Annotated in this window: 51 protein-coding genes (1 of these 51 cut by a window edge); 35 read left to right on the top strand and 16 right to left on the bottom strand. The window is 68.4% G+C overall.

Annotated elements, in window-relative coordinates:
- Positions 1-246: 246 nt before the first annotated feature.
- Entirely contained in the window at positions 247-465 is a 219-nt protein-coding gene (locus AC1RS9_RS10815; protein ID WP_006944081.1) for an RNA-binding S4 domain-containing protein, read from the bottom strand.
- A 228-nt stretch (positions 466-693) separates the two neighbouring features.
- Between AC1RS9_RS10815 and shbA the strand changes: the two genes are divergently transcribed.
- From shbA to guaB, 3 genes are all read left to right on the top strand, one after another.
- Positions 694-1,371, top strand: coding sequence for an RNA polymerase sigma factor ShbA (gene shbA / locus AC1RS9_RS10810; RefSeq protein ID WP_492921448.1), 678 nt, complete (start codon positions 694-696; stop codon positions 1,369-1,371).
- The gene (locus AC1RS9_RS10805) at positions 1,368-2,654 is read left to right on the top strand and encodes a hypothetical protein (RefSeq protein WP_492921446.1); all 1,287 of its coding nucleotides are present in this window, start codon (positions 1,368-1,370) and stop codon (positions 2,652-2,654) included. The genes shbA and AC1RS9_RS10805 overlap by 4 nt, the downstream gene beginning before the upstream one ends.
- 136 nt (positions 2,655-2,790) lie before the next feature.
- Complete coding sequence (gene guaB, locus AC1RS9_RS10800) at positions 2,791-4,317, top strand: IMP dehydrogenase (protein ID WP_038569113.1); 1,527 nt, start codon at positions 2,791-2,793, stop codon at positions 4,315-4,317.
- 324 nt (positions 4,318-4,641) lie between these two features.
- Here guaB and AC1RS9_RS10795 read toward each other — a convergent pair whose 3' ends face one another.
- Positions 4,642-5,214 (bottom strand): hypothetical protein, encoded by a 573-nt coding sequence (locus AC1RS9_RS10795; RefSeq protein WP_492921444.1) that lies wholly within the window; start codon positions 5,212-5,214, stop codon positions 4,642-4,644.
- Positions 5,215-5,286: 72 nt separating this feature from the next.
- Here AC1RS9_RS10795 and AC1RS9_RS10790 point away from each other — a divergent pair, with 72 nt between their 5' ends.
- From AC1RS9_RS10790 to AC1RS9_RS10740, 11 genes are all read left to right on the top strand, one after another.
- Positions 5,287-6,276 (top strand): bile acid:sodium symporter family protein, encoded by a 990-nt coding sequence (locus AC1RS9_RS10790; RefSeq protein ID WP_492921442.1) that lies wholly within the window; start codon positions 5,287-5,289, stop codon positions 6,274-6,276.
- Between the two features lie 9 nt (positions 6,277-6,285).
- Positions 6,286-7,407, top strand: a complete 1,122-nt coding sequence (locus AC1RS9_RS10785; protein WP_492921440.1) for a GuaB3 family IMP dehydrogenase-related protein — start codon at positions 6,286-6,288, stop codon at positions 7,405-7,407.
- 158 nt (positions 7,408-7,565) lie between these two features.
- Positions 7,566-9,146 carry a succinic semialdehyde dehydrogenase gene (locus AC1RS9_RS10780; protein ID WP_239304178.1) on the top strand — a complete coding sequence of 527 codons (1,581 nt, stop codon included), beginning with the start codon at positions 7,566-7,568 and terminating at the stop codon, positions 9,144-9,146.
- A complete protein-coding gene (locus tag AC1RS9_RS10775) occupies positions 9,143-10,909 on the top strand; it encodes a GMC oxidoreductase (RefSeq protein ID WP_492921438.1) in 1,767 nt (588 codons plus the stop codon). Before AC1RS9_RS10780 ends, AC1RS9_RS10775 begins: the two co-directional genes overlap by 4 nt.
- Positions 10,910-10,972: 63 nt before the next feature.
- Positions 10,973-11,899, top strand: coding sequence for an SURF1 family protein (locus AC1RS9_RS10770; protein WP_144708367.1), 927 nt, complete (start codon positions 10,973-10,975; stop codon positions 11,897-11,899).
- Positions 11,896-12,264: a DUF3817 domain-containing protein gene (locus AC1RS9_RS10765; protein WP_144708368.1), complete on the top strand. Its 369-nt coding sequence runs from the start codon at positions 11,896-11,898 to the stop codon at positions 12,262-12,264. Before AC1RS9_RS10770 ends, AC1RS9_RS10765 begins: the two co-directional genes overlap by 4 nt.
- A gap of 66 nt (positions 12,265-12,330) precedes the next feature.
- Positions 12,331-13,908: a glutamine-hydrolyzing GMP synthase gene (gene guaA, locus AC1RS9_RS10760; protein WP_492921435.1), complete on the top strand. Its 1,578-nt coding sequence runs from the start codon at positions 12,331-12,333 to the stop codon at positions 13,906-13,908.
- A 147-nt stretch (positions 13,909-14,055) separates the two neighbouring features.
- Positions 14,056-14,925, top strand: coding sequence for a phosphatase PAP2 family protein (locus tag AC1RS9_RS10755; RefSeq protein ID WP_492921433.1), 870 nt, complete (start codon positions 14,056-14,058; stop codon positions 14,923-14,925).
- A 27-nt stretch (positions 14,926-14,952) separates the two neighbouring features.
- Positions 14,953-15,960: a hypothetical protein gene (locus AC1RS9_RS10750; protein WP_492921431.1), complete on the top strand. Its 1,008-nt coding sequence runs from the start codon at positions 14,953-14,955 to the stop codon at positions 15,958-15,960.
- A 9-nt stretch (positions 15,961-15,969) separates the two neighbouring features.
- The gene (locus tag AC1RS9_RS10745) at positions 15,970-17,289 is read left to right on the top strand and encodes a MurT ligase domain-containing protein (protein ID WP_492921429.1); all 1,320 of its coding nucleotides are present in this window, start codon (positions 15,970-15,972) and stop codon (positions 17,287-17,289) included.
- Complete coding sequence (locus AC1RS9_RS10740; RefSeq protein WP_281711499.1) at positions 17,286-18,206, top strand: type 1 glutamine amidotransferase; 921 nt, start codon at positions 17,286-17,288, stop codon at positions 18,204-18,206. Before AC1RS9_RS10745 ends, AC1RS9_RS10740 begins: the two co-directional genes overlap by 4 nt.
- Positions 18,207-18,334: 128 nt before the next feature.
- On the opposite strand, the gene AC1RS9_RS10735 is transcribed toward AC1RS9_RS10740, so the two are convergent.
- Positions 18,335-19,381, bottom strand: coding sequence for a lysylphosphatidylglycerol synthase transmembrane domain-containing protein (locus AC1RS9_RS10735; protein ID WP_492921427.1), 1,047 nt, complete (start codon positions 19,379-19,381; stop codon positions 18,335-18,337).
- 95 nt (positions 19,382-19,476) lie between these two features.
- Positions 19,477-20,346, bottom strand: coding sequence for a PIG-L deacetylase family protein (locus AC1RS9_RS10730; protein ID WP_492921425.1), 870 nt, complete (start codon positions 20,344-20,346; stop codon positions 19,477-19,479).
- Between the two features lie 24 nt (positions 20,347-20,370).
- On the opposite strand from AC1RS9_RS10730, the gene AC1RS9_RS10725 reads away from it, so the two are divergent.
- Positions 20,371-21,489, top strand: coding sequence for a glycosyltransferase family 4 protein (locus tag AC1RS9_RS10725; RefSeq protein ID WP_038569097.1), 1,119 nt, complete (start codon positions 20,371-20,373; stop codon positions 21,487-21,489).
- Positions 21,486-22,199, top strand: coding sequence for an NUDIX hydrolase (locus tag AC1RS9_RS10720; protein ID WP_006945591.1), 714 nt, complete (start codon positions 21,486-21,488; stop codon positions 22,197-22,199). Before AC1RS9_RS10725 ends, AC1RS9_RS10720 begins: the two co-directional genes overlap by 4 nt.
- A 135-nt stretch (positions 22,200-22,334) precedes the next feature.
- Here AC1RS9_RS10720 and AC1RS9_RS10715 read toward each other — a convergent pair whose 3' ends face one another.
- Positions 22,335-22,682 (bottom strand): hypothetical protein, encoded by a 348-nt coding sequence (locus AC1RS9_RS10715; protein WP_074040310.1) that lies wholly within the window; start codon positions 22,680-22,682, stop codon positions 22,335-22,337.
- A gap of 50 nt (positions 22,683-22,732) precedes the next feature.
- Complete coding sequence (locus AC1RS9_RS10710; RefSeq protein WP_006945586.1) at positions 22,733-23,410, bottom strand: DedA family protein; 678 nt, start codon at positions 23,408-23,410, stop codon at positions 22,733-22,735.
- 133 nt (positions 23,411-23,543) lie between these two features.
- Between AC1RS9_RS10710 and pcrA the strand changes: the two genes are divergently transcribed.
- The 8 genes from pcrA to AC1RS9_RS10670 all read left to right on the top strand — a co-directional run bounded on the left by pcrA (position 23,544) and on the right by AC1RS9_RS10670 (position 32,663).
- Positions 23,544-26,237, top strand: a complete 2,694-nt coding sequence (gene pcrA / locus AC1RS9_RS10705) for a DNA helicase PcrA (protein ID WP_492921422.1) — start codon at positions 23,544-23,546, stop codon at positions 26,235-26,237.
- An 82-nt stretch (positions 26,238-26,319) separates the two neighbouring features.
- A complete protein-coding gene (locus AC1RS9_RS10700; protein ID WP_006945578.1) occupies positions 26,320-26,787 on the top strand; it encodes a cobalamin B12-binding domain-containing protein in 468 nt (155 codons plus the stop codon).
- Positions 26,788-26,880: 93 nt separating this feature from the next.
- Positions 26,881-28,065, top strand: coding sequence for an ADP-forming succinate--CoA ligase subunit beta (gene sucC, locus AC1RS9_RS10695; protein ID WP_006945596.1), 1,185 nt, complete (start codon positions 26,881-26,883; stop codon positions 28,063-28,065).
- A 16-nt stretch (positions 28,066-28,081) separates the two neighbouring features.
- Complete coding sequence (gene sucD / locus AC1RS9_RS10690) at positions 28,082-28,981, top strand: succinate--CoA ligase subunit alpha (protein ID WP_062257917.1); 900 nt, start codon at positions 28,082-28,084, stop codon at positions 28,979-28,981.
- A gap of 219 nt (positions 28,982-29,200) precedes the next feature.
- Positions 29,201-29,893 (top strand): DUF4352 domain-containing protein, encoded by a 693-nt coding sequence (locus AC1RS9_RS10685; RefSeq protein ID WP_492921419.1) that lies wholly within the window; start codon positions 29,201-29,203, stop codon positions 29,891-29,893.
- Positions 29,894-29,951: 58 nt separating this feature from the next.
- Entirely contained in the window at positions 29,952-30,638 is a 687-nt protein-coding gene (locus tag AC1RS9_RS10680) for a DUF4352 domain-containing protein (RefSeq protein ID WP_492921417.1), read from the top strand.
- A gap of 501 nt (positions 30,639-31,139) precedes the next feature.
- Complete coding sequence (locus AC1RS9_RS10675; RefSeq protein ID WP_492921415.1) at positions 31,140-32,216, top strand: cell division protein PerM; 1,077 nt, start codon at positions 31,140-31,142, stop codon at positions 32,214-32,216.
- Between the two features lie 60 nt (positions 32,217-32,276).
- The gene (locus AC1RS9_RS10670; protein WP_492921413.1) at positions 32,277-32,663 is read left to right on the top strand and encodes a hypothetical protein; all 387 of its coding nucleotides are present in this window, start codon (positions 32,277-32,279) and stop codon (positions 32,661-32,663) included.
- 197 nt (positions 32,664-32,860) lie between these two features.
- Here AC1RS9_RS10670 and AC1RS9_RS10665 read toward each other — a convergent pair whose 3' ends face one another.
- A complete protein-coding gene (locus tag AC1RS9_RS10665) occupies positions 32,861-33,019 on the bottom strand; it encodes a type II toxin-antitoxin system PemK/MazF family toxin (protein WP_492921459.1) in 159 nt (52 codons plus the stop codon).
- 282 nt (positions 33,020-33,301) lie between these two features.
- Here AC1RS9_RS10665 and purN point away from each other — a divergent pair, with 282 nt between their 5' ends.
- The 3 genes from purN to AC1RS9_RS10650 all read left to right on the top strand — a co-directional run bounded on the left by purN (position 33,302) and on the right by AC1RS9_RS10650 (position 36,655).
- Complete coding sequence (gene purN, locus AC1RS9_RS10660; RefSeq protein WP_492921411.1) at positions 33,302-33,976, top strand: phosphoribosylglycinamide formyltransferase; 675 nt, start codon at positions 33,302-33,304, stop codon at positions 33,974-33,976.
- Complete coding sequence (purH, locus tag AC1RS9_RS10655; RefSeq protein WP_131941471.1) at positions 33,969-35,579, top strand: bifunctional phosphoribosylaminoimidazolecarboxamide formyltransferase/IMP cyclohydrolase; 1,611 nt, start codon at positions 33,969-33,971, stop codon at positions 35,577-35,579. The genes purN and purH overlap by 8 nt, the downstream gene beginning before the upstream one ends.
- Positions 35,580-35,683: 104 nt before the next feature.
- Positions 35,684-36,655 (top strand): DMT family transporter, encoded by a 972-nt coding sequence (locus tag AC1RS9_RS10650; protein WP_131941467.1) that lies wholly within the window; start codon positions 35,684-35,686, stop codon positions 36,653-36,655.
- Here the strand turns inward: AC1RS9_RS10650 and AC1RS9_RS10645 are convergent.
- Complete coding sequence (locus tag AC1RS9_RS10645) at positions 36,633-37,301, bottom strand: SGNH/GDSL hydrolase family protein (protein ID WP_492921408.1); 669 nt, start codon at positions 37,299-37,301, stop codon at positions 36,633-36,635. The two genes, AC1RS9_RS10650 and AC1RS9_RS10645, sit on opposite strands and share 23 nt — an antisense overlap.
- Before the next feature lie 126 nt (positions 37,302-37,427).
- Here AC1RS9_RS10645 and AC1RS9_RS10640 point away from each other — a divergent pair, with 126 nt between their 5' ends.
- The 7 genes from AC1RS9_RS10640 to AC1RS9_RS10610 all read left to right on the top strand — a co-directional run bounded on the left by AC1RS9_RS10640 (position 37,428) and on the right by AC1RS9_RS10610 (position 43,684).
- Positions 37,428-38,285, top strand: a complete 858-nt coding sequence (locus AC1RS9_RS10640) for a bifunctional methylenetetrahydrofolate dehydrogenase/methenyltetrahydrofolate cyclohydrolase (RefSeq protein ID WP_165584401.1) — start codon at positions 37,428-37,430, stop codon at positions 38,283-38,285.
- Positions 38,282-38,545 carry a DUF3017 domain-containing protein gene (locus AC1RS9_RS10635; RefSeq protein WP_038569071.1) on the top strand — a complete coding sequence of 88 codons (264 nt, stop codon included), beginning with the start codon at positions 38,282-38,284 and terminating at the stop codon, positions 38,543-38,545. The genes AC1RS9_RS10640 and AC1RS9_RS10635 overlap by 4 nt, the downstream gene beginning before the upstream one ends.
- Before the next feature lie 467 nt (positions 38,546-39,012).
- The gene (locus AC1RS9_RS10630) at positions 39,013-40,356 is read left to right on the top strand and encodes a UDP-glucose dehydrogenase family protein (RefSeq protein WP_492921405.1); all 1,344 of its coding nucleotides are present in this window, start codon (positions 39,013-39,015) and stop codon (positions 40,354-40,356) included.
- Between the two features lie 113 nt (positions 40,357-40,469).
- On the top strand, positions 40,470-41,279 hold the full coding sequence (locus AC1RS9_RS10625) for an exodeoxyribonuclease III (RefSeq protein WP_492921403.1): 810 nt from the start codon (positions 40,470-40,472) through the stop codon (positions 41,277-41,279).
- Position 41,280: 1 nt separating this feature from the next.
- The gene (locus AC1RS9_RS10620; RefSeq protein WP_492921401.1) at positions 41,281-42,105 is read left to right on the top strand and encodes an arsenate reductase/protein-tyrosine-phosphatase family protein; all 825 of its coding nucleotides are present in this window, start codon (positions 41,281-41,283) and stop codon (positions 42,103-42,105) included.
- A 30-nt stretch (positions 42,106-42,135) separates the two neighbouring features.
- Complete coding sequence (locus AC1RS9_RS10615) at positions 42,136-42,942, top strand: HAD-IIA family hydrolase (RefSeq protein WP_492921399.1); 807 nt, start codon at positions 42,136-42,138, stop codon at positions 42,940-42,942.
- A complete protein-coding gene (locus AC1RS9_RS10610; protein WP_492921397.1) occupies positions 42,935-43,684 on the top strand; it encodes an arsenate reductase/protein-tyrosine-phosphatase family protein in 750 nt (249 codons plus the stop codon). The genes AC1RS9_RS10615 and AC1RS9_RS10610 overlap by 8 nt, the downstream gene beginning before the upstream one ends.
- A 65-nt stretch (positions 43,685-43,749) precedes the next feature.
- Here AC1RS9_RS10610 and AC1RS9_RS10605 read toward each other — a convergent pair whose 3' ends face one another.
- The gene (locus AC1RS9_RS10605) at positions 43,750-44,415 is read right to left on the bottom strand and encodes a DUF4276 family protein (protein ID WP_492921395.1); all 666 of its coding nucleotides are present in this window, start codon (positions 44,413-44,415) and stop codon (positions 43,750-43,752) included.
- Positions 44,412-44,663, bottom strand: coding sequence for a hypothetical protein (locus AC1RS9_RS10600; protein WP_492921393.1), 252 nt, complete (start codon positions 44,661-44,663; stop codon positions 44,412-44,414). Before AC1RS9_RS10600 ends, AC1RS9_RS10605 begins: the two co-directional genes overlap by 4 nt.
- A 199-nt stretch (positions 44,664-44,862) precedes the next feature.
- On the opposite strand from AC1RS9_RS10600, the gene wecB (AC1RS9_RS10595) reads away from it, so the two are divergent.
- Positions 44,863-45,993, top strand: coding sequence for a non-hydrolyzing UDP-N-acetylglucosamine 2-epimerase (wecB, locus tag AC1RS9_RS10595; protein WP_492921457.1), 1,131 nt, complete (start codon positions 44,863-44,865; stop codon positions 45,991-45,993).
- Positions 45,994-46,001: 8 nt separating this feature from the next.
- On the opposite strand, the gene wecC is transcribed toward wecB (AC1RS9_RS10595), so the two are convergent.
- The 6 genes in view from wecC to AC1RS9_RS10565 are tightly spaced (at most 44 nt apart) and all read right to left on the bottom strand, a layout consistent with a single transcriptional unit that may run on beyond the window.
- The gene (wecC, locus tag AC1RS9_RS10590) at positions 46,002-47,234 is read right to left on the bottom strand and encodes a UDP-N-acetyl-D-mannosamine dehydrogenase (protein ID WP_492921391.1); all 1,233 of its coding nucleotides are present in this window, start codon (positions 47,232-47,234) and stop codon (positions 46,002-46,004) included.
- Positions 47,231-48,256 carry a glycosyltransferase gene (locus AC1RS9_RS10585; protein ID WP_492921389.1) on the bottom strand — a complete coding sequence of 342 codons (1,026 nt, stop codon included), beginning with the start codon at positions 48,254-48,256 and terminating at the stop codon, positions 47,231-47,233. Before AC1RS9_RS10585 ends, wecC begins: the two co-directional genes overlap by 4 nt.
- Positions 48,225-51,218 carry a hypothetical protein gene (locus AC1RS9_RS10580; RefSeq protein ID WP_492921387.1) on the bottom strand — a complete coding sequence of 998 codons (2,994 nt, stop codon included), beginning with the start codon at positions 51,216-51,218 and terminating at the stop codon, positions 48,225-48,227. Before AC1RS9_RS10580 ends, AC1RS9_RS10585 begins: the two co-directional genes overlap by 32 nt.
- Positions 51,215-51,727 carry an acyltransferase gene (locus tag AC1RS9_RS10575; protein WP_492921385.1) on the bottom strand — a complete coding sequence of 171 codons (513 nt, stop codon included), beginning with the start codon at positions 51,725-51,727 and terminating at the stop codon, positions 51,215-51,217. The genes AC1RS9_RS10580 and AC1RS9_RS10575 overlap by 4 nt, the downstream gene beginning before the upstream one ends.
- A gap of 44 nt (positions 51,728-51,771) precedes the next feature.
- Positions 51,772-52,917 (bottom strand): non-hydrolyzing UDP-N-acetylglucosamine 2-epimerase, encoded by a 1,146-nt coding sequence (gene wecB, locus AC1RS9_RS10570; protein ID WP_492921383.1) that lies wholly within the window; start codon positions 52,915-52,917, stop codon positions 51,772-51,774.
- Positions 52,918-52,920: 3 nt separating this feature from the next.
- Positions 52,921-53,985: the 3' portion of a polysaccharide biosynthesis C-terminal domain-containing protein gene (locus AC1RS9_RS10565; RefSeq protein WP_492921381.1), read on the bottom strand. The gene runs 48 nt beyond the window's last position; only the last 1,065 of its 1,113 coding nucleotides appear in the window; its start codon lies off the right edge, out of view; it ends in the stop codon at positions 52,921-52,923.

Here is a 53,985-nt window from a genome sequence, read left to right as displayed (position 1 = left end):
CCCCCCCCCCCCCCCCCCCGCTCGGCGCGACGATGCTTCGGGCGGGATTCGTCTGTCACGGGTCCATGTCGCGCCGCGGTGCGGTGGCGAGAGCGTGCGGTGTTGTTCAGACGCCGGCGTCGCGCCGCGGTGCGATGGTGGGAGCGTGGGGCGTTGTTCGCCCGGGGGGCTCGCGTCGTCGGGTGGTGGCGGGAACGCGCGAGGTTGTTCCGGAGCCGGCTTCGCGCCGGGGGTGCGGAGCGGGCGTCAGTTCGTGACGCGCACGCACTCGTCCTCGAGGCACACGACGCTGCCGACCTTGATCTGCGCGCTACGACGCGTGTCGACCTCGCCATCCACCGTCACGAGACCCTCCGTGATGACCACGCGCGCCTCCGCACCGTCCTCCACGAGATTCGCGAGCTTGAGCAACTGACCGAGCTTGATCGACTCGTCACGGATCTGAACATCGGCGTGTGCGCTCATGACGCACTCCTTTCTGAGACTGCCCCCATTGTCCCATCGCGGGCGGCGCTGAGGTGGCGCCGCGGCCCCAGCTTCGTTAGCGTGGAGCGTCGATCTACAGCCCCACACACCGTTCGAGCGCGACAGGCAGTACCGTCGGATCGGAACACTGAAGCGCGACCGCACGCCCAGAAACGAGCAGGCAGAACCCCGTCCGACAGCACGCAGCAGCCCCTTGGAGAGGCCCGCATGACGAGCGAGACCGGATACTCCTCACCCGAGGCCGAATGGCCCCGGGTGAGTTCCGCGCGCCGCCATGTAACGCTCACGACCCCAACAGCGATGGAGGAAGTGAACGGGGAAGCCTCGTCCATCGCCGCGCTGGTCTCAGCAGCGCGATCCGGTGACGACGCGGCACGGGAGACACTTCTCGACGACGTGCACCAACGTGCACTTCGCTATGCCTCGGCAAGGTTGGGGGCCTTCAGTGGCTCCCGCGAACTCGCAGCGGATGCGGCTCAGGAGGTGTGCGTGGCTGTGCTCAAGGCTCTGCCCCGCTACGTCGAGCGCGGTGTCCCCTTCGAAGCGTTCGTGTATTCGATCTGCTCGCGCAAGGTGGCCGACGTCCAGCGCGGCGCCTTCCGCTCCGCCGTGCCGACGGACGAGATGCCCGACACGATTGACCCCGGCCTCACCCCCGAGGACGCGGCGCTCAACCTCGACACCGCGCGGCGGCTGTCCGTGCTCATGGAGAAATTGACGCCGCAGCAGCGCGAGATCCTGACGCTGCGCGTCGCCGTCGGCCTCAGCGCCGAGGAGACGGGCGCGAGCCTCGGCATGTCGCCGGGCGCCGTCCGTGTCGCCCAGCACCGCGCGCTCGCGCGACTGCGCACCCTGCACGAGACCTCGGGGGAGGAGCTTCGATGACACCGCCCGCCACCCGCTTCGACGTCGAGGCCAACCTGCGTGACATCGCCGAGGACGACGCCCTGCTCGACGCTCTCGGAGCCCGCTCCGTCGTCGAGTCGTCGTGCTCACGCGGCACGACGGTTCCCCCCTCGGAGGCGCGCTGCGTCTCCGCCCGGTTGCGGCCCGTTGTCGAGCCCCCGGCCCGCGAAGGTGACGACGACCTGGAGCGCAGCCCCGGCGAGCAGGCATTGAGCGACCTGTTCACCGCCTGGACACGTGAGATCGACGCGACCTGCGAGGCCGTGACGCGGCCGCTGCGTCCCGAGGTGACGCGCCGGCCCGAGGTACACGACAAGGATGTGTCGGCCCACCCCGTCATCGACACCAACATCACAGCTTCGCGCGAGAACGAGTTCGCCGGCGGTGGCCGCTACCTCGCGACCGGACGACCTACCTCGAAGCGCCGTACGCGGCGTGCTTGGAGTGGACGCGCCAGTCTCACGGCCGTCTCCGCCGGCGCCGTCGTCGCGCTGTCCAGCGTCGCCGCTGCCGTCAACGGCGGAAGCCTGTCGACCGTTCTCGCGCCGCTGCACCTCGACTGGAGCAATGCGCGCGCCGTCGCCGAACCAGACGTCCCCCGAGTGCAGGCCACGGCCGTTCCTACCCCGACGACACTGCCCGGACCGATGGCCGCCGCGCCGGGTGCACCGGCGCGATCGAGTGCGCATGGTGGACCGAGTCAGGGCCAGAGTGCCGGTCGTGAGGCAGCCCGACCCGAAACCGGCCCGCAATCGGGCGCCGAGCGTTCGGGTGAGGGTTCAGTCGCCGGTTCGATGATTCCCGAGCAGGTTCCCTCGAGCGTGGCGATGACGACCACGACTCGCGGCGACGCGCCGCAGCGCACGACGCCGGGAACGCGCGGCCAGCGCTCGTCCCAGTCGACGACGCAGCGCCCGTCGACGGGTTCGGCGTCCAGCTCACGGCCCAGCACTTCGCGTCCGACGGGCTCGTCCGGATCGACCTTGCCCGGTTCGTCCTCGAGCACGTCCAAGCCGAGCAGCTCGAGCACATCCAAGCCGAGCAGTTCGCGTCCGGCGCCGTCGCACTCGCAGCCCACGTCGCCGACCAGCCCGACGTCGTCTTCGTCCGGCACTGCGACGACGACGAGTCCGGCCACGCCGCCTGCCACGCCGTCGGCGTCGAGCACGCCGACGCCCTCCGACACGGTTTCGGACCCGGGCGCCGCGCAGACGAGCGCCGGCGCCACCGCGACGGGAAGCCCGTCGGCCGAATCCGACTGACGGTAGCTGCGGCGCGGTTCGTCATGGAGCCCGGTAGCGGCTCGCACTGACCGGAGCTGCGGCGCTCGTCGTGCAGCCACCTGTGCCGTCGTCACGCGCGGTGAGGGCAGGGGCCGGAGTGTCCTAGACTTGGTGAATGGCTTTCGGTTCTGACCATGTCACTGACGTTCCCCCGAAGTTCGCGACGCTGGGCCTCACCTATGACGACGTTCTGCTGCTGCCCGGCGAGACCGACGTCATCCCGTCCGAGGTCGACACGACGGCGCAGCTGACGCGCGAGATCACCCTGAACATTCCGCTCGTTTCGGCGGCGATGGATACCGTCACCGAAGCGCGCATGGCGATTGCCATGGCGCGCGAGGGTGGCATGGGTGTGCTGCACCGCAACCTGTCGATCGAGGATCAGGCCTACCAGGTCGACCTCGTCAAGCGCACGCAGACGGGGCGCATCACGAACCCCGTGACGATCGGGCCCGACAAGACGCTCGAAGAGCTCGACGCGATCTGCGGCCAGTACCGCGTCTCCGGGCTGCCCGTCGTCGTCGAGGACGACAAGCTCGTCGGCATGATCACCAACCGCGACCTGCGCTTCACGCCCGTCGCGGAATGGGCGACGACGAAGGTGCGCGACGTCATGACGCCGCAGCCGCTCGTCACCGCTCCCGTCGACATCTCGAACGACGACGCGACGGCGATCCTGCGTCAGCACAAGCGTGAGCGCCTGCCGCTCGTCGACGACGACGGGCGTCTCGTCGCGCTCATCACCGTCAAGGACTTCGTGAAGTCCGAGCAGTTCCCGAACGCCTCGAAGGACGCCGAGGGCCGCCTGCTCGTCGGCGCCGCCGTCGGCTACTTCGGTGAGGCCTGGCAGCGCGCGACGACGCTCATCGAAGCGGGCGTCGACGTGCTCGTCGTCGACACCGCGCACGGCCACGCCAAGCTGCTGCTCGACATGATCCGCAAGCTGAAGGCCGACCCCGTGACGAAACACGTGCAGATCGTCGGCGGCAACGTCGCGACCCGCGCGGGCGCGCAGGCACTCGTCGATGCCGGCGTCGACGCCGTCAAGGTCGGTGTCGGCCCCGGCTCCATCTGCACGACGCGCATCGTCGCCGGCGTCGGCGTCCCGCAGGTCAGCGCCGTCTATGAAGCCGCGCAGGCATGCCAGCCCGCAGGCGTGCCCGTCATCGCCGACGGCGGCCTGCAGTACTCCGGCGACATCGCGAAGGCCCTCGTCGCCGGCGCCTCCACCGTCATGGTCGGCTCACTGCTCGCCGGCACCGAAGAATCACCCGGCGAAGTCGTCCTCATCAACGGCAAGCAGTTCAAGGCCTACCGCGGCATGGGCTCACTCGGAGCGATGAGCTCACGCGGCAAGAAGTCCTATTCCAAGGACCGCTACTTCCAGGCCGACGTCATCAGCGACGACCAACTCGTCCCCGAAGGCATCGAAGGCCGCGTCTCCTACAAGGGCCCCGTCAGCAACGCCGTCCGCCAACTCGTCGGCGGCCTGCACCAGTCGATGTTCTACGTCGGCGGCTCGACGATCCCCGAACTGCAGAAGCGCGGCCAATTCGTGCGCATCACCTCCGCCGGGCTCAAAGAAAGTCACCCCCACGACGTCCAAGGCATCGTCGAAGCGCCGAATTACTCCATTCGCTGACTTGTGCCGTCCGGATCCGGGAGCGGCAACGTCATGCGCCACGAAGGCGACCCCGGTCACTCGCAAGCTCGCGACGGGGTCGCCTTCGTGCGTCTGCGTCGTCGGGTGCTGCGGTCGTGGGAGGGTTCGGCCACCGCTTGCGGAGTTCGGGGCCTCGCTGACGTCCGTGTCGGTCGTGGTGCGGTCGTGGGAGGGAGCGGCTGGTACGGGTGGCCACGGACGTCGCCCGAAAACGCCTCATGGATGACGCCATTCCGGGCAACGATCAGTTCAGCTGGCCTCGCTGGTGCGCGTTGGATGGAGTCACCGGTGAAGCACCTCGGATCAGTCACGAAGCCTCTTCGTCGCGACGACGCCCACATCAGGACGCGCGGGCAGAACTGCCTCGAGCGCACAGAGGTATGAGTCGCCCCAGGTGACGCGGGTGATGCTGGTCGTGCGGTAGGCCAGAGGCTCCTCGCGCCAAGCGGCATCGGCATCGACCTCGTGCATCCACGTCCAACGCTTGTCGATCAGAACCGGGACGCCCACCCACATGGCGTCCTCGAGCTTCCGCTCGCGTTCGATCGCGATGAGCCGACCCCGCGTCGGCGCCGATTCCAGGAGACCCCTCGTCGAGTCCAGATCGAGATGGAGCGGCGACTCAGGCCAGTCGGTCCGCGTCTTGGCGAACGCGTCCTCGAAGCCTGCGCGTCTGCGCACCGCGATCACGTCCTTCAGACCAATAGCGGTGAACCCGTCGGGGTACCCGCCGTCGCGCGCGTTCGCGATGAGAGCCCACTTCGTGCCGACGGCGCTCACGTAGCCCCGGACGGTCTCAGAAGAGCGAGGGTTGCGATGGACGTCCACGAGGCTCCGATCGATACGGGCCTTGTCGAGCTTCTTCGCGGCATCCACGCGAAGAGCGTAGCCACGCAGAGGAAGGCACTGCAGGTTTTCATCATCGAGTACCGGTGATACTCATGACCCGTGCGCTTCATCACCAAGTACCTCGACGGATACGTCCTCGCCCTGCTCGGAATGGTCGCCCTGGCATGCCTGCTGCCGGCACGCGGCGGTGCCGTCGCGCCCGTCGAATGGGCGACGAACATCGCAATCGGGCTGCTGTTCTTCCTCTACGGTGCACGCCTGTCGACCGACGAGACCAAAGAGGGCTTCCGCCACTGGCGCCTCCACCTGCTCGTCCTCGCGTGCACGTTCGTCGCGTTCCCACTGCTGGGCCTCATCATCCGGCCCATCGCCGACATCTTCCTGCCCCACACCCTCAGCCTCGGACTGCTGTACCTGACGCTACTGCCGTCGACCGTGCAGTCGTCCGTCACGTTCACCTCACTCGCGCGCGGCAACGTCGCCGCGTCGATCTGCGCCGCCTCGTTCTCCAACATGCTCGGCGTCGTGCTCACACCCCTGCTCGTCATCGGTGTCATGGGCGGGCAGGCCGCGTTCAGCCTCGACTCGGCGGAGAAACTCGTCGTCCAACTGCTGCTGCCGTTCATCCTCGGCCAGTTCTGCCACAAGCGCCTCGGCGGCTTCCTCGCCGAACACAAGCAGGGCCTGACGTACCTCGACCGCGGCGGCATCATGCTCGTCGTCTACTCCGCATTCAGCGCAGGCATGCGCGAACACATGTGGAGTCACGTCACCGTGTGGCAGGTCGTGGCGCTGCTTCTCATCTGCGCGGTGCTGCTCGCCGTCGTCATGCTCGGCTCGTACGTGACGGCCCGCCGCCTCGGCTTCTCGCGGGCCGACCAGGTCGCCATCGTGTTCTGCGGATCGAAGAAGTCGATGGCGTCCGGCTTGCCGATGGCGACGGTGCTGTTCCCCTCTGGCGTCGGACTGCTCGTGCTGCCCCTCATGATGTTCCACCAGCTGCAACTCATCGTCTGCGCGCAGGTCGCGCGCCGGTGGCCCGACGAACCCGCCCCCGGGCGGGCGCCGGAAGACGGCGCGAGGGAATAGGATCGACGCGTGACTGAGATCGAGATCGGCAAGGGCAAGCGCGGTCGCCGCGCGTATTCACTCGACGACATCGCGATCGTCCCGTCGCGCCGCACGCGCGACCCGCGGGAGGTGTCGACGTCGTGGCAGATCGACGCCTATCACTTCGACCTGCCCGTCATGGCGGCGCCGATGGACTCGCTCATGTCGCCCGCGACGGCCATCGCGTTCGGCAAGCTCGGCGGCCTGCCGGTGCTCGACCTCGAAGGCCTGTGGACGCGCTACGAGGAGCCCGAGAAGCAGCTCGCGCAGATCGCGACGTGCAGCCCTGACGAGGCCACCGCCCGCATGCGCGAGATCTACGCCGAGCCCATCAAGCCCGAACTCATCACCGCACGCCTCAAGGAGATCCGTGACGCGGGCGTCACCGTCGCCGGCGCCCTGACACCGCAGCGCACGCAGGAGCATTGGCGCACCGTCGTCGCGGCGGGCGTCGACCTGTTCGTCATCCGCGGCACGACCGTCTCGGCCGAGCACGTCTCCGGCGCGTCCGAACCGCTCAACCTCAAGCGCTTCATCTACGAGCTCGACGTCCCCGTCATCGTCGGCGGCGCGGGCACCTACACCGCTGCGCTGCACCTCATGCGCACCGGCGCGGCCGGCGTCCTCGTCGGCTTCGGCGGCGGCGCCGCGCACACGACGCGCCGCACGCTCGGCATCCACGCGCCCATGGCGACGGCGATCTCCGACGTCGCTGCGGCGCGCCGCGACTACCTCGACGAGTCGGGCGGGCGTTACGTCCACGTCATCGCGGACGGCGGCGTCGGCACGTCCGGCGACATCGTCAAGGCCGTCGCGTGCGGCGCTGACGCCGTCATGCTCGGCGCAGCCCTCGCGCGTGCCGAGGAGGCGCCGGGCCGCGGGTTCCACTGGGGCCCCGAGGCGCACCACAGCCAGCTGCCGCGCGGTGAGCGCGTCGAGGTCGGCACCGTCGGTTCGCTCGAGCAGATCCTCGACGGCCCCGGCCAGAGCGCCGACGGCACGACCAACATCATGGGCGCCCTCAAGCGCGCGATGGCGACGACCGGTTACTCCGACCTCAAGGAGTTCCAGCGCGTCGAACTCGTCGTCGCGCCCTACCAGCGCAGCTGACCCGCACGCCACCCAGCACGCCCTCGCTCTTTCGAAGAGCGGGGGGCGTGCTGCGTCGAGGGACGCATCGCGTCGGCAGAGCGCACGACGGCGCCCGCCATGTGCACGGTGTACGCGAAAGTAACGACGGTGTCGGAGGTCACATCTACAGTGGGGGGATGACGCCTTCACTGCACACCCAGCCTCGCCCGCAGCGTCCGCTCGCTCTCGACGAGGCGACCGTCCGACGCATGAGCGCCCGCGTCGTCGCGAGCGGTCCGGCGCAGGAACGCATGACGCCGCTGACGGGGGAGACGATCGGCGCGCTGCCCACATCGACGCCCGACGACGTCGTCACCGCCTACGAACGGGCGCGCGCAGCGCAGCAGGAATGGGCACAGCGCGACGTCCGCGAACGCGTCGAGTTCCTCACGAGGCTGCACGACCTCGTGCTCGATCGCCAGGACGAGCTGCTCGACCTCATCCAGATCGAGTCGGGCAAGGCGCGCATCCAGGCGTTCGAGGAGGTGCTCGACACCGCGGGCGTGTGCCGTCACTACGCCAAGAAGGCGCCGAGCTATCTCGCCGAGCGCAAGGCCCTCGGCGCGCTTCCGGTGCTGACGCAGGCGCGCACGCACTATCTGCCTAAGGGCGTCGTCGGCATCGTCGCGCCGTGGAACTACCCGCTGTCGATGTCGATCACGGACGCGCTGCCGGCGCTCGCGGCGGGCAACGCCGTCGTCCTGCGCCCGGACGAGAAGTCGAGCTTCACGTGCCTGCGCGCCGTCGAACTGTGTGACGAGGCGGGCCTGCCCGAGGGGCTGCTCCAGGTCGTCCTCGGCGACGGGCCGAACGTCGGCGGGGCGGTGCTCGAGCACGCGGACTCGGTGATGTTCACCGGTTCGACGAAGACGGGCCGCATCGTCGCGCGCGACGCGGGGGAGCGGCTCAAGAGCGCGTCACTCGAACTCGGTGGCAAGAACGCCATGTATATCGCCGATGACGCCGACCTGACGCGCGCCGCCGAGTGCGCGCAGCGCGCCGTCTTCGCGAGCGCGGGCCAGCTGTGCATCTCGATCGAGCGTCTCGTCGTGCACGAGAAGATCGCCGACGAGTTCCTGCGACGCTTCCTCGAACGCGTCGCAGCGATGAAGATCGGCGTGGCGCTCGACTGGGGCTACGACATGGGCAGCCTCATCTCGGCCGACCAGCTCGAACGCGTCACGCAGCACGTCGACGACGCCGTCGCGAAGGGCGCGACGGTGCTGGCCGGAGGCAAGGCTCGCCCCGACATCGGCCCGTACTGCTACGAACCGACCGTCCTCGACGGCGTCGCGGACGGCATGCTGTGCCGCGACGAGGAGACATTCGGGCCCGTCGTCAGCGTGTACCGCGTGAGCAGCGATGACGAGGCCGTCGCCCTCGCCAATGACACCGACTTCGGCCTCAACGCCTCCGTCTGGACGAAAGATGTCGCGCGCGGGCGCGCCATTGCCGCCCGCATCCGCACCGGAACCGTCAACGTCAACGAGGGCTACGCGGCCGCTTACGCGAGCAACGGTGCGCCGATGGGCGGCATGAAGGCCTCCGGCCTCGGGCGGCGTCACGGCGCGGAGGGCATCACGAAGTACACCGACATCCAGAACGTCAGCGTGCAGCGCTTGCAGGGCTTCGGCGTGCCGAAGGGCGCGTCGCAGCGACAGTTCGCCCGCGCCCTGAGCACGGGTCTGCGCGTCATGAAGAAGGCGGGCCTGTCATGAACACCACCTCGCGCGATCAGGCGATGGAAGTCGACGTCGCCGTCATCGGCTCCGGCTTCGGCGGCTCGGTCGCGGCGCTGCGGTTGGCTGAGAAGGGCTATGACGTCGTCGTGCTCGAAGCCGGCCCGCGGCGGCGTGACGACGAGTTCGCCAAGACGAGCTGGGACGTGCGCAACTACGTCTGGGCGCCCAAGCTCAAGTGCTTCGGCGTACAGCGCATCCACAAGCTGCCGCACGCCGTCATCCTCGCCGGCGCGGGCGTGGGCGGCGGCAGCCTCAACTACGCGAACACGCTCTACGTGCCGCCGAAGACGTTCTTCGACGACCCGCAGTGGGCGCACATCACCGACTGGCAGGAAGAACTCGCGCCGCACTACACCGTGGCGAAGAAGATGCTCGGCGTCGTCGACGCCAACCCGTGCGAGGGCGTCGTCGAGAACGTCATGCGCGACGCAGCCCGCAGCCTCGGCGTCGAGAACACGTTCCGCAAGACGCCGGTCGGCGTGTACTTCGGACGCGCCGGCGAGCGCGTCGACGACCCCTACTTCGGGGGCGAGGGCCCGGCGCGCACCGGCTGCACCGAGTGCGGCAACTGCATGGTCGGCTGCCGCGTCGGCGCGAAGAACACGCTGCTCAAGAACTACCTGCCCCTCGCCGAACGGGCCGGCGCACGCATCGAGGCGATGCGCACCGTCGTCGATCTCGAACCGATCGGTGAGCACGGCGAAGGCGGCTGGCGCGTGACGAGTGAGCGCACCGGCGCGTGGCTGCGTCGGGATCGCCGGACGATGACGGCCCGCCACGTCGTCCTCGCCGCCGGGACGTGGGGGACGCAGTCGTTGCTGCACACGCTGCGGGCCGAGGGGCGCCTGCGGCACCTGTCGCCGCGGCTGGGCAAGCTGACGCGTACCAACTCCGAAGAACTCGGTGGTGCGGCCCTCGTCGACGTACCGCGCGGCGCGGACCTGACGAAGGGCGTCGCCATCACCTCGAGCTTCCACGTCGACGCCACGACGCACGTCGAGAACTGCCGTTACGGCAAGGGCTCGAACGCGATGGGCTTCTTCTCCACCCTGCTCATCCCCGGCGACGTGCCGAGCCGCACGCGTGCCTTCGCGCGCGAGTTCCTCAAGCGCCCAGGCACGCTGCTCAAGACCGTCGTGCCGCGAAGATGGAGTGAGCGCACCGTCATCGCCCTCGTCATGCAGACGCTCGACAACTCCATCGACGTCTCACCGCAGCGCACGCGCCGCGGATGGAAGCTGACGTCCGCGCAGGGCCACGGCGAACCCAATCCGTCGTGGATTGCTGGCGGGCACAAGGCGATTCACGCGATGGCGAGCGAGCTGCAGAAGGCCGTCAAGGGCACCGCGGTGCCGGGCGGCACATGGAACGAGCTGTTCGAGGTGCCGATGACGGCGCACTTCCTCGGCGGCGCACCGATCAGCGACGGGCCGGGCACGGGCGTCATCGACGCGTATCACCGCGTCCACGGCTACCCGACTCTGTCGATCGTCGACGGTTCGGCTGTCTCCGCGAACCTGGGCGTCAATCCTTCGCTGACGATCACCGCCCAGGCCGAACGTGCGATGAGTGCGTGGCCGGCCAAGGGGGAGCGGGACGAGCGCCCGGCGCCGAGTGAGGAGTACGTCAGGCTCGACATGGCGCCGGGTCGTGTGCCCGGGCAGGTCGTCGACGTCGGAATGCCGCGCATCGGTGGGCTTGCCGGTGGTGAAAGGGGCGCCGTCGACGTGACGCCATGACGCTCCACAATGCAGAGCGACCCGTCTGAGGCAACGTTCAGTTCGACCCCGTAGGCTGAGTCGGTGCTGCGAACCGCGATGAAACCCCGCCTCCTGCGGTTGTTCGTCGTCATGCTCGTTCTGACGGCAGCCTTCGTCTGGTTGGGCAACTGGCAGTGGCAGACGGCCCACAACAGGGCCAACCAGCAGGTCCTCGAGGAGAGCAACGGGCGCGCTGTGGAACCACTCGACGACGTCCTGAAACCGCAGACGACGTTCGACAACGGGCGCTCCTTGCAGCCGATTCGTGCGACCGGCCACTATGACGCCGCGAAGACCGAACTGGTCGCCGGCCGCGTGCTCGACGGCAAGAACGGCTACTGGCTCATGACACCGCTCGTCGTCGACGCGACGGGCGCGCGCATCCCGGTGGTGCGCGGGTTCGTCACGCAGACGACGAAGCTGCCCGCGCCGACGTCAGGCACGGTGACGATCGAGGGCGCGCTCGCGCCCGGTGAGTCGGTCTCGACGCTCGGTGAACTTCCCGAGGGTCAGATCGGCACAATCGACATGGGCCGGCTGCTCAACGAGTGGGGCGGCAAGGTCTACAACGGCTTCGTCTTCTCGACGAAGCAGGCGCCGGCCGCGGCGCCGCAGCCGGGAACCGCTGTCGTGCAGCACATTCCGCCGCCGGTGCCGAAGGCCACGAAGGTCGATCTGCGCAACGCGGCCTATGCGTGGCAGTGGTGGATCTTCGCGATCTTCGCCGTCTTCATGTGGCTGCGAATCCTGCATGAGGAATACCTCGACGACCGGGCGGCCGCCGAAGCCGCGATCTCCGACGGGCCGCAGTCAACAGATGCGCCCGACGTGCGCGCCGCACGCAGCGAGGGCGACGCCGCTGACGATCTCGACCAGCCCGACGACGGTGCCGCCCGGGCTTCGTCGGCTCCCGAAACCCTCGCCGAACAGGGCGCGATGCGCCCGGCGACACGAAAGGAAACGCCGTGACCAAGCCTGCTCCCACCCCCGGCCGCCCCATGGTGCGCATCGACGCACTCAAGGCTCGCTCTGCCCTCAAGTTCTTCAAGGTCGCCGCGTTCATCGTCGGTGTCGGCCTGCTCGTTCTCGTGCTCGAGATGGTGCTGCACTACGGTTTCGACAACCACGCCCTCGACTGGTGGCCGCAACCGCATGGTCTGCTCTTCCTCGTCTATGTCGCCGCGACGGCGAATCTGGGTTTCGCCATGCGCTGGGGGATCGGCAAGATGGTGCTCGTCATCCTGGCCGGCTGCGTCCCGTTCCTGTCCTTCTGGGTGGAGCGCCGCATCAGCGGTGAGGTCGAGCGCGATCTGGAGGCACTCCCCACCCGCTGAGCGGCTGGCAGCGTCCGATAACCGCGTGATTCCGGGGTTGTCGCCCCGGCCGATAGGATGAGTGACGTGACCGAAAATCTGCAGGATCATCCCGTCCTCGTCGTCGACTTCGGCGCGCAGTACGCGCAGCTGATCGCGCGACGCGTGCGTGAGTGCGCCCTCTACTCCGAGGTCGTGCCGCACACGATGAGTGCCGCCGAGATGCTGGCCAAGGAGCCCGCGGCCATCGTGCTGTCGGGCGGGCCGTCGTCGGTGTACGCCGAGGGGGCGCCGTCGCTCGACGTCGCGCTGCTCGAGGCCGGCGTGCCCGTGTTCGGCATCTGCTACGGCTTCCAGGCGATGGCTGACGCTCTGGGCGGCACCGTCGGCCACACGGGTGGTCGTGAGTACGGCAACACGACGGCGACGATCACGCACACCGAGTCCGTCCTGTTCGCGGGGCAGCCCGCCGAGCAGAACGTGTGGATGTCGCACGGTGACGGCGTGACCGAGGCTCCCGCGGGCATGACGGTGTGTGCCCGCACACCCGGCGCGCCCGTCGCGGCGTTCGAGGATCCGGCGCGCAAGCTGTTCGGCGTCCAGTGGCACCCCGAGGTGTTGCACTCCGCCCATGGCCAGGAGGTGCTTCGTAACTTCCTGCTCAAGGGCGCCGGCCTCGAGGCGACGTGGACGGCCGCCAACATGGCCGAGGAGCTCGTCGAGCAGGTGCGGGAGCAGATCGGTGAGGGCCGCGCGATCTGTGGCCTCTCCGGTGGTGTCGACTCCTCGGTCGCCGCGGCGATGGTGCAGAAGGCGATCGGCGACCGACTGACGTGCGTCTTCGTCGACCACGGCCTGCTGCGCGCCGGTGAGGCCGAGCAGGTCAAGGAGGACTTCGTCGCCGCCACCGGCGTCGACCTCGTCGTCGTCGATGCGTCGCAGCAGTTCCTCGACGCGCTCGAGGGTCAGAGCGACCCGGAGACGAAGCGCAAGATCATCGGTCGCGAGTTCATCCGCGTCTTCGAGCAGGCCGCGCGCGACATCGTCGGCGCTGAGTCGAGCAGCGAGCACCCCGTCGAGTTCCTCGTCCAGGGCACGCTGTACCCCGATGTCGTCGAATCCGGCGGCGGCACGGGCGCGGCCAACATCAAGAGCCACCACAACGTCGGCGGCCTGCCCGACGACCTGCAGTTCACGCTTGTCGAGCCGCTGCGTTCGCTGTTCAAGGACGAGGTGCGTCAGGTCGGTCTCGAGCTCGGTGTGCCCGAGGCGATCGTGTGGCGCCAGCCGTTCCCGGGCCCCGGCCTCGGCATCCGCATCATCGGCGAGGTGACGGCCGAGCGCCTCGAGATCCTGCGCGCTGCCGACCTCATCGCCCGCGAAGAACTGACGGCCGCCGGTCTCGACCGCGACATCTGGCAGTGCCCCGTCGTGTTGCTCGCCGACGTGCGCTCAGTCGGCGTGCAGGGCGACGGCCGTACGTACGGTCACCCCATCGTCCTGCGCCCCGTATCGAGCGAGGACGCGATGACGGCCGACTGGACGCGCCTGCCCTACGACGTGCTCGCCAAGATCTCGAACCGCATCACGAACGAGGTCGCCGACGTCAACCGCGTCGTGCTCGACGTGACGAGCAAGCCGCCGGGCACCATCGAGTGGGAGTGAGTTCGAAGGTGACGGCATGATGCCTCCTGAGCTCACGCACGACGACGGCGCAGCCCGCACGGCTGCGCCGTCGGCGCATCCCGGTGGTCCTCGACGCGGTCACGACGATCGGCCCGGCGGGTCGGCACGCCCCGGCGGCGGTGCGCGATGAGCGCCGATGACCTCGTGGGCGCGACGCGCGCTGGCGACGACGCCGAGCCGGCCGGCGACATCCCGGAGCCCGTGCGTCGTCTCGTCTGCTCGGTGACGACGATGGCGCTCGTGTCGCTCACCGGGTTCCTTCTGGTGCTGTGGGTGTTCACGCGCACGGCACGCGGCCAGATGTGGGGCGAACGGGCGCGCCTGAGCACCGGCTCCAGCGCGCGAGCCTGGGCGCACATCGTCGACCCCCTGACGTACATCACGATCGCGAGCACGGGCGCGTTCCTGCTCGCGTTCGTCGCGATCGCATTCGTGCGACGCCGTTTCGCTCTCGCGGCGGCGGCCGTCTTCGTCGTCTCTGTGGCGAACGTGACGACGCAGCTGTTCAAGGCCTATTGGCCCACGCAACCGCACTGGTGGTCGAACTCGTTGCCAAGTGGGCACTCGACGGTGGCGATGAGCATCGCCACGGCTGCCCTCATCGTCGCGCCCGTGGGCGCCAGGCGATGGCTGCTGCCGTTCGCCGGTTTCGGGGTGACGTTCGTCGGCGCGGGCACGCTCGTCGGACACTGGCACCGGCCCGCCGACGTCATCGCGGCCTTTCTGCTGACCACGTTCCTCGCCGCGATCGCGCTGGGCGTCGTGCAGCGCGTCCAGCACGGCCGCCATCCGCGCGACACGTCGTACGCGGTGCGACCCGTGCTCAGCCTGGCGGGCAGCATCGGCGTCGGCCTCATCTTCGTCGCGCTCGGGGTGCGTCCGCTCGATCACGACGTCTCGCTCGTCCTGGCGTTCGTCTCCCTGGTGAGCATCGCCGTGACGGCGGCGCTCACGCTGGCGTGGATCAGCGCCGCCGCCGACGACGCCGTCGGCTGAGGTCTCGAGCAGACCATGGTGGCCCGTGTGACGCGCGACGCGGTGCGGTCGTGGGGTCGGCGCTTCGTGCCGGCCGCGTTCATGATGCTGCTCGCAGCCGTCGTGGTCGGCATCGTGGCGATGGCGCGTGATCTCCCGGGCGGGGTCAGCAGGGCCCGGGACGGCATGCACGCGTTGAGTGGTACGGGCCGCACGTTCGAGACGATCGCGGCCTGCGTCGGGTGGGTACCGCGCGGGGCGCTCGTGGTCGCTGTCGTGGCGGTCGTGGCGCTCCCGGTTTCGCTGCTGCGCCGCGGCGGCGCATGGGCCGTGACGCCCCCGCGCGCCGCCGCCGCTCTGCTCGTCATCGCCGGCGCCAATCTGAGCACGCAGGCGGCCAAGTTGCTGCTCGCCCGGGCGCTCACGCCTGAGGTCGCGACGCTGCCCAGTGGGCACGCCACGCTCGCGCTGACGAGCGCTGCCGCCGTCGTCCTCCTCGCGCCCCCGCGATGGCGGCGTGCGGCGCTCGTCGGCGCCGGAGCCTGGGGAACGCTGGGGTGTCTCGGCGTCATTGCGGCGTACTGGCACGCGCTGGGCGACGTCGTCGCCGCGATCGCCGTCGTCGCGGCCTGGCTGGGCGTTGCGCATCTGCTGCTGGCGCCTCGAGGCGGTGGGGGTGGGCCGCACCCGTTCTTGGGCGACCTGGCGATCCCTGACGAAGGTGTCGATGCTGAGGAAGCCGCCGGCGTCCGCCTTGGACAGCGCAGGGAGGGCTGCACCCCAGCGCACCCCGATGGCGCCACCGTCAGCCGGCCGGCCTCGGGTGGCACGTTGGGTGCCTGGCCCCGCCCGGCGCCCCACGACTTGCTCGCGGCGGCTTCGGGCGCCGCGTGCGTCGTCGTCACGTTCCTCGGGTGGGGCACGGACGTCAACGCCTTCGGTGCGTGGTGGGTGGGCGCGGCTGCGCTCGAACTCGTCGCCGTCCCGCTGGGTGTCACGATGATCGTCGCCTCCGCCGCGCGTGCCGTCCGGGAGGTCGCGCGGACCACGCACTAGGCTGGCCGGGTGTTGAGAACTGCTGCTGCCGTGCTCGCGGGCAAGTCCGCGCGAGTCGCGACGAGGCTGCGTGGGGGCGGAAGCGCCCTGCCCGGTCTCGTCGTCGAGAAGATCGATCCGCGTTTCCTCTCCCAGGCGCTCGCGGACCTGCCGCAGGGCATCGTCGTCGTCACCGGCACGAACGGCAAGACGACGACGACGAAGATGCTCGTCGCACTGCTGCGCGCGCATGGTCTGCGCGTGTTCACGAACCCGACGGGCTCGAACTTCACGCGCGGCGTCATCTCGTCGGTGCTCGGAGAGATCTCCCTCAAGGGTGGTCTCGACGCCGACATCGCGGTGCTCGAGCTGGACGAGGCGCACTCGCTGCACTTCGCGAAGGTCGTCAAGCCCACGCATGCGCTGCTGCTCAACGTCGCACGCGACCAGCTCGACCGATTCGCCGAGATCGACTACACGGCGAAACTGCTCGCACAGCTGGCGGAACAGACCACGCAGGGCGTCGTCCTCAACCGCGACGACTCGTTCGTCGCGCGCATCGCGGGGCGCCTGGCCGATGGCGTCGAGGTGTCGTACTTCGGTGTCGACGAGACGATCGCCGACCGCCTCGGCGAGCTCATGGAGCAGGACGTGCGCAGCGACGACGACTTCGTCGCGCCGCTCGTCGGCCCGGGTGACGGTCTGCTCAAGCCGCTCGACGAACGTCGCTTCCTCGTGACGTTCGCCGACCGTGCCGACGGCAGCGGCAACGTCGGGCCCATGCAGATGCGTCAGCACGGTCTGGCCGCGATGATCAACGCGACCGCGGCGACGTCGATGGCGCGCCGCCTGCTCGGCGACGCGTTCCGCGGTGAGACGGCGGTGACGGCACTCGAAGCCGTGCAGCCGCCGTTCGGGCGCGGAGAGGTGATCGACGCCGGCGGCACCGAACTCGAGCTCGTGCTCGTCAAGAACCCAGCCGGATTCACCGTCGCGCTGTCGACGTACGGGGGCCGGCCGGTCGCGAGCATGGTCGCGATCAACGACAACTACGCCGACGGACGCGACGTCTCATGGCTCTACGACGTCAACTTCGCGTCGCTGCGCGAGCGCGGCGTCGAACTGACGAGTGGGGTGCGCGCCTATGACATGGCCTTGCGGCTCGCCTATGACGGCGTCGAGGTGCGCGCGGTCGAACCCGACCTGCACGCCGCTCTTGATCGGTTCCTCGCCGAGCACGCCGACGAACCGAAGCGCATCTTCTGCACGTACACCGCCATGATGACGCTGCGTCGCACGCTCGCCGAGCGCTACGACCTGCCCGACTTCGGAGAGGACGCCGCCGAATGAGCGAGCAGACGAACCCCCAGCCGACGGCTGCCCCTCGGATCGACGACGACCCCGCGGCGATGGGCGGGGTGCCCACGGATGCTGGGCGAGTCGACTCGTCGACGTCGGGTGAGGTGCAGGCGCGGGTCAACGAGGACCCGGCGGCGATGGATGTCGTCCCGACGACACTGGGCGATCCGAGTGGCCCGAGCAAGGGCCGCGTCACGCTCGTGCACCTGTACCCGCGGGAGATGTCGATCTACGGCGACCTCGGCAACACGCGCTGCCTCGAGGCACGCCTGCGCTGGCACGGTTACGAACCGAACGTCGTGAGCCACAACCCCGGCGACGAACTGCCCGACGGCATCCACCTCGTCGTCGGCGGTGGCGGCCAGGATTCGGGGCAGGCGCGTGTCGAGGCCGATCTCGAACGCATCGGCCCGCGCCTCGTCAGCATGGCTGAGGACGGCGTCCCGATGCTCATGATCTGCGGCATGTACCAGTTGTTCGGCAAGGCGTTCCGCACCGTCGAGGGCGAAACGCTGCCCGGTCTCGGCATCCTCGACGTCACGACGCAGGGCAACGCGAAGCGCATGATCGGGCCCGTCGTGCTGTCGACCGAGTTCGGCGACGTCGTCGGGTACGAGAATCACTCGGGTTCGACGGTTCTCGGCGACGGCCAGCGTGCGTTCGGTGACGTGCGTTCCGGTTTTGGCAACAATGGCGAGGACGGCAAGGAGGGCGCGCGCACGCGCAACGTCATCGGGTCGTATCTGCACGGCCCGATCCTGCCGTCGAACCCGAAGCTCGCGGACTTCCTCATCGCCGTCGCCGCCGAGCGCGCCACGGGCCGTCCGTTCGAGCCGGGCGAGATCGACGACCACCTCGCCGACGAAGCCCGCGCCCGCCAGGTCGCACGTCTGACGAAGAAGAACTGACCCCGCCACGTCGGGTGTACCTCAGCCGTGAAGGCCGACGAGATTCGCGAATGAGGTCGAGAATCGCAGGTGGGGTGGGGCCCTGACGCAACCGCGAATCCTGTCCACATTCGCGATTCTTGGTCATATCAGGTCGGCGATGACGACCTGGGCGACGTCGCGGCATCGAGGACGGCTTGCTTCGGCATGAGCCACCACGCCAGCCAGCCCAGTGCGCCAAGAGGCACCTCGAGCAGGTGTGTGAACAAGGCGAAGACGAGGACGCCCGCAGCTGCGGCGGGTTTGTCAGCGCCCCATGCGACGAGGACGGCGAGGGTGCCGGCCTCCGTCACGCCGAGGCCGCCTGGCGTCACGCCGACGGTCGTCAGCAGGCGCCCGACGGCGTATGCCGCGAACAACTTGCTCAGGGGCATGTCGACGCCGACCGCCTCCATCGTCCGCCAGAACAGCACGAAATAGACGGCGAGGTACCCGACGACGCCCACCGTCATCGGCGCCCACCCGTGCGCCGTCACGCCCGCCAGACGGCGTCGTTGATCGACGAGCGTGGCCTCGATCTCGAAACCGGGCCGGCGACGTCGCACACGTCCACCGACGCGGCGATCGAGCCACGCGCCGAACCGCTGCGTCAGACCGGGGGAGAGCAGCACGCCGACGAACGCGGCGATGATGACGAGCCCGACGATTCCGCCGGTCAGCGCGCCGCGACGCACTCCCTTCGGCAGTGCGTCCGTCGAGCTGAGCAGCGCGACGCCGAGCAGCGGCATCGCGAGGCGCGCCACGAGGTTCCACACGCCGGTGACGATGACCGACGTCGAGATCGCTGCGGCCTGAAACCCCCAGGAGCGCAGCATCAGGTAGGTCGCGGCGACGCCGGCCGCGCCACCGCCGGGCAGGAGGTTGCCGGCCGCGGACCCTGCGACGTTGACGATGAGCGCCTTGACGTGTCCCAGCCCGGGTATGGAGCCGGTCAGCGCGAAGGTGTAGAGCCACAGCCCGAACGCGACGAGCGCGAACAGTTCGAGGCTGCTCGCCCACCCGAGCAGTTGCAGATGCCGCCCGATCTCGGGCCATGTCGTCTCGCCGAACCACGGCACGCCCCAGTACAGGATCGCCGCGGCCAGGCCGATGCCGACGACGGCCTGCGCGCTCTGCCACGCGTTGGGACGCGGCATCGCGGGCGACAGAGGTGAATCCTCGGAACGGGATCCATGGCCGGACGAGGCGTCAGGCGAGGTGCTCCCGGGCTGACGGGACGACGAGGGCGAACTCACTCGGCGCGGTCCTCGTGCTCGGTCAGCCCCGCGAAGATGTCGTGGCTGACGGGGCCGACGTGGGCGGGGTCGCGGAACCATTCGCGTCCGAAGACGATGTCGTACAGCGGCCGCGGGATGCGCAGGAACGCGGCGAGGGTGCGGTCGGCGTCACCGTCAGCACTCGCCTGTGACGCGTGCGCCGCCATCGACGCTCGCTTCGCGCCCGCCTGACGCAGGACGTTGACGCGATGAGTGATGTCCTTGCGGGCCGAGTAGGCGCGTTCGAAGCCGGCCATGTCGAAGTCGTTGGGGAAACGGTAGAAACGCGCCACGAGGTGCAGCGCGCGCACGAGCAGGTCGCGGGGCACCGTCGCCTCGAGTACGCGCGGCGTGCCCGCCAACTCAGCCGCGCGCGCGCCGACCTCATGGACGCGCACGTGGTCGCGGTGTCCGTAGCCGCCGGCCGCGTCGTAGGTGAGCAGGACGTCGGCGTCCTCCTCGCGCAGGATGACGGCGAGCGCCTCGGCTGCTTCCTCGACGGGCACCGTGACGAAGCGCCGCTTGCCCGGCGGGTCTGGAAACACCTGCGGGCCCATGCCCGAATCGGCGTAGCCGAGCGTCTCGAGCCGGGCGACGCCGAGCCCGCGGGCACTAGCCGATACTTCGTCCCAACGTCGCGCCGCGAGCTCGTCAGCCGTGCCGTATTCCGACCCGGCGAGGCCGAGCGCGCCGTCCGTCGCCACGACGAGGACGACGCGATGCCCCTGCGCCGCGGCCTTCGCCATCGTGCCGGAGGTGAGCAGCGCCTCGTCGTCGGGGTGGGCATGGAATGCGACGAGGGTGCGTCGCGGCTGGCCGTCTGGGGTGGTGATCATCGTCTTCATCCTCTCGCATGAAAGACTCGTGCCGTGAAGATCGCCCTCGTGTCCGACTGCTATCTGCCGCGTCTGGGCGGCATCGAGGTGCAGGTGCACGACCTCGCGCAGCGCCTGGTGGCGCAGGGGCACGAGGTCGTTGCGTACACCGTCACCCCGGCTCACCGTGAGCAGCACAGCGGCCTCGAGATCGTCGACGGCATCCCGGTGCATCGGTTTTCGCTCGGGTTGCCGCACGATGTCGCGCTCAATCCGATGGCCGTCTCGCAGCTTCGCCTGGCGTTGTCGAAAGGCGGTTTCGACGTCGTCCACGCGCACATCGGCGTCATCAGCGTGTTCTCCTTCGACGCCGTCCGCCTCGCCCTCGATCTGGGCCTGCCGACGGCGGTGACGTGGCACTCCGTCATGGCGTGGGCCGGTCCGCTGCTCAAGCCGCTCGGTTTCGTACGCCGCTGGGCCAAGGGCGGCGCTGCGTTGTCGGCGGTCTCGCAGGTCGCGGCGCGCCCGATCCGCGACATGGCCGGCCGCGGCCACGAGGTCGTCGTGCTGCCGAACGGCATCGACGCCGACGCGTGGACGCCCGGCGAGCCGCGCACGGGCGACGAGGTGCGTGTCATCTCGGCGATGCGGCTGGCCACGCGCAAGCGTCCGCTCGAGTTCTTCTCGGTGATGAAGGCGGTGCACCGCGAGGCACCGAACGTCCGGCTCGAGATCGCGGGGGAGGGCGACCTGCGCCCGAAGCTCGTGCGCGCCGTCGACCTCGCCGACGCCCACGAGTGGGTCTCCTTGCCAGGACGCATGACGCGCGCGCAACTGCACGACCGCTACCGCGCCTCAGACCTGTACGTCGCGCCGGCGCGGCTCGAGTCGTTCGGCATCGCGGCGCTCGAGGCGCGCTCGTCAGGGCTGCCCGTCGTCGCGCCGTCGACGAGCGGCGTCTCGGAGTTTGTCACCTCGGGCGTCAACGGGCTGCTCGCGGGCGATGACGACGACCTCGCGCAGGCCATCATCCGCCTCGCTCTCGACACCGACCTGCGCCGGACGATGGCCGAGTACAACCGCACGCATCGCCCGGCGCAGACGTGGGATCAGGTCGTCCGTCTCGCCGAGGCCGAGTACGCACGGGCCGCGGCACTGCGAGCGGCGCGATGAAGGGCGACGGCGTCCCCGACATCCCGATCTTCGTGCGGGGTCTGGAGGACGGTCGCGAGGTGCTGCGTGCCCGGTTGGCGCAGGGCATCGCGCCGCGGCGTCAGGTGCGCGACGCGGGGTTCAAACCGGTCGCCCTACGCACGGCGACACTCGTGCATGACGGCGTCGAGCTGACGTTCGAGGTCGCGCGCATGCATGCGGCTCATCATCGCCTCGCGGGTGTCGCGCGCGCCGCCGGCCCGGTCGACCTGGTGCGCCAACGCCTGGCTGCGTACGCGGTCGTGACGAGCGAGAGGGGCGTGCTGCTGACGCAGCTGTCGCGCGAGACGGGGCGTCCGGGGCTGTGGATCCTGCCCGGGGGCGGGGTCGAGGCCGGCGAGGCGCCCGAGGCGGCCGCCGCGCGCGAGGTCTGGGAGGAGGCCGGGCAGCGCATCAGCGACGCGCGGTTGTGGGACGTCTCGTCCTCGCACCGCGTCGGCGATGGCAGGGAGGGGATGGTCGAGGACTTCCACGCCGTCCGCCTCATCTACTCGGCCCGCTGCGACGAGCCCAGCGAACCCACCGTCCACGACGTCGGGGGCTCGACGCAGCACGCGGCGTGGTTCGCGGCGGCCGACGTGGTCGACCCCACCTCCGACGGCTACCCGAGCGGCGGCATGGCTCCCTGGGCGCTCGAATCGGTGCGGCAGGTGCTCGGCTCCTCAGGTTGACGCCGAGCCACCCACGAGCCATCCACGAGCCCAGCCGGCGACCGGATGCGTCGACGGGGCGTGGCCACCGACGGCGAAGCGGGTGCGTCGACGCCTCATGCGTCGTCGCACCCGCTCGTCATGCGGGGTGGCCGGTCAGTGCCAAAAGATCGCGACGACCACGTTGATGACGGCGAGCGCAGCGGCGGCCTGGACGAGCGGCGCGGCGCTGTCGCCCTTCTTCTCCTTCGACGAGGAGACTTCGAGCAGACCTGCGACGATGAGGGCGATGACGAGCTTCACCGCGACCCACGTGTGGTCGAGCGACCAATGCTGCGACTCGGCGACGCCGACCATCGCGAGCCCGCTGAGCAGCTGCAGGCGCGCGCCCCACACCATCGCGGGGATGGCGCGCGGCGCCTTGAGGACAGCGAGGAAGCCACCGACGATGGCGGCCATGCCGAGCAGGTGGACGAGCAGGAGGATTTCGTTGAGCGTGGACATGCCACAAGGGTAGGCGTTCGTCGCTCCAGCCATGCTCGGGTGAGCGTCCGTCAGCTCACCGCGCGCGGATCGGCGGGGTTGATCTCTTCACCGGCGGCGCGCTTGCGTTCGGCGTACTCGGCGACGTTGGCGCTGATGCGCTTGCGGGCGACCGTCGTCAACACGATGCCGAGGACGACGGCGGCGCCGAGCCCGATGTAGGAGAAGTTCTTCATCCACTTCTCGGCGATCTTGCCGAGGAAGTGGACGCCGTAGGCGGTGCCGCCGGCCCAGCAGATGGCGCCGAGCACGTTGGCGGCCAGGAAGCGCGCATACTTCATGTGCAGCGAGCCGGCGAGCGGGCCGGCGAAGATGCGCAGCAGCGCGACGAAGCGTCCGAAGAACACCGCCCAGATGCCGTGGGTGTGGAAGGCGTGCTTGGCGTACCCGATCGTCTCGTCGTTGACGTGATGGGGGAAGCGTGTGCCGAGCCACGCGAACAGGCGCTCACCGAAGTGTCGACCGACGTAGTAGCCGATCGAGTCGCCGATGACGGCGCCGAGGATGGCGGCCAGTGCGACGAGGTGGATGCTGACGTGCGGGTGCGGCCCTGAGGCGAACAGCGACGCGGTGACGAGCATGATCTCGCCGGGCAGGGGGATGCCGACGCTCTCGAGCAGGATGATGAGACCGGTCAGAACGTAGACGGCCGGGGCCGGAATCGCATCGAGAATCGCCTGAACATCCACGCCCCAAGGGTAGGCGACGATGCCGCCCGCCCCTGCCGCCTCGAGCCCGATGCCCGCAGCCGTCCTCGGCCGCGCGGCCGCCGCGCTCGTCGACTGAGCGGTTGTCGCTTCTCACTCCTAGACTGGCCTCATCATGAGTGGCCTCTTCGACGACCTTCCGCTGACCGCTGCCGACGCCTCCCGTCCCTCCTCCAGGAGCGGTACCGGCGCGTCGCTGTCGCGTACCCCGAGCACGGAGCCTCCTGGGGCCGCCGCGGTCGATCCGGGGGCGGTCGACGCGTCCGGCATCCCGTTGTGGGCCCTGCAGGAACCGCCTCCCGACGAGGCCCCCACCGACGCCGGCACATGGGGCGACGACGCGCCGATGCTGGGTCGCGGATCGCACTGGGGTCGCCCCGATTCGGGGCGCGGCACGCGACGTTTCGAGGCCGATCCTGCGAGCCTGCTCGAGGGGATGAACCCGCAGCAGGCGCAGGCCGTCGAGCACTTCGGGACGCCGTTGCTCATCGTCGCGGGCGCCGGTTCGGGCAAGACGCGCGTGCTGACGCACCGCATCGCCTACCTGATGGCGGCGCGTGGCGCGCAGCCCGGCCAGATCCTCGCGATCACCTTCACGAACAAGGCGGCCGCCGAGATGCGTGAGCGCGTGGAGCAGCTCGTCGGGGGTGCGGCGAACGCGATGTGGGTGAGCACGTTCCACTCCGCGTGCGTGCGCATCCTGCGCCGTGAAGCCAAGCATGTGGGGTTGCGCTCGACGTTCTCGATCTACGACGCGGCCGACAGTCAGCGCCTCATGGCGATGGTGACGCGCGATCTCGACCTCGATCCGAAGCGCTACCCGCCGAGGTCGTTCAGTTTCCAGGTGAGCAACCTGAAGAACGAGCTGATCGACGCCGAGGAGGCCGCGAAGCGCGCCGAGACGGATCAGGAGCGCAAGGTCGCCGAGGCCTACCGTCTCTACCAGCAGCGCCTGCGGCAGGCGAACGCGCTCGACTTCGACGACATCATCATGACGACGGTCACCATCCTGCAGGCGTTCCCGCAGGTGGCCGAGCACTACCGGCGCCGCTTCCGGCACATCCTCGTCGACGAGTACCAGGACACGAACCACGCGCAGTACGTCCTCGTGCGCGAGCTCGCCGGCGGTGAGCACGCCTCGAGCGGCATGGCGAGCCAGGACGCCGAGGGCGATTCGCGCGCCACGAGCGCGGTCCCCATGGCCGACCTGTGCGTCGTCGGTGACGCCGATCAGTCGATCTACGCCTTCCGTGGGGCGACGATCCGCAACATCGTCGAGTTCGAGGAGGACTACCCGAACGCGACGACGATCCTGCTCGAGCAGAACTACCGTTCGACGCAGAACATCCTCGGCGCGGCGAACTCCGTCATCGAGCGCAACCCGGAGCGTCGCAAGAAGAACCTGTGGTCCGATCAGGGCGACGGCGAGAAGATCGTCGGGTACGTCGCCGATTCCGAGCATGACGAGGCCGCGTTCGTCGCGCGCACGATCGACAAGCTCGGCGACGATCACGGCGTCAAGCCCAAGGACGTCGCGGTGTTCTACCGGACGAACGCGCAATCGCGCGCGCTCGAAGAGGTGTTCGTCCGTGTCGGCCTGCCGTACAAGGTCGTCGGTGGCACGCGGTTCTACGAGCGCAAGGAGATCAAGGACGCGCTCGCATACCTGCGCGTCATCTCGAACCCGGCCGACACCGTCAACCTGCGCCGCATCCTCAACACGCCGAAGCGCGGCATCGGTGACCGCGCCGAGGCATGCCTCGGCGCGCTCGCGGAGCGGGAGCGCATCTCGTTCATCGAGGCGCTCGCGCGGGCCGACGAGGCGCCGGGCATCGCGACGCGGTCGGTGAGCGCCGTCAAGGGCTTCACCGAGATCCTCGAGAGCCTGCGGCAGACGCGCGAGTCCGGTAGCGGCGTCGGCCCCCTCATCGAGGCGATCCTCGAGCGCACGGGGTATCTGAAGGAGCTGCGCACGAGCAAGGATCCTCAGGACGAGACGCGCATCGAGAACCTCGCCGAGCTCGTCGCCGTCGCCAACGAGTTCGACGACAACTACCCGGGCGCGACGCTCGAGGACTTCCTCGAGCAGGTCTCCCTCGTCGCCGACGCGGACGAGATACCGAAGGACGCCGAGGATCAGGGCGTCGTCACCCTCATGACGTTGCACACCGCGAAGGGCCTCGAGTTTCCGGTCGTATTCCTCACCGGCATGGAGGACGGCACGTTCCCACACATGCGCGCTCTCGGCGACACGAAGGAGCTCGAGGAGGAGCGGCGCCTCGCCTACGTCGGCATCACCCGGGCGCGCGAGCGCCTGCACCTGTCACGCGCTGCCGTGCGCAGCGCGTGGGGTGCGCCGCAGTACAACCCGCCGTCGCGCTTCCTCGGCGAGATCCCGGAGGAGTTCGTCCACTGGGAGCGCGAGGCCACGGCGTTCGCGTCGTCCCAGCCGCGCGGGTACGCCGCGTTCGGCAGCGGGGGCGGTTCGCCCTACGGCTCGGGTGGCAGCAGGCACGACGATGACGGCCCCGTCATCGGGCGCGGCTCCGCGCCGGTGGCGCGGATGTCGTCGAGCGGTCGCAGCTCCGGGGCCGGTTCGTTCTCGACCACGAAGAACTCCGCCGTCGGCCGCGGCATGCGCGAGATCCCGAACCTCGACGCCGGCGACAAGGTGACGCACGACAGCTTCGGCCTCGGCACCGTCGTGCGCGTCGAGGGTCAGGGCGACCGAGCGATGGCTCACATCGACTTCGGCGACGGCCCACCCAAGCGCCTGCTCCTGCGCTACGCGCCCGTCACGAAGCTGTGACACGCATGAGTTGAGGATCATCAACTGAGCGGAGGGTGTGGCGGGCGTTACAGTGCGAGTAACCGCCCGAGAGGATTGAGTCATGGTCCAGCACGCGCCTGCCACGAACGCCACCCCTACGAATGCCGCCACGAACGGCTCCGATCGACTCCGCGTCGTCGTCGCGAAGCCGGGCCTCGACGGCCACGACCGTGGTGCGAAGGTCATCGCGCGGGCGTTGCGCGACGCCGGCATGGAGGTCATCTACACGGGCCTGCACCAGACGCCGGAGCAGATCGTCACGGCTGCGGTGCAGGAGGACGCCGACGCGATCGGCCTGTCGATCCTGTCCGGTTCGCACATGACGCAGTTCGAGCGCCTGATGACGTTGCTGCGCGAGCAGGGCATCGACGACGTCGTCGTCTTCGGTGGCGGAATCATCCCCGAGGGCGACATCAAGCCGCTGCTCGACATGGGTGTCGCGCGCATCTTCACGCCCGGTGCGCCGACGCACGAGGTCGTCGCGTGGGTGCGCGAGAACGTCGGGGACGCGGCGTCCGCACACGCCTGAGAGCACCGGCGCGAACCCCTGGTTACCCCCGCACGGCAAAGCGCGTTAAAGTCACAAGAGGAACACTCCTTTCAACGATGAGGATGGATTCGCGTGGATCTCTTCGAGTACCAGGCGCGCGACATGTTCGAGGCGCACGGCGTTCCGGTGCTGGCCGGCCAGACGGCCACCACCCCGGAAGAAGCCAAGGCAGCCGCCGAGCAGATCGGTGCGAAGTCGGGCGGTGTCACCGTCGTCAAGGCCCAGGTCAAGACCGGTGGTCGCGGCAAGGCCGGCGGCGTCAAGGTAGCCAAGTCGGCTGACGAGGCCGAGCAGTACGCCAAGGACATCCTGGGCATGGACATCAAGGGCCACACCGTGGGCACCGTGATGATCGCCCAGGGCGCCAAGATCGCCGAGGAGTACTACTTCTCGATCCTGCTCGACCGAGCGAACCGCAGCTACCTCGCGATGTGCTCGAAGGAGGGCGGCGTCGAGATCGAGCAGCTCGCCGTCGAGCGTCCCGAGGCACTCGCGCGCATCGAGGTCGACCCGAACGTCGGCATCGACGGCGCGAAGGCTGACGAGATCGTCAAGGCCGCCGGGTTCGACGACGAGACGGCCGCGAAGGTCGCTCCCGTGCTCGTCAAGCTGTGGGAGACCTACCGCGACGAGGACGCGACGCTGGTCGAGGTGAACCCGCTCGTCAAGACCGAGGATGGCGACATCATTGCGCTCGACGGCAAGGTGACGCTCGACGAGAACGCTGGCTTCCGTCACCCCGACCACGAGGCTCTCGAGGACAAGGCCGCGGCCGACCCGCTGGAGGCCAAGGCCAAGGCGCTCGACCTCAACTACGTGAAGCTCGACGGCAACGTCGGCATCATCGGCAACGGTGCCGGCCTCGTCATGAGCACGCTCGACGTCGTCGCCTACGCCGGTGAGGACTTCACCGGCGGCAAGGCCAAGCCCGCCAACTTCCTCGACATCGGTGGCGGCGCCTCGGCGGAGGTCATGGCCAACGGTCTCGACGTCATCCTGAACGACGAGCAGGTCAAGAGCGTCTTCGTCAACGTCTTCGGTGGCATCACGGCGTGCGACGCCGTCGCCAACGGCATCGTCGGCGCCCTGAAGAAGCTCGGCGACGCGGCGACGAAGCCGCTCGTCGTGCGCCTCGACGGCAACAACGTCGAAGAGGGCCGTGCGATCCTCTCCGACTTCAACCACCCGCTCGTGACGGTCGTGGACACCATGGACGGCGCAGCCCGCAAGGCTGCCGAGCTGGCCGCGGCCAACTGAAAGGGATCTGACTTCCATGTCGATTTTTCTCAACGCTGACTCCAAGGTCATCGTTCAGGGCATGACCGGCTCCGAGGGCATGAAGCACACGGCGCGCATGCTCGCCTCGGGCACGAACGTCGTCGGTGGCGTCAACCCGAAGAAGGCCGGCCAGACGGTTGACTTCGACGTCAACGGCGAGACCAAGCAGGTTCCGGTCTTCGGCTCCGTCAAGGACGCCATGGCCGAGACGGGCGCCAACGTCTCCGTGATCTTCGTGCCGCCGCCCTTCGCAAAGAGCGCCGCGGTCGAGGCCATCGAGGCCGAGATGCCGCTGGCGGTCGTCATCACCGAGGGCATCCCGGTGAGGGACTCGGCCGAGTTCTACAACCTGAGCAAGGGTTCGAAGACGCGCCTGCTCGGCCCGAACTGTCCGGGCATCATCAGCCCCGGTGAGTCGAACGCCGGCATCATCCCGGCGAACATCGCCGGCAAGGGCCGCATCGGCCTCGTCTCGAAGTCGGGCACGCTGACGTACCAGATGATGTACGAACTGCGTGACTTCGGTTTCTCGACGGCCATCGGCATCGGCGGCGACCCGGTCATCGGCACGACGCACATCGACGCGCTCGAGGCGTTCCAGAACGACCCCGACACCGACGCGATCGTCATGATCGGTGAGATCGGCGGCGACGCCGAGGAGCGCGCTGCGGCGTACATCAAGGAGAACGTGACGAAGCCGGTTGTCGGTTACGTCGCGGGCTTCACCGCTCCCGAGGGCAAGACGATGGGCCACGCCGGCGCCATCGTGTCCGGCTCCGCGGGCACGGCTGCCGCGAAGAAGGAGGCCCTCGAGGCCGCCGGCGTCAAGGTCGGCAAGACGCCGTCCGAGACGGCCGCTCTCATGACGGAGATCATGAACAACCTCAGCAAGTGAGGCGGATTCACCGAACGTCGCTTCGGTGATCTCGACGAACGCCCCCGCATCGGCTCGCGCTGGTGCGGGGGCGTTCGTCGTGTCGCCGAGGTTGCCGGTGACATGGCCGCGAGAAGTCGGCGCACGGATGGAACCAATGATGATGCAGCGGCGTCCCAGTGACGGTTAAGTTATGAATGATGACGCGGGCGAGAGTCCGTCGACCTGGGAGGGATCGTCATGGACTTGAAGCGAGGGTTCGGTCTCGTCGGAGCTGTGGGCGTGACGTTGTCGGTGGGTGCGTGCACGAGCGTCGACGGTTCGTCGCCGGCGTCGAGCGCGTCTGCGCCGCCGAGTGCCGCCGTGTCTTCGAACGCGGCCGCGCAGACTCCGAGCGCGGCGACGTCTGCTGCCGCGCCCGTGTCGTCGTCGGCGCCCGCCACGTCCGCTGGTGCCGCGTCGAGCGAGGCGGCCGCGTCGTCCGCGCCGGCATCCGATCCGCTCGGCTCCGGCCAGCAGGGGCTCGTCACCACGAAGGTCGGTGCGGAGGCGAAGACCTCGAAGTTGTCGGTGAAGGTGACCAAGGTCGTCGACCCGGTGCCGGTCGGCGATTCGGCGGTCTTCAAGCCGGGGGCCGGCAAGAAGTGGGCGGCCGTGTCGATGACGGTGACGAACGTCGGCGGCGCACCGATCAACTTCAGCCCGTCGATGTGCATCGACGCCAAGACGACGACGAACGGGTCGGCGTCGGCGTCACTGTTCGCCGATCACGGTTCGCCGATGGATTCGTCCACCCTGCACAAGGGTGACACCGCGAGCGGGGACGTGACGTTCGAGCTGCCGAAGAACCAGAAACTCAAGTCCGTCGACGTGCGATGCTCCCTCGACTTCGCCGGGGATCAGCGCACCATCCGCGTCGATCTCGCCCACTGACCACTTCACTCTCAGCCCGGGCCCGCCGCGGCTCGGACGCACCGAAAGGAACACCCAGATGAAGACCACCGCACGCACGATGGGCCTGGCCCTGCTGGCCGGCACGATGACGCTCGGCATGAGCGCCTGCACCCAGGTCGAGGGCGGCGCGTCCCAGGCCACGTCGGCCGCGAACAGCGCGGCGCCGTCCGTGGCCTCGGCTGCGTCGTCGGCTGCGGGCGAGGCCACCTCGGCGGCCCCGAGTGCCACGTCACCGGCCTCCACGCCGGATCAGAGCTCGAGCGCGGCTGCACCCACGACGAGCGAGTCCCCGTCCTCCGACACCGGTACGGGCGACTCGGGAGACGCGTCGGGCCCCAAGACCGGCAAGGTCGGTGAGGAGGTCAAGACGAAGGAGATGTCGGCCAAGGTCAACAAGATCGCCGACCCGGTCGCCCCCGAGAACGACTTCGACAAGCCGGGCAACGGCAACCACTTCGTCGCCGTCAACATCACGATGACGAACCTCGGCGACAAGAACCTCAACGCCGGCACGACGTGCCTCAAGGTGAAGCTCGACGACAACACGTCCGCTCGCGAGGACTTCGCCTCGTACGGGCAGCGTCTCGACTACGGCACCCTCTACAAGGGCGACACGACGACGGGTGACGTCGTCTACAAGGTGCCGAACGGCAAGAAGATCAAGACGATCGACGTCAAGTGCGGTTACGGCGACGCGCAGGCCATCCGCATCCAGGCCAAGTGACGTTAGCGTTCCGTCAGGTCTGAGCGCTCTCGGCGCCACACGGCTTCGACCCGCGCGCCCGAGGCCCGCGCCTCTCGCTGATCCCGCCACCTGCTCCAGGTGGCGGGATCACTCGTTCCTGCGGCGAGCCTCGAGCATCGGCCCCGCGCGGCCTGAGAGGATGGCCGGGCCATGAGTGATCGTCGCCCCCGCAGTTCCTCGTCCGCCTCGTCTCCGGCGAACAAACGCCCTCGACCGCAGCGCCCGCAGCGTGCGGGCGGCAGTTCACCCGCGCGCGCGGGTGCCCGTGACGGCGTGGGTGGCGGCTCCCGCCCGCCGCGACAGAGCGCAGCGTCTCGTGACTCGGCGTCACGAGGTTCGACAGGACCGTCTCAGCGAGATGCGGCGCGCACCGGGGCGAATGGTCGCTCGACGAACGAATCGCGACCGGCCGGGCGCCCGCACGTCCCGCTCGCCTTCGGGTACGGCATCGTCGCGGCGCTCGCGTCACTCGTCGTCCTCATGGTCCCGGTCTTCGCCGCATGGACGCTCGATGCACAGTCGACGTCGTCGTGGAACGACACACTCGGCGTCGCCATCGACCTGTGGGCGCTCGCACATCGCGGGCACGTCGTCGTCGACGGCATCACGGTCGTCTTCAGCCCGCTGCTGCTGACGCTCGGTTGCGTGCTCGCCGCTTGCTTCGGCGCGCGCGCGGCGTTCCCCGACGAGCGGCTGCGCGCCGCGGACCTGCGCGCCATCATGCTCGCGTACGTCGGGGGATACGTGGTCGCGGCGCAGGTGCTCGGCATCGTCGCGGGGCTCGGCCACAGCCACATCCACTGGTGGTCGCTCATCGTGGGCCCGGCGCTCGTGGCCGCGCTCGGCGTGGCGTGGACGGCCTGGCACGAACGCAAGCACTCGCCCGAACTCGCGGCGCTCGACGAGGTCGTCGTCGAGGCCACCCCGCTGCTGTTGCGCCGTTCGCTGTCTGCGGGCCTGCGCGGCGCCGGCCTGTTCGCCGCGCTGTCGCTGCTGCTGCTCGTCGTGCTCATCGCCTGGCACGCGCCGCGTGTGTGGGCGGTTCACCAAGCGCTCGCGCCCGGCGTCGTTGGCGGCTGCCTGCTCGTGCTGGCGCAGGTGATGGCCCTGCCCAATCTTCTCGCCCACATGGCGGGGTGGACGACGGGCGCGCCGTTCGAGGCGGGTGCCGTCAGCATCGGCCACTCCGGGATGACGCCCGGCACCCTGCCGATGGTCCCCGTCCTCGGGGCGCTGCCCGACCACGTCGGTCCGTGGGCCTGGGCGGCGCTCGCCGTGCCCATCTGCGTCGGCGTCTTCATCGGCTGGGCCTCGGGCCGGGCACTCACCCGGTTCGCGAGTCTGCGTGCGAAGCTGACGGTCGCGGCGAGCGCCGCCGCCGTCACGACGGTGACGATGTGGCTGCTGTGGTGGTTCTCGACGGCGTCGGTGTCGCGGGGGCTGCTCGAGTACGCCGGCCCCTCGTGGCAGGCGTGGCTCGTCGCGCCGCTACTGCTCGTGCTGCCGGCGCTCGCGACGGCGGCGGCGCGTCACTGGCGTTCGAGCCACCAGAAGTGACGCGATGCACGTGGCCCGCGCGGCGGGATCAAATCGTCGTCCTCGATCGTTGGGAGTGCTGTGAGTGAGATGCCCCAGCTGCCGCCCGGTCTGCGCAACAACGTCCTGTCGCTGCGGTATCTGCTGCTCGGGTTCCTGCTGTCGTGGCTGCCGCTGCCCGCGTCGGGTCTGGCCGCCATCCCGTTGGCGTTGTCGCTCTTCTACGGCATCCGCTACCTGCGCGACGTGCGCCGCGCCGGCGTCCCGGGCGCGCTCGGGCCCAACCTCGTCGGCCTCGCGCTGACAGCGCTGCTGCTCGGGATGACGGCCGCGCCGCTCGTGCACTACGAACGCACGAAGAGCTATCAGGAGTGCCTGTGGGGCGCCAACACCAACCAGGCGCGCGAATCCTGCGAGAGCTCCTACAGCCAGAACCCCAACGAGGTCGAGAAGTTCTTCTTCAACTGAGCCCCGCGTGGCGTCCTCGGCGTCATCGCTGGTCACGTGAGGGCCAGAGCCACCTCGAGGGCAGCATCGACGCGCCGCATGATGTGCGGTCGTAACCCACCCCCGGGGCGCACGTGGTCGTCGTCGCAGAGCACCTCGATGTCGTCGCAGAGGACGCTGCCGATGAGTTCTTGGCCCGCGCGATTCGCGCCGCTGAGCTAGATCGGGACGATGCTCGGCAGCGGCGGCTTCGCCGAGGTCGTGACGCGCACGACGAGAGCACTGCGCAGATGGGTGTTACGGGCGTTGTTCGAGACGACGAGCCAGGGTTTCTCCCCGTGGCCGAGGTCGCACCAGGAGATCTGGCCCCGGTGCATCGTCACCGCTGTGAGCCTGCCGCGTGTTCGTCGTTCGACCGACGCCGTTCGCGCTGCTCGCGGCGCGCCCGATTGCTCCGAACATGCTCGAGGTCGTCTCCTGTCTCGTGCGATGCGTACTCCGCATAGGCCGGGTCGAGCCGATATGAAGCATGAAATGCTGCGCCCGTCGCAGCAGGTCGCAGCCGTGCCTCACGAGCGAGCGCGTGCAGCTTTCCACCCCTCAGGATTAGCGGGTTCGCAGTCGCTGCTTCGTCAAGCGCGGTCGGTAGGGTTACGCACGTGAGTGCCACGCCGCAGCTGCGCCCCGACACCCGACCGCTCGAGGTCGTCGTCCTCGTCTCCGGCAGCGGTTCGCTGCTGCAGGCGCTCATCGACGCAGAGGCCGACGCGGCCGCTCGCGGTCAGCGCTCGCCGTTCACGATCGTCGCCGTCGGTGCCGACCGCGAGTGCGCCGGTCTCGAGCGCGCGATGCTCGCAGGCATCCCGACATTCGTCGTCGACACCGCCCATTTCGCCGACCGCGACGCCTGGGACAAGGCGCTCGCCGACGCCATCGAGCGCAGCTTCGACGACGACTCGGGCGACCCCGATGCGCCGCCGCACCTCGTCGTCTCGGCCGGCTTCATGAAGATCTTGGGTGCGACGACGCTCGCGCGCCACACCGTCATCAACACGCATCCGGCGCTGCTGCCGAGCTTCCCCGGCGCGCACGGTGTGCGGGATGCCCTCGCCCACGGCGTCAAGATCACGGGTACGACGTGTCACGTCGTCGACGCCGGCGTCGACACGGGCCCGATCATCGCGCAGCGCGCCGTCGAGGTGCGAGCCGATGACGACGAAGACTCGCTCCACGAACGCATCAAGGTCGAGGAGCGCGACATGCTTGTGGACGTCGTCCGCAGGTTCGCACGTGGTTGGTCCATCAACGGCAGGACGGTTTTGATCAATGAGTGACGGTTTGCGCCCCATCAAGCGGGCCCTCGTCTCGGTGTACGACAAGACGGGTCTGGAGGAGTTGGCACGCGCCCTGGCCGACGCCGGCATCGAGATCGTCTCGACCGGTGGTTCGAGCAAGCTCATCGCCGGTCTCGGCATCCCGGTGACGCCCGTCGAGGAGCTGACCGGTTTCCCCGAGTGCCTCGAGGGTCGCGTCAAGACGCTGCACCCCAAGGTGCACGCGGGCATCCTCGCCGACTCGCGCAAGGACGACCACCTGGCGCAGCTGCGTGAGCTCGGCGTCGCACCGTTCGACCTCGTCGTCGTCAACCTGTACCCGTTCGCCGAGACCGTCGCGTCCGGTGCGAGCATCGACGAGTGCGTCGAACAGATCGACATCGGCGGCCCGACGATGGTGCGCGCGGCCGCGAAGAACCACCCCACCGTCGCGATCGTCACCGACCCGTCGCGCTACGACGACGTCATCACCGCCGTCAACGGTGGCGGCTTCACGCTGCAGCAGCGCACCGAGCTCGCGCGTGAGGCGTTCGTCCACACCGCGTCGTACGACGTCGCCGTCGCGACGTGGATGGGGGAGAACCTCGCCGGTTCGGACGACGAGGCGACGGGCGATCAGTTCCCCGACTGGATGGGCGCGACGTTCACGAAGGCTGCGAGCCTGCGCTACGGCGAGAACCCGCACCAGGCGGCGGCCCTCTACACGTCGGCCGACGCGAGCGGCCTCGCCCAGGGCGAGCAGCTGCACGGCAAGGAGATGTCGTACAACAACTACGTCGACGCCGACGCCGCCTACCGCGCCGCGTACGACCACGGTGACGTGCCGACGGTCGCCATCATCAAGCACGCCAACCCGTGCGGCATCGCCGTCGGCGCTCCCGACGAGGACATCGCCGCCGTGCACCAGCGCGCCCACGAGTGCGACTCGACGAGCGCGTTCGGCGGCATCATCGCGACCAACCGCCCGGTGACGAAGGCCATGGCGGACACGGTGAAGGACATCTTCACCGAGGTCGTCGTCGCGCCGGCGTTCGACGACGACGCCCTCGAGGTACTCACCGCGAAGAAGAACCTGCGCCTCGTCACCGTGCCCGCGCCCACTGCGGGTGGTTTCGACATGCGCCCGATCAGCGGTGGTCTGCTCGTGCAGGAGCGCGACATGATCGACGCAGAGGGCGAGGACAAGGACGGTCGCACCACGGGTGACGACCCCGAGCGCTGGCAGCTCGTCGCCGGCGAGGCCGCGGACGAGGCCACGATGCGTGACCTCGAGTTCGCGTGGCGTGCGGTGCGCGCGGTGAAGTCGAACGCGATTCTGCTCGCCAAGGACGGTGCGTCGGTCGGTATCGGCATGGGCCAGGTCAACCGCGTCGACTCGTGCAACCTCGCCGTGACGCGTGCGGGCGCCGAGCGGGCCCGTGGTTCGGTGGCGTCGTCGGACGCGTTCTTCCCGTTCGCCGACGGCCTGCAGATCCTGCTCGACGCGGGCGTCCAGGCCGTTGTCGCGCCGGGTGGGTCCATTCGTGACGCCGAGGTCATCGACGCCGCGAACAAGGCCGGCGTCACCCTGTACTTCACCGGTACGCGTCACTTCGCGCACTGAATGACACCTCTGATCGACAACCCCCAGATGGCGGGTTTGGCTCAAGATGGCCTGAACGTCGGCCACATCTTCGGCCAAACCTGCCATCGTCGCGGTGCCCTGCGATGAAGCGTGACGCCAGAGCCTCCTCCGAGGCGCTTGCCCTCACTGCCGCGTTCTTCGGTGGGGCGTGCCTGTCGTTGCAGGCGCGCTTCAACGGGACGCTCGGTGAGCCGTTGTCCGAGCCGCTCGTCGCGGCGGTGTGGAGCTTCGGTTCGGGGCTCGCGCTGCTCGTGCTGACGCTCGTCGTGCCGAGCCTGCGCCGCGGCGCGGGTCGGCTCGTCGACGCGATTCGGGCGGGGCGTCTGCGCTGGTGGGAGTGCCTCGGCGGCGTTCTCGGCGGTGCGTTCGTGGCGGTGCAGACGAGCACGGTCGCCATCCTCGGGGTAGCGGTCTTCATCGTCGCGAGCGTCGGTGGCCGGGCACTCGGCGGGCTGCTCGCCGATCACGTCGGTGCCGGCCCCAAGGGGCGCACGCCGATCACCCCCGCTCGCGCGCTCGCCGGAGCGTTCGCCGTCGTCGGGGTCGGCATCACGGTGAGCGGCCAGCACGTCCCGGGTGGCATCGCGATCCTGCCGGCCCTCGCCGTCATCATCGCGGGCGTCATGACGCAGTTCCAGCAGGGTCTCAACGGGCGCGTCAGTGCGCGGGCAGGTAGTTCGTACGCGACGACGCTGCAGAACTTCCTCGTCGGCGTGATCGCTCTCGTGGTGTTCGCCGGTGCGCGCGTGCTCCTCGGCTTCACGCAGTGGCAGTGGCCGCACGACGCTCCCTGGTGGGCGTGGCTCGGTGCGCCGCTGGGCATCGCGTTCATCGGGTTGTCGGCGTGGGCGACGGAGCACATCAGCGTGCTCGTGCTCGGGCTCATGGGCATCATGGGGCAGCTCGTCGCGGCGCTCGTCATCGACCTGCTCGACCCGGTGGCGCGCGAAGGTGTCGATGTGCGCACCGTCGTCGGCATGGTCGTCACCGCTGCGGCGGCAGCGGTGGCGGCACGCTCCGGTGGCCGACGGGCTACTTCAGACGCGCGTTCGTGAGCTCGGCGAGGCGCTCGTAGCCCGCGTCGTTGGGGTGCAGGCCGTCAGGGCTGATCCACTCAGGGTGACCGGTGAGCGGGAAGTCGAGATCCAGCCACGTCGCACCTGAGCTGCGCACCACGGGTGCGGCGGCATCGCGCAGCCGTACGAGGTCGGGTGGGGGAGAACTCGCCGGTCCGATCGGTGCGATGATGACGACGCGCGCCTCGGGGACGTGCTTCGTCACCGCCGCGAGCGTCTCGCGCAGGCCCTCGACGATGGTCGCCGTCGGCACGCCGCGGGCGACGTCGTTCCATCCGCCGGAGATGATGACCGTGCCCGGCTTCGACGCTGCGGCTCGTGCGACCTGGGAAGCGTAGTGCTGCGTCGGACGCCCCACGTCGTAGCCCATGCCAGGCACGGCGGCGTTGATCTCGTTCCACCCGCGCTCAGCGCTCAGGACGGTGGTCCATCGCTTGTCCGGTGAGCTCGCCTCCGAGCCGGCGGAGTAGCTGTCGCCGACGAAGGCCACCACGGGGCGTCCGCTCAGGCTGGGTGAGGGCGCGTCGGCGACCGGGGCTGACGAACGGCGGTCGACGACGAGGAACAACGCCACGACGAGCACCCCGACGACGAGTGCCACGAGCGCGGGAACGCGCCACGCCACTTTCCGCTCGGCACGCTCGTGTCATACGACGACCGTACGCGTGAGCCCAGGTCGATCACGAGCGTCCCGTCACACCCCGGTGTGAGCGCCGACCGCGCGCCCGGGGCGTCTGGCAGGATTGGGGCCATGACTGCGACGACGCTCGACGGCAAGGCCACCCTCGCGACGATCAAGGGCGAACTGCGTGAGCGCATCGCTGCGTTGAAGGCGCGCGGCATCACGCCGGGCCTCGGCACGGTGCTCGTCGGCGATGACCCAGGCTCGCAGTGGTACGTCAACGCCAAGCACAAGGACTGCGCGGAGGTCGGCATCACCTCGATCCGCAAGGATCTGCCGGCCACCGCGACACAGGCCGAGGTCGAGGCCGTCATCGACGAGCTCAACGACGACGAGAACTGCACGGGCTTCCTCATCCAGCAGCCGACGGGTCTCGACGAGGTCGCGCTGCTCTCACGCGTCAAGCCGGAGAAGGACGTCGACGGTCTGCACCCGGTCAACCTCGGCAAGCTCGTGCTCGGCGAGGAGGCGCCGCTGCCGTGCACGCCGATGGGCGTCATCGAACTGCTGCGCCGTTACGACGTGCCGCTGAACGGCGCGGAGGTCGTCGTCGTCGGGCGTGGGCTGACGGTGGGGCGCCCGCTCGGTCTCATCCTCACACGTCGCAGCGAGAACGCGACGGCCATCCTGTGCCACACCGGCACGAAGGATCTCGCAGCTCACACGAAGAACGCGGACGTCATCGTCGCCGCCGCCGGTGTGCCGGGGCTCATCACGAAGGACATGGTCAAGCAGGGTGCCGCAGTGCTCGACGTCGGAGTCAGCCGCGTCGACGGCAAGGTGGCCGGTGACATCGCACCGGACGTGGCGCAGGTCGCCGGATTCATGTCGCCGAACCCCGGCGGCGTCGGCCCGATGACGCGTGCGCTGCTGCTGACGAACGTCGTGGAGGCCGCCGAGCGTGAGGCCGAGGCTCGGGGTCGGTGAGTCACTTCAAGCTCGGCGTCCCGTGGCTCGTCGTCGTGTTGCCGGTCGCGTTGGGCCTCGCCGTCGTCTTCGGCGGGCATGTGCGCGTCGGAGGCATCCTCATGGCCGTGGGTCCGCTGCTGGGGGCGATCATGCGCGCCGTCTTCCCCGAGCGTGTCGTGCCGGATCTCAAGGTGCGTTCGCGGGGCACGGACGTCGCGTTGTACGCGCTCGGTGCGATCGTCACCTTCGTCGCCTTCACGGGCGTCAAGCTCGGTTAGGTCGCAGCCGATGACACGTCCCTCGGAGGTCGAGGTGAGCGTGATCATCCCCGTCCGAGGGCGAGCGCGAGCCTGGCCGTGCAGCTGAGCGTGCTCGGCGCGCCGCCGTTCGTCCTCGTCCTTGTCGACAACGGGCGCAACGGCGACCTGCGTGGGGCCTGTCTCCGTCGTGTCAGGGACGGTGGGTGCTGCGGCCTCTCAGGGAAGCGGCGCGTGGTCACGGCATCCTCGGGCCCGCGTGCGGACGCGGTGGGGCGCCTGTTCGGACTCGTCGTCGGGCGCGTGTGGTTCAGGGCACATCGTCGACGGCGGCCGGCGCCGTCAGCCGTCGTACCCGAGATGCCGAAGCGCACCGACGAGTGCGTGAGCGCGACTCCGGTGAACGCGCGACGAACAACGCCGCGGTGACGGGTGCCGCGCGCGGCAAATGAGCGTCGCAGCAGGGGCGGCACCCTAGAATCTGCGGCATGGGTTTGAAGATCTCGGTCATCGGCACGGGCTATCTGGGCGCGGTGCATGCGGCGTGCATGGCTGAGTTGGGTCATGACGTGGTGGGTGTCGACACGGATGTGTTGAAGATCGAGGCGTTGGCGGCGGGGCGTAGTCCGATCTTCGAGCCGGGGTTGCCGGAGTTGTTGGTGAGTGCGCAGGCGTCGGGTCGGTTGCGGTGGTCGACGGACATGGCTGATGTGGCGGATGCTGATGTGCATTTCGTGTGTGTGGGGACGCCGCAGAAGCCGGGGGAGTATGCGGCGAACACGGATTATGTGTTCGGTGCGTTCGCGTCGTTGGCGCCGCACATGAAGGCGGGGTCAGTGGCTGTGGGTAAGTCGACGGTGCCGGTGGGGACGGTGCCGCGCGTGCTGGAGGTGCTGCAGGCCGGCGTGTGTGAGGGGGTGGATGCGCGTCTGATCTGGAATCCGGAGTTCTTGCGTGAGGGATTCGCGGTGAAGGACACGTTGACGCCGGATCGGTTCGTGTACGGCGTGGAGGGGGAGTTCGCGGAGGCGAATGTCGCGCGTCTGGATGAGGTGTATGCGCGGGCGTTGGCGGCGGGTACGCCGCGGTTGGTGACGAATTTCGCGACGGCTGAGTTGGTCAAGGTGAGCGCGAATGCGTTCCTCGCGACGAAGATCTCGTTCATCAATGCGATGGCTGAGGTGTGTGAGGCGAGCGGCGGTGATGTCGTCGCGCTCGCGGATGCGATCGGGCATGACGAGCGCATCGGCCGCAAGTTCTTGGGTGCGGGTGTCGGGTTCGGTGGGGGGTGCTTACCGAAGGACATTCGTGCGTTCATGGCACGTGGTGAGGAGCTCGGCCTGGCGGAGTCGGTGGAGTTCTTGCGGACGGTGGATGCGACGAACGTGCGTCGTCGTTCGCGGGTGGTGGAGCTCGTGCGTGACGTGCTGGGTGAGGACGTCGTGGGGGCGCCGGTGGCGGTGTTGGGGGCGGCGTTCAAGCCGAATTCGGACGATATTCGGGATAGTCCGGCGTTGGACGTGGCTGAGCGTCTGGTGGCGTTGGGTGTGGATGTGCGGGTGCATGATCCGGAGGCACTGGCTGTGGCGCGGGCTCAGCGTCCGGGGCCGGGTTATGTCGACACGGTTGATGAGGCGTTGGTGGGGGCGCGGGTGGTCGTGTTGTTGACGGAGTGGCAGGTGTACCGCGATCTCGACCCGGCCGATGTTGCTGAGCAGGTCGCGGGTCGTGTGCTCATCGATGGGCGGAATGCGTTGGATCGGCAGCGGTGGGCTGAGGCGGGTTTCACCGTCCACGCCCTCGGCCGCCCGACGATCACCCCCGCGAGCTGACCTCTTCCCCGCGTCCAGATGCACGCGGGTGCACTTGGACGCAGGGTTTCGGGCTGGGCGCGGTTGTGGTCGGTGGGTTCGACACGATCATGCGGCCTTGAAACGATGAGCCCATGCGAGTGATCACGGCGAACGTCAACGGCATCAGGGCAGCGCGGCGTCGCGGGGGTCTGGAGTGGTTGGCGCAGCAGGAGCCGGACGTCGTCGCCATGCAGGAGGTGCGCGCGTCGGCGAAGCAGTTCGCGACCGCACTCGACGGTTCGGCTCTCGCCGAGTACGAACTCGCGCACGCCGAGTCGGCCGCTGCGGGCCGTGAGGGCGTCGCCATCCTGACGAAGCATGCGCTCGCGTCGTCGAGCAGCGTCATCGACGGCTTCGACGAGATCGGCCGCTGGGTGGAGGCTGACGTCGTCGTCGGCGGTCGCGCCGTCACGATCGCGAGCGTCTACGTGCATACCGGCGAGGCGGGCACCGACAAGCAGACTGCGAAGTACGCCTTCCTCGACGCGCTCGAGGCGCGGATGGCGCAGCTCGTCGATCGTCCGGCGCTCGTCATGGGCGATTTCAACGTCGCGCACACGGCGAACGACCTCAAGAACTGGAAGGGAAACCGTGGCAAGGCCGGGTTTCTCGAGGACGAGCAGGCGTACCTGACGCGGCTCACCCAGAACGGCTGGGTCGACGTCGTGCGCGCCAGTCACGGCGACGTGCCGGGCCCGTACTCGTGGTGGTCGTGGCGGGGAAAGGCGTTCGACAACGACTCCGGATGGCGCATCGACTACCAGTTCGCGAGCCCGGCGCTCGCCGCTGTCGCCCGCGAACCGTGGATCGGGCGCGCCGCAGCCTACGATCAGCGGTGGAGCGACCACGCGGCGGTCGTCGTCGACTACGACCTCGCCGCGCTCCAGACGACGGGGGAGTGACGTGAGAGAACCGCGCGACGCCGCGCCGTCGGGCAAACCGGCTCAGGCTGAGGAGGCCGTCGAGCCCGTCACGCCCGGGCAGTGGGGCACGTTCCGCACGCGCGCCGATCAGCGACGGCTCGCGCAGGTGCAGACCGCGAAGCGCGAGCGTGAGGCAGCGCGAGTCCGCCCGGACGTTTCGCTCAGCCTCGATGCCGGGCCGGCGCCGGTTCGCCCTCAGCAGGCGGGCCATGAGGTCGACAGCCTGGCCACCGGGGATGATCGCGAGACCTTTACCATCCTCGTCGTGTGCACGGGAAACGTCTGTCGCTCACCGTATTTCGAGCGGGTGCTGGCCGCCGACCTGGCTCGCCTGCCGGTGCGCGTCGAGGGCGCGGGAACGGGTGCGTTGCTCATCGACCGAATGTCGTCGGGATCGCAGGCCCTCCTGCGCGAGCGCGGCCTCGACGGTGCGCGCTATCGTCCGCGTCAGGTGACGCCCGCACTCGTGCGTGAGGCGGACCTCGTGCTGACGGCGTCGCGCGAGCATCGGCGCGTCCTCGTCGAAGAGGCGCCGACGGCGGCGTCGCGCATCTTCGCGTTGCTCGACTTCGCCGACGTCTGCGCCGAGGCGCCCCTACCCCGAACCAAGGGCGTCGACGGGCTGCGCGAGTTCGTCGCCAATTCGACGGCGGGCAGCGTCGAGCGTCACAGCACTCGATCCGATGTCGAGGCGGAGATTCTCGACCCGTTCCGTCAGGGCCCAGAGGTCTTTGCGAGGATGGCGACGCAGGCCGATCCGGCGCTCGCGACGGTGGCGGCGGCCGTTCGTCGCATCATGGGTTGAACGATTCGGCACGACAGTGAGGATGAGCGGATGAGCAACCACCATGCAGTGGAGTGTTGGCTGACGGACATGGATGGCGTTCTCGTGCACGAGGAACGCGCCATTCCGGGGGCTGCGGAGTTCTTGCAGGCGTTGCAGGAGACGGGGCGTCGCTTCCTCGTCCTGACGAACAACTCGATCTACACGCCGCGCGATCTGCGCGCGCGGTTGCTCGCGTCGGGCATCGACGTGCCGGAGGAGGCGATCTGGACGTCGGCGCTCGCGACGGCGCAGTTCCTCGCCGATCAGCGCGCCGGTGGCAGCGCGTACGTCGTCGGTGAGGCGGGGCTGACGACGGCGCTCTACAACGTCGGCTACACGATGACGGAGCGCGAGCCCGACTACGTCGTGCTGGGGGAGACGCGCACGTATTCGTTCACGGCGATCACGCGCGCGATCCGTCTCATCGAGGGTGGCGCGCGGTTCATCGCGACGAACCCGGACGTCACGGGCCCGAGCACGGAGGGGCCGTTGCCGGCGACGGGGTCGATCGCGGCGCTCATCACGGCGGCGACGGGCGTCAAGCCGTACTACGTCGGCAAGCCGAATCCGCTCATGATGCGCAGCGCGCTCAACCGCATCGACGCGCACTCGGAGTCGACGGTGATGATCGGTGATCGTCTCGACACGGACGTGCGCAGCGGCCTCGAGGCGGGGTTGCGCAGCATCCTCGTGTTGACCGGGTCGACGAAGCCCGACCAGGTCGACCGCTACCCATTCGTACCGACGCGCATCTGCGACTCGATCGCCGACGTCGTGCCGCTCGTCCACGAGCTGGCGCCGCACGACCATGAGTGACTTCGACCCCTGGGCCGACGAACGCGACACGCCGCCGGCCCCGAGCAGCACGGCGCAGCGGCCAGGCGACTCGCCGACCGCGGAGCCCGATTCCTGGTGGGGCGACGCCAACGCCGGAGGCGCGACGCTGCGGCCCGCGCGCCGCACGCAGCCGGCATCGGGGGCGCAGCAGGCGCCGCGTGAGCCGAGCATCCTGACAGTCTGCACGGGCAACATCTGTCGTTCCCCGTACATGGAGCGTGTGTTGGCGTATGAGTTGGCGCCGATCGGGGTGCGTGTCAGCAGTGCGGGCACGGGTGCGCTCGTGGGGCAACCGATCGAGCCGGGCAGTGCGCGGTTGCTGGAGGCGCGGGGCGTCGACACGTCGAACTATGCGGCGCATCAGATCACCCAGGAGATGGTGGCCGGGGCCGATCTCGTGCTGACGGCGACGCGTGAGCATCGTCGTCTCGTCGTGCAGGTGGCGCCGTTCGCGCTGCGCAGGGTGTTCGCCGTCCTCGACTTCGCGGATCTGTGCGACGGGCTCACGCCCGCTGACGTGGCCCGCGCGCCGGGCGACAACGTCGTCGCGCAGCTCGTCGCCGCAGCGGGTGCTCGGCGTGCTCAGGTGCCGGCACGTCAGGACGACGCGGCGGACGTCGTCGACCCATACATGCGTGGTGACGCGGTGTTCCGCCAGATGCAGGCGCAGCTCGACGGCCCGATGGCGACGATCTCCAGGGTGCTCAGCCCGTCGGTGTGACGCATCACGAGTCATGGGGATGCCGCGTTCACGCGCATCCTCCACCGTTGGTGTGCTCAGGGCACTCAGGTCGCGTGGTTGTGTGCTGCCGCCACGATTTCTGACAGCCATTGGGCGAAGGTCGGGCAGCGCTCCAGGATGTCGTCGAACGGCACCTCATCGAGCAAGCTGATGCCGGTCGCGGTCTTCACGTAGGTCCGGCATGCCGCGGTGAGACGGTGCGACGGGCTCGTTGCAATGCTTCCGTTGATGGCTTCGATGTCCCCACCAAAATTGCGGATGACGTCTCGCAGCGCGCCGAGTTCGGCATCGGTCAGGCTGGACCGCGCGCCCGCGTCGATGGCGGCGAAGACCAGCGTCTCGAACTCGTGCATGATGAGGTGCGGCTGAACGCGGTAGGAGTTCACTTTCTCGCGCATACGGCCCAGGAGAACCTCGCGGTATTCCGCGCCGGAGCGTTCAGCGTCGAAGCCGGGTGTGTCACGGGGAACCCCGTAGAAGTCCATGAGGATGCCCACCGCAGCCTTGTCGGGCTGCGCGGCCAGGGCGCAGGCCAGGGGCACATACTTGTGCCAGGGCGCGCCGCCCTTGTGGCTGCCTGTCGGCGTCGATTTGGTCTTGGCGATCGTGGGGATCGCGAACATGTCGTGCCGCGAGAGATATGGATTGAGGATCTGCGTGACGAAGGCTTCCTCCGTCTGCCCTTCCACCACCAGCGCGATGTATTTCATGACGCGCTGACGTTGTCGGCCGTCGGGCGCCCGCCGAGGAGGTTCATCTCCCACATCTCGGGTACGGAGTGGGTGTGGAGGGAGCCGTCGAGTTGCCCGCGGTCGGGTCTGGAGACGTGGGTCGACCCGTCGCGGCGTTCGACGACTGCGATGTCCTCGAGGTCGAACTCACCGAGCAGATCCGTGGACTGGGTTGCGAGGATGACGCGGTGGCTGTCGCGTGCTGCAGCCCGCAGAAGTTCGCTCAAGAGGTGAATGGCGAACGGGTGCGACCCTAGTTCGGGCTCGTCGAGGACGATCGTGGCGGGACGGTTCGGCAGGCGCCCTCGGTGTGCTGAGGCCCAAATCTGTCCCGGGTGAGGGCGTTCTGGGCTGCGCAGGTACGCTTTTCACAAAGTACGATGTGGCGGGCCCCACACGGAGGAGAAATACGTGACTCACAAGATCATGACCGTCTACGGCACAAGACCCGAAGCGATCAAGATGGCCCCATTGGTTCTGGCCCTTCGCGAGGATCAGCGGTTTGATCCGATTGTCGCGGTAACTGGGCAACATCGCGAAATGCTGGACCAGGTCAACAGTCTCTTCGGGATCAGGCCCAACGTGGACATGAACCTCATGGCTCACGGCGCGAGTCTCGAACAAATCACCTCACGTACCCTCGAGGCGGTCGCCAAGTGCATCGCCGAGGAGAAGCCGGACGCCGTGGTCGTGCAAGGCGACACGACAAGTGCGCTCGCGGGGGCCCTCGCGGCGTTCTATCATCGTGTTCCCGTGGTACACCTGGAAGCCGGGTTGCGTACCGGAAACATGAGTTCTCCATTCCCCGAAGAAGCGAATCGTCGGCTGGTCGCTCCACTCGCGGCGCTGCACTTGGCTCCGACATCTACTTCTCGCGCCAACCTCCAGCGTGAGGGTATCGCTGCAGAGGACATCGTGGTGACGGGTAACACGGTCATCGACGCGCTCAAGACCACGACCGGCATCGACACAGACTTCACCGATCCGCAGGTGGCGGACGCGTTGAACAGCGGGCGACGGATCTTGCTCGTGACCGCGCACCGCCGCGAGTCATGGGGGAACCGGATGACTGCCGCAATGTCTGCCGTCGCGGACCTGGCAACCGGGAACCCAGATCTGCTAGTGCTTCTCCCTATGCACAAGAATCCGGTCGTGCGAACGGCGATCGAACCCATCCTCTCGGCGGCCAAGAACGTGGTTCTCACCGAGCCGCTGAGCTACCACCAGTTCGCGCACGTGCTCGCGGCAGCCGACATCGTGCTCACCGATTCCGGCGGGGTGCAGGAGGAAGCTCCATCTCTGGGCAAGCCCGTTCTCGTCATGCGTGACACGACGGAACGCCCGGAGGCTGTGGAGGCCGGGACTGTGCGTTTGGTGGGCACGGACCGTGCACGGATCCATACCGAGGTCCAACTGCTCCTTGACAACACCGCGGCCTACGATTCGATGGCTACGGCCGTGAACCCCTACGGCGACGGCCACGCAGCGGAACGCTGCGTGGCCGCCATGGCGGAGCTTCTCGGGGTGGGTCGGAGGGTGGCCGAGTTCACTCCCTGATTACCTGATTACTCTCGCCAGATTCCCCGTGTGTCGACATGGGGAATCTGGCGGATGTGGTCTTTGTCGATCGCCTTGAACTGGTCGTGATCGACGAGCAGGACTACCGCGTCGGCTGATCCGAGGGCAGCGTCGAGGCTCTCGAGTCGAACGTTCTCCAACGACTCGAGGGACGCAGGTAGCTGCTCGACGTGTGGCTCCACCGCAAGAAGCTGCCACGTCGGGTCAGCCTTGCTCAGACGTGAAACAACGGTGACAGCCGGGCTCTCGCGCAGGTCGTCGATGTTCGCCTTGAATGCGAGCCCGAGGCACGCGATGACAGCGCCGGAGGGCGCGATGCGCGCCACGTCGGCGACCACGGTGTCTGGACGTGCGTCGTTCGTCTCGCGGGCAGTGCGAATGAGGTTTGCCTGGTCAGGTGCAGCATCCACGATGAACCATGGGTCGACCGCGATGCAGTGGCCGCCCACGCCAGGGCCGGGGTTGAGGATGTTCACACGAGGGTGGCGGTTCGCGAGGCGGATGACCTCCCACACATCGACTCCGATGTGGCGGCAGATTTCCGCCAGCTCATTGGCAAAGGCAATGTTCACGTCGCGGAAGGCGTTCTCGGTGAGCTTGGCCATCTCCGCAGAGGTCGCGTCTGTCAAGAGGATCTCCCCCTGGCAAAAGATCCGGTAGATCTCGGCGGCCTTCTGGGCGCAATGAGACGAGATACCACCGACAACGCGGTCGTTGCTGACCATCTCGATCATGATGCGGCCGGGCAGTACGCGCTCGGGGCAGTGCGCGACGAACACGTCCGGCGACTCGTGGTCGTGAGGGAACGTGAGGTCCGGGCGCGCCTGCGCGAGCCACTCAGCGATCTTCCGGGTCGTGCCGGCCGGGCTCGTGGACTCGAGGATCACGATGTTGCCGGGCTGGAGCACGGGTGCGATGGAGGAAACCGCCGACTCGATGTACGACAGGTCGGGTTCGTGCTCACCCTTGAAAGGGGTGGGCACGGCGATAAGGAACGCGTCGGCCGCCTCGACATGGGTGGAGGCGGTGAGCATTCCGTCCGCTACGGCCTTCTCGACCGCGGCGTCGAGATCTGGCTCGACGATCGGAACGCGGCCCGCGTTGATCTCGTCGACGAAGTGAGTATTTAGGTCGACGCCAAGCACGCGGGTGCCTCGAGAGGCCAAAGCGGCACTCGTGGGCAAGCCGATGTAGCCAAGGCCAATAACACTGATCTTCACTGCGTTTCCGTTTCGTCGTCGGTGAGGTGAGCGGAACCCGTGATCCACGCCACGACAGGCGCGGATTCCGTTTCCCATGAGAAGGCGCGGGACACTTCGTGAACCGCCCGAGCGAGCTCTGGCAGTTCATCGCGTCGCGCATAGATGTCGAGGAGGGCGTTGGTCAGGCCCTCCTGCGTCACGTCGGTCAACCACCCAAGCCCGTGTTCCGAGACGAACCGGCGGTTCTCGGGAAGGTCACCGGCGAGAACCGGCCGGCCGCTCACGACGGACTCGAAGATCTTGTTCGATAGGGAGTCATTGGCCTCATCGACGGCTTCGTACAGCGCTGTGCCGACGTGCACGCGGTGGTAGGCCGCCGGAACCTCATCCGGAGCGCAGGGCTCGTGGAAGACGATAGCTTCGGGATGGCGGCAAGAGGCCGCCAGATTCTTCAGCGCGGTCACGTACTCGGCGCCTCCGCGGCCGGTGATCTCCAGAACCACCCGAGCGCCGGTCGACCGCGCTGCGTCGGTTGCCTTGATGAGAAGCTCGATCGCGCGTCCCTCGTAGAGGCTGCCTACGCACGCGACGCGGACCACGTCCTCGTCGGGGGTCGGCACGAAGTCGCTGCGAAACTCTGCAGCCGGGGCGTTACGCGCCACGAATGTCTGAACGCCTAGGGCACGGAAGTCGTCGGCATGGCCGTCGCACACCGCCACGACGGCAAGATCCTCGGCGCCTGCCAGCCGCTTCAGTACGGCCGGCTCTACGCGGGAGAACGCTGTGCCCAGCGAGCCCTTGGTATTAATCCCTCCAGGGCGCTCGCGCCCATTAAGGAGGATCTTGGAACCATAGCGCTTCTGGTGGGCGAGCCCGATCCAGAAGAGGGACATGTGCCCCACGACGATGGCTTCGGCCGGTGTGCGGATCGCTCGCCAGGCGAGCGTGGCCACGGCCTTGGGATATGTCCTCGCTAAGTTGATGATCGCCGTTCGCGTCGAGGCGCCCTCAGCGGGCGCGGGGGTCGCGATCTTGCGCACCGTGACTCCGTCCACGACCGCGTCGCCCTCGCTCCCTGCGATGCCCACGCGCCCCACCTGCGACAGCGTGATCGCCTCGCACGCGACGCCGGCGGCGGTAAGACGTTCGCCGAGCTTCCTCGTCCGTGTCGAGTGTTCGTAGGGCAGTAGGTCGATCAATAGGGTCTTCATCATGGTTCTCCATGGGTTTTGTGATGCCAACGAACCCTGCGAAACGCGCGACGAGGGCGAAGAAGGCGCAAGCGAGGGCATGAAGCGTGAGCATGCGCAGGAACGAGTCGCTTCCGGATTTGACGAGCACGATTGTGTCAGTTGTGAGCATGATCCCGGCGAGTCGCGCGAACGCCGAGGTCGATTGCCACACATGCTTACCGGCCCATCCGAGCAGGAGTGCGGTAACTGCGAGGTAGGGAACGGCGCCCAACTTGCCGAAAAGATATGGGCCCTCCGCAAGGATAGAGGGGGGAACACCCGTGCCGTCGGCCCATCTCACGGGGAAATACTCTTGGGAGAAGGAAATGGAGAGACCGTCCGGTTTTCCGGGCCAGATGAAACGCGGGACGAGGGTGAACGGGCCACCCAGAAACTGGAGAAATCCATTTGCGATCATCGGCTCTCCGTGAGCGATCACGGCACCGAGCGTGCGCAGCACATCCAAGCCGCCGAAAACAAACGGATCCATCAGGGACTTCAAGAACCCGCGCATTCCTTCACCCCCGAATACAGAGCTCCCCGTCGCGCCTTTGCTCGTTTGGCGGATAGCTACCGCGTACCACACGCTAAAGGGAACGGCGAGGGTGCCGAGGAGGCCGAAGGACGCGAGCGAGATACGCCGGTGATGTGCCCGGGCGACAAGAATGGCTAGGAGGAACGCGATGAGGGGAAATCGAGATCCACTGACAAACAAATACAGGATGAACTGTAAGGCACAAGCGAGCGCCAGGATCTTTTGAAAAGGCGTTACCCGGGCGCACATCATGGTGAAGAGGGCGGCGACACCCGGCACGGCGGCCACGGCGTTGAGAAGACCGAGCCCAGCGAGTGCGTCTCGCCGTGTGCTTAGCGATGACAAGAGCGCGCCGAAGCCGCCAACGGCCAGGTACAGAACCCCCAAGGCCACAACGCCGGCCGAGAACGCGACCAGGAGGGGTGCCGTCAACGCCGAACGGGACGGGGCTTGAAAAGTGACCCTTGCCGGTCGACGCGCGCCAAGTGCTATGGCACTAGCCGCGGTCATGACCGTGAGTAGTGCGACAGCGATCCAGATGACGTCGTCGGGCTCAGCATTGAAGTCATCCCAGGGTGTTGCCAGCCCGATGCGCCACAGCACGGGCACGACGAGGACGGAGGACCATAGAAACGCCAAGGCCATTCCCGTCGGACTCAACCAGAAGCTTTCTGGCGAGCGCCCAGCCAAGAGGCGCATCGCAAGAAACACCCACGGAATGGCAAGCGCACAGAGGATCCATGATGTCGAGTCGGGTGTCTCCGTCGCCTCCGCGGGCGTCGTCATTACCAGGACTGCGATGCTGACTATGGAAAGGATGGATGCCGAGAGGGTGCGCGTGAAGGCGGAGCTGCTGGGAGCGCCCTGCGTTGTCCCCCGGCGACGTCGTGAACGCGCGGGCATGGGGCTCGCTTGGGTCCGCACGAGCCGTTGTGGCACGGTCCTGACAGTACGGAGGGGATACAACTCCTCGTTGGGGGAAAGCGCCTTACTCGTGGTGGTTTCGTCGTCAACGTGCTGAGCAACGCCAGTCGCGCGGCTCACCGATCTCGCCGCAAACCAGACCGCGACCGCAAAGCGGAAACAGGTAGCGCTGAAGATGGCAATCGAGCCGAGAAGGACCGGATCCTCGATGGGGAGCGTGAACAGAAGCGTGGCTAGGAGCGGAATGGCCAGCAAGCCCACGAACGCAGCTTTGAGGATGGCCCGGCTCGTTCCAACCGATCCTAGAACCGCACTGGGTACGACATAGGCCAGTCGGGTGGCCCCGGTGAGGGCCAGGAGATATACCGATAGGAGACTCGGTTGCACTTGTATGAAAGCGGTGCCTGACCAGTGCAAAAGCGATCCAAGGACAACGGCGAACGCTAGGGAAAGCACCCCCGCAGCGGCCAGCATGCGGAAGAACAGATCACTCGTCAGGGAGGACGCTCGCCGGACCAGTTCCGGAAGTGCTACGAAGCCCAGTACCGAGGCCAGCGTGATGGCGGGGTATACGGTTACGAGTTTGTTGGCCGCGTAAGCTCCGCCTGCGGCCAGGGTGTCGAACCTATAGGACAGAAAAGCCTGGTCGGCCCAGTCCAACCCTGCGAAAGTGAGCATGGAGACACCGAAACCTACGCCGATTCGGTGCAGTTCGCGCTGTCGGCGCGCACCGGTGTCTGGCGTGCGGGCGATCACAGGTAACGCGACGAGACCACAGACGAGGGCGGAGGCGAGCAGGATTCCGTTAGCCACTGTTGTCGACACGGGGCCCCGCAGCACGGCGACGACGAGCAAGAACGCGGTGAGGAGCCGGTACCCTTGCTGCAGGGCAGCGGAGGCCACATACGAACCGCGGGCGCGCAGAAGGGCCGCGGACAGCTCGCTCGCCACGACGAAAAGCGGCGCCAATGCAGCAGCTACGGTCGTGACTAGCGAAACGTGATACATCACCGCGATCACGGCAGCGCTGGCGGCTCCGAGGACGGCGGCGGCAACCAAGGACCGAAGCACGTATGGGCGGAACAGTCCATCGTCGCCCGTTTCGATGGTCCGCCGCATGAGCGCTTGATCAATACCCATGAGTGCAAGGGCCACCACGAGGGGAACAAGCTGCCTGACAATTTGATACTCACCGAAGGTCGCTGCGCTTTGAGAACGGCTTAGAAGCAACTCGGCCAAAAACAGACCACCGACCGCCGCTCCGTAGGCCATGCCCGCGCGGACGGCCGAGGACCGTGCGCTCAGATTCACTGCTGCTCTCGTGCGCTCGTGCGGTAACGACGGACGGTCGCGGGTGCACCCATGGCGAGCGCCATGCGCTCGATCGGTTTCGTCACGAGCGAGCAAGCGCCCACGACGGCACCCTCGCCGATCGACTGCGTCGCGCCGAGCACGGTGCTCCGGGCGCCGATCCACGCCCCGTGCCCGATCACTAGCGGGCGGGCCACCTTCCCCTGGACACGCCAATGGGTGTCGGCGTCCTGAAAATTATGGTCATGACTGAGTAGCAGAGAGTCCTCTGAGACGGTGACCCCGTCCTCGATGGTGATACCACCCGAGATGTCGAGGATGCAGCGCGGTCCGATCTCGACATCTCGGCCGAGGACTAGCCGGCCGCCGAGCTCCGGGTGGGAGCGGTCGAGGCGGACGTTACTCGACATGCGAAGACCCGGTGCGTCGAGGAGACGCTCTAGGCCCTTGCGGCGCACGGTGCGCCACACGGGGATGTCGTTGGTCGACGCTGCGAGGAGGCGTGCCACGCGCAATCGGGTGAGAAAGGATTTCAGGTCTTTGTCTTTGTCGGTCATCGCGATTCTCCGGTTCGAATCCCCGCCCACTGGTGGTGACGGTGTGCCGTGGAGAGGATGAAGTTCACCGCTCGCTGGCTGCAGTTGTCGATGAGGTAGTCCTCCGGTGTGATGTCGCTGACGCCGGCGCGCTGGTAGCCCGATTCCATGGCGACGCGCACGGCCGTCACCATGTCGTCGGCGTGCAGGCCGGTCATGATGATGGCGCCCGTGTCGAGCGCCTCGGGGCGTTCGATCGAGTCGCGCAGCGTGACGGCGGGGAAGCCCATGAGTGAGCTCTCCTCGGCGATCGTGCCCGAGTCCGACAGCACGCACGCGGCCGAGAGCTGCAGCTTGTTGTAGTCGTGGAAGCCCAGCGGCTCGCTGAACGTGATGCCCTCCGGTTCCGCCCACCCCGGCAGCGCCTCGAGACGTTTGCGCGTGCGCGGGTGCGTCGAGACGAACACGGGCATGTCGAAGGCGTCGTGGACGGCGATCAACCCGTCGAGCAGGGCGCGCAGGCGCTCAGGGTTGTCCACGTTCTCCTCGCGGTGGGCGCTGACGAGGAAGTACTTGCCCTCCTCGAGCCCGCGCTGCGCGAGGATGTCGGAGGCCTTGATCTGCTCGGTGTACGCCTCGACGACCTCACGGATGGGGGAGCCCGTCTTGATGATGCGGCGCGGGTGCAGGCCCTCGGCGAGCAGGTTGCGGCGCGCATGCTCGGTGTAGACGAGGTTGAAGTCGGCGACGTGATCGACGAGGCGTCGGTTCGTCTCCTCCGGCACGTTCTCGTCGAAGCAGCGGTTGCCCGCCTCCATGTGATACGTCGGGATCCGCAGGCGCTTGGCCATGACGGCCGCGATGCACGAGTTCGTGTCGCCGAGCACGAGCACGGCATCGGGCTGCTCGGCGCGCATCACCTCCTCGCTCTTCATGAGCGTGCCACCGAGCACCGCCCCGAGGCTCGAGGTGTCGACGGCGAGGAAGTGATCGGGCTTGCGCACGCCCAGGTCGTCGAAGAAGACGCCGTTCAGCTCGTAGTCGTAGTTCTGCCCCGTGTGCACGATGACGTGCTCGACGCCCGGGGTGTTGTCCAGCTGGTTCATCACGCGCGCGAGCCGAATGATCTCCGGGCGCGTGCCGACGATGGTCATGACCTTCATCGCTCAGGCCTCCTTGGCTTCGGCGGGGCGCACGGGCTCCCAGTACGTGTCCGGCGCGGCCGGGTTGAACAGTTGGTCGGCCCAGAACATCGTGATGAGGTCCTCGTCACCGATGTTCGTTATGTTGTGCACCCACAGCGTCGGCATGTCGATGACGGCCGGCTTCGTGCCGTCGACGTCGAAGTCGACGACCTCGTCGGTCAGCACCTTGCGCAGCGAGATGCGCGCCTTGCCACTGATGACGACGAAACGCTCGATCTTGCTCAGGTGGTAGTGCTCACCGCGCGTCTTGCCCGGCTTCGTGTACGACACGAACGACTGGCCGCCGCTGCCGTGAGCGCGCACCGTCTCGATCAGCTCCCCGCGCTGGTCGGCGTTGACCATGAGCGAGAACGGGTACTTGTTCGGGAACGTCGCCGCGCGGTAGGTGTTGAACAGGTTCGTGTGGAAACGCGTCGGCAGCTTCGGAATCTCGCCGCGGCTGTAGACGTCGTGGAACTGCTCGAGCAACGACAGCACCTCCGGCACACGCGTGTCGTGGCCGTGGGGGCGGATGAGGCGGTCGCGCGAAGACAGGGCCTCGATGAGCGAGGCCGCGGCATCCTGCACGTGCAGCAGCTCGACGGGGTTGTCGTTGACCGTCGGGGTCTCGCCCTCGAGCAGCTTGTCGACGAACGTCGCGACGAACGTGTTGTAGTACGGGCGAGCATGCTCGCCGAAGATGTTGGGCAGGCGTACCTCGACGTATGCGGCGCCGCTCGCGGTGGCAGCGTCGGCGAGGATCTCGCCAGCGCGCTCCTTGCCGCGGCCGTAGGGAGAGCCGTTGCCGACCTGCGTGGAACTCGAGTAGACGATGCGCACGGGCTTGTCGGCCGCGCGCACGGCGTCGGCGATGTCCTGCGCGAGGTCGACGTTGCCCTGCTCGACGGCGGCGTCCGTCTCCGCACGGTTGATGCCGGCCAGATGCATGACGGCGTCGGCGTCCGCGACGTGCGCCTGAAGTTCGTCCCAGTTGTCGCGGCCGATGGCGACGACGTCATGGTCGGTCAGCGTGTGCAGTCGTGCGCG

The organism is Dermacoccus sp. MPR-E5 (assembly GCF_058809565.1).
This window is presented reverse-complemented; position numbering and strand designations above follow the sequence as displayed.

Excerpts from the sequence above, each read along its gene's own strand:
- AC1RS9_RS10730 (WP_492921425.1), bottom strand. The coding sequence starts at position 20,346 with ATGAAGACGATGATCACCACCCCAGACGGCCAGCCGCGACGCACCCTC.
- AC1RS9_RS10740 (WP_281711499.1), top strand. The coding sequence starts at position 17,286 with ATGAGCGAGCAGACGAACCCCCAGCCGACGGCTGCCCCTCGGATCGAC.
- AC1RS9_RS10610 (WP_492921397.1), top strand. The coding sequence starts at position 42,935 with ATGAGTGACTTCGACCCCTGGGCCGACGAACGCGACACGCCGCCGGCC.
- guaB (WP_038569113.1), top strand. The coding sequence starts at position 2,791 with ATGGCTTTCGGTTCTGACCATGTCACTGACGTTCCCCCGAAGTTCGCG.
- AC1RS9_RS10815 (WP_006944081.1), bottom strand. The coding sequence starts at position 465 with ATGAGCGCACACGCCGATGTTCAGATCCGTGACGAGTCGATCAAGCTC.
- AC1RS9_RS10720 (WP_006945591.1), top strand. The coding sequence starts at position 21,486 with ATGAAGGGCGACGGCGTCCCCGACATCCCGATCTTCGTGCGGGGTCTG.
- pcrA (WP_492921422.1), top strand. The coding sequence starts at position 23,544 with ATGAGTGGCCTCTTCGACGACCTTCCGCTGACCGCTGCCGACGCCTCC.
- AC1RS9_RS10685 (WP_492921419.1), top strand. The coding sequence starts at position 29,201 with ATGGACTTGAAGCGAGGGTTCGGTCTCGTCGGAGCTGTGGGCGTGACG.
- AC1RS9_RS10605 (WP_492921395.1), bottom strand. The coding sequence starts at position 44,415 with ATGAAATACATCGCGCTGGTGGTGGAAGGGCAGACGGAGGAAGCCTTC.
- AC1RS9_RS10625 (WP_492921403.1), top strand. The coding sequence starts at position 40,470 with ATGCGAGTGATCACGGCGAACGTCAACGGCATCAGGGCAGCGCGGCGT.
- AC1RS9_RS10630 (WP_492921405.1), top strand. The coding sequence starts at position 39,013 with ATGGGTTTGAAGATCTCGGTCATCGGCACGGGCTATCTGGGCGCGGTG.
- AC1RS9_RS10755 (WP_492921433.1), top strand. The coding sequence starts at position 14,056 with ATGAGCGCCGATGACCTCGTGGGCGCGACGCGCGCTGGCGACGACGCC.
- AC1RS9_RS10665 (WP_492921459.1), bottom strand. The coding sequence starts at position 33,019 with ATGCACCGGGGCCAGATCTCCTGGTGCGACCTCGGCCACGGGGAGAAA.
- AC1RS9_RS10675 (WP_492921415.1), top strand. The coding sequence starts at position 31,140 with ATGGTCCCGGTCTTCGCCGCATGGACGCTCGATGCACAGTCGACGTCG.
- AC1RS9_RS10615 (WP_492921399.1), top strand. The coding sequence starts at position 42,136 with ATGAGCAACCACCATGCAGTGGAGTGTTGGCTGACGGACATGGATGGC.
- AC1RS9_RS10715 (WP_074040310.1), bottom strand. The coding sequence starts at position 22,682 with ATGTCCACGCTCAACGAAATCCTCCTGCTCGTCCACCTGCTCGGCATG.
- sucD (WP_062257917.1), top strand. The coding sequence starts at position 28,082 with ATGTCGATTTTTCTCAACGCTGACTCCAAGGTCATCGTTCAGGGCATG.
- AC1RS9_RS10640 (WP_165584401.1), top strand. The coding sequence starts at position 37,428 with ATGACTGCGACGACGCTCGACGGCAAGGCCACCCTCGCGACGATCAAG.
- AC1RS9_RS10680 (WP_492921417.1), top strand. The coding sequence starts at position 29,952 with ATGAAGACCACCGCACGCACGATGGGCCTGGCCCTGCTGGCCGGCACG.
- shbA (WP_492921448.1), top strand. The coding sequence starts at position 694 with ATGACGAGCGAGACCGGATACTCCTCACCCGAGGCCGAATGGCCCCGG.
- AC1RS9_RS10780 (WP_239304178.1), top strand. The coding sequence starts at position 7,566 with ATGACGCCTTCACTGCACACCCAGCCTCGCCCGCAGCGTCCGCTCGCT.
- wecB (WP_492921457.1), top strand. The coding sequence starts at position 44,863 with ATGACCGTCTACGGCACAAGACCCGAAGCGATCAAGATGGCCCCATTG.
- AC1RS9_RS10700 (WP_006945578.1), top strand. The coding sequence starts at position 26,320 with ATGGTCCAGCACGCGCCTGCCACGAACGCCACCCCTACGAATGCCGCC.
- AC1RS9_RS10775 (WP_492921438.1), top strand. The coding sequence starts at position 9,143 with ATGAACACCACCTCGCGCGATCAGGCGATGGAAGTCGACGTCGCCGTC.
- wecB (WP_492921383.1), bottom strand. The coding sequence starts at position 52,917 with ATGAAGGTCATGACCATCGTCGGCACGCGCCCGGAGATCATTCGGCTC.
- AC1RS9_RS10650 (WP_131941467.1), top strand. The coding sequence starts at position 35,684 with ATGAAGCGTGACGCCAGAGCCTCCTCCGAGGCGCTTGCCCTCACTGCC.
- AC1RS9_RS10735 (WP_492921427.1), bottom strand. The coding sequence starts at position 19,381 with ATGCCGCGTCCCAACGCGTGGCAGAGCGCGCAGGCCGTCGTCGGCATC.
- purH (WP_131941471.1), top strand. The coding sequence starts at position 33,969 with ATGAGTGACGGTTTGCGCCCCATCAAGCGGGCCCTCGTCTCGGTGTAC.
- AC1RS9_RS10805 (WP_492921446.1), top strand. The coding sequence starts at position 1,368 with ATGACACCGCCCGCCACCCGCTTCGACGTCGAGGCCAACCTGCGTGAC.